The sequence below is a fragment of the Streptomyces sp. NPDC085944 genome (assembly GCF_040686295.1).
Classification (GTDB): Bacteria; Actinomycetota; Actinomycetes; order Streptomycetales; family Streptomycetaceae; genus Streptomyces; species Streptomyces salinarius.
In genome coordinates this window covers 171,079-227,414 of the sequence record NZ_JBFBJX010000009.1, presented here as the reverse complement: position 1 = coordinate 227,414, position 56,336 = coordinate 171,079, and the positions used below count along the sequence as shown (strand labels likewise).

Here is a 56,336-nt window from a genome sequence, read left to right as displayed (position 1 = left end):
CGCCTTCCCCTGCACCCTGCGCACCCTCGCCGACTTCGTGCCGGCCATGGACAAGGCGCTCGGCAAGGGCACCGACCGGCCCGGCATCCACGTCGACGTCACCAGCGTCGCCTCCCGCGGCGCCTACCGGCCCGGCCGCGACACCCCGGCCTACGACGCCGGCGGCGGACCCCGCTGCCCCAGCGTGCCCTACCTCGGCACCCTGCCCCGGCCCACCGCCCAGGCCGCCACCCCGGCGGCCGAGCAGGACCTCGGGCCCGCCAACTCCCCGCAGGAGAACGACCTCGTCAACGAACTGATCGCCCCGGCCGCCGGCGAGAGCCCCGGCGACCTGCCCGACTGGAGCAGCCTGCTCGTCGGCCCCGTCTACCGCGGTACGGAGGTGACCCTGCGATGACCGGAGCCGACCACGCGCACACCCGGCGCCGCCCGCTGACCGGACCGCTGCTCAAGTCCCTCGTCTTCGTCGTGGTCACCGCCCTCGCGACCACCGTCCTCGGCCTGAGCGTGGCCGGCACCGGGGTCGACTCCGGCACCGGCGCCAGGACCTACAAGGCCCTGTTCACCGACGTCACCGGGCTCATGGACGGCGACAGCGTGCGGATCTCCGGAGTGACGGTCGGCGAGGTCACCGACGTACGCGTCGTCCACCGGCGCACCGCCCAGGTCACCTTCACCGTCCGCGACGACCGCAGGCTGCCCCGCTCCACCACCGCCGCCGTGAAGTACCTCAACATGGTCGGCCAGCGCTACATCTCCCTCGGCCGCGGCAGCGGCGACCTCACCGGCACCCTCCCCGAGGGCGGCACCGTCCCGCTGGACCGCACCGCGCCCGCGCTCGACCTGACCCTGCTCTTCAACGGCTTCAAGCCGCTGTTCGAGGGGCTGTCCCCGAAGGACGTCAACGAACTCGCCGGCTCGATCGTGCAGGTGCTCCAGGGCGAGGGCGCCACCGTCGACAGCCTGATCCGCCACATCGGCTCGCTCGGCACGACCGTCGCCGCCAAGGACAAGGTGATCGGCCAGGTCGTCGAGAACCTCAGCACCGTCCTGGACACCCTCAACGACCGCGAGGACGGCTTCGACGACCTCGTCGTCACCCTCCGGAAGCTCGTCAGCGGCTTCAACCAGGACCGCAAACCCCTCGGCGAGGCCGTCGCCGCCATGGGCGACCTGACCACCGTCACGGCCGGCCTGCTGGAGGACGGACGCGCACCCCTCAAGAAGGACATCCGTGAACTGGGCCGGCTCTCCACCACCCTCGGCGAGCACACCCCGCAGATCGAGGACTTCCTCGAGAAGAGCCCCGCCAAGCTGACCGCCCTGACCCGACTGTCCTCCTACGGCTCGTGGTTCAACCTCTACCTCTGCGAGGCGCACGTGAGCGGAGTGACCACCTCCGACGGCTCGAAGCCGCCGACCGGCATCGCGGTCACCGAATCGAGGTGCCGCGGATGACGGGCCCCCGCAGCAGGCCGCGCCTCAAGCCGGTCAAGGAACGCAACCCCGTCGCCGTCGGCGTCGCCGGGCTGCTCGTCCTCACTCTGATCGCCCTCCTCGCCTACAACGCCGACCGGCTGCCCTTCGGCGGCGGCACCACCTACAGCGCCGACTTCTCCGAGGCGGCCGGCCTGGCCGAGGGCGACGAGGTGCGCATCGCCGGAGTCAAGGTCGGACAGGTCACCGGCGTCGCGCTGGACGGTGCCAAGGTCAAGGTCAGCTTCGAGGTCGAGGACGCCTGGCTCGGCGACCGCACGACCGCCGCCATCGCCATCAAGACCGTCCTGGGCGACAAGTACCTGGCACTCGACCCGCTCGGCTCCGGCCGCCAGGCCCCCGGCGCCCGTATCCCGCTCGCCCGCACCACGTCCCCCTACGACGTGACCCAGGCCTTCCAGGACCTCAGCGGCACCGTCGACGCCATCGACACCGGGAAACTCGCGGAGAGCTTCGAGACCATCTCCGACACCTTCAAGGACTCACCGCCGCACGTGCGCAAGGCCGCCACCGGACTGTCCGACCTGTCGAAGTCGATCTCGAAGCGCGACGCGAAGCTGTCCGAACTCCTCAAGGGCAGCGCCAGGTTCACCAAGACACTGGAGAACAAGAAGTCCAGCTTCGAGACCCTCATCGAGGACGGCGGCCCGCTGCTCGGCGAACTCCGCGACCGCCGCGCCGCCATCAGCGCCCTGCTCAAGGGCAGCCAGGACCTCGGCACCGAACTCGGCGGCCTCGTCAAGGACAACGAGAAGCAGCTCGGTCCCACCCTCAAGGCGCTCGGCCGCGTCACCACCGTGCTGGAGAGGAACAACACCCGGCTCGGCGAGACCCTCGCCCTGGTCGGCCCGTACTACCGGCTGGTCGGCAACACCCTCGGCAACGGCCGCTGGTTCGACAGCTACCTGTGCGGCGTCGTGCCCCGCTCCTACCTGCCCGAGACCTCCCGGCCCGAGACCGGATGCCTGCCGCCGAAACAGCCGGCGGCCGCCCAGGGGGGCGGTGCGCGATGACCCGACGCCGAAAGATCCTCACCGGAGTGCTCGCCCTCGTGGTACTCGCCGCCGGCGGCCTGGCCGCCGGCCGGGCCCTCGAAGCCGACGGCACCCGCGTCACCGCCTACTTCGACCGCGCCATCGGCGTCTACGCCGGGTCCGACCTGCGCATCCTCGGCGTGCGGGTCGGCGAGGTGGAGTCGGTGGACCCCGAGGGCACCAGGGTCCGCGTCGGCCTCCGCCTGGACGACGGGATCAAAGTCCCCGAGGACGCGCGGGCCGTGGTCGTCGCGCCGAGCATCGTCGCCGACCGCTACGTGCAGCTCACCCCCGCCTACCGCAAGGGCCCCGCCCTCGCCGACGGCGCCGTCCTGCCCGCCTCCCGCAACCACGTCCCCGTCGAGATCGACCAGATCTACGACTCCATCACCGAACTCGGCGACGCCCTCGGCCCGGACGGCGCCAACGCCGACGGCGCCCTGTCGGAACTGCTGAAGACCGGCGCCGACAACCTCGACGGCAACGGCGAGGCCATCGGCGACGGCGTGGCGGAGTTCGGCAAGGCCGCCAAGACCCTCGACGGCAGCAGCGGCGACCTGTTCAAGACGCTCAGCAGCCTGCAGACCTTCACCACCATGCTCAAGGACAAGGACACCGACGTGCGCACCGCGCAGGAGCGCCTGGACGAGGTCGTCGGCTTCTTCGCCGACAACAAGGACGATCTCACCGGCGCCCTGGAGGAACTCGGCACGGCCCTCGGCCAGGTCAAGACCTTCATCGAGGACAACCGCGGCGAACTGAAGAAGAACGTCGACCGGCTCGTCCCCCTCACCCGCACCCTGGTCGAGCAACGCGCCTCGCTGGCCGAGGCGCTGGACGTGGCACCGCTGGCCGCCGACAACGTCGTGAACGCCTACAACCCCGACACCCGCACCCTCGACGGCCGCGCCAACCTCAACGAGATCAGCAGCGGCGGACCGCTGCTCCCGCTGCCCGTGGCCGGTGCGACCGCCGACGCGACAGCCCAGGAGAAGGGGGACGGCCGATGAAGCGCGCGACGCTCCCCGGCGGCCGGGCGGCCGGGCTCACCGCGGGCGGACTGATCGCCCTCGGTCTCGCCCTCGCCCTCACCCTCGGCGGGGTCCCGGCCGGGATGCCGGGCTTCGACGGCATCGAGGACCTGCCGCTGCCCGGCGGCGCCGACCTCGGCGACCACCCCTACACCGTGACCGCGGAACTCCAGGACGTACTGAGCCTGGTCCCGCACGCCGCCGTACGGGTCAACGACGTCGCCGTCGGCCGGATCACGGGCATCGAACTCGGCGAGGACGACTGGTCGGCCCGCGTCACCATGGAGATCGACGGCGACGTACGGCTCCCCGCCGACGCCACCGCCCGGCTCGAACAGTCCAGCCTGCTCGGCGAGAAGTACGTCCAGCTCGTCGCCCCGGCCAAGGAGACCGGAACCGGCCGGCTGACCGACGGCAGCGTCATCCCGCTGGCCCGCACCAGCCGCAACACCGAGGTCGAGGAGGTGTTCGGCGCGCTGTCCCTGCTCCTCAACGGCGGCGGCGTGGGCCAGCTCAAGACCATCACCCGGGAGCTCAACGCGGCACTCGGCGGCCGCGAACCCGAGGTCCGCTCCCTGCTGAAGCGGGTCGACACCCTGGTGGGCGACCTCGACGACCACCGCGACGACATCACCGACGCCCTCGACGCGGTCAACCGGCTCTCCTCGACCCTCGCCCACCGCAAGGAGGACGTCGGCACCGTCCTCACCGACCTCTCGCCCGGACTGAAGACGCTGGAGAAGCAGCGCGGCTCCCTGCTGACCATGCTGCGCTCCCTCGACACGCTCTCCGGCGTCGCCGTCTCCACCATCAACGCGAGCAAGGACGACATGATCGCCGACCTCAAGGCCGTCGCCCCGACGCTGAAGGCGCTCGCCGACGCGGGCACGGACCTGCCCGACTCCCTCCAGGTGCTGCTGACGTACCCGTTCACCGACGAGGTGCTGCGCGGGGTGAAGGGCGACTACCTCAACACCTACCTGAGCATGGTCGCCGCACCGGGGACCGAGGTGATCCCGCCGCTCGAGTCCGAGGACATGCCGTCCCCGGCCCCGTCGAGCGACCCCGCCTCGCCCCTGTCGCTGCCCTCCGTGTCCGGTACCGGGACCGGCTCCGGAGGTGAGCGATCGTGATCACCCTGGCCGTACGGCTGAAGAACCTCGCCTTCCTCCTCATCGCCGTCCTCGCCCTCGCCTTCCTCGGCATCCGCTACGCCGACCTCGGCCGGTACGCGGGCGTCGCCGACTACTACACCGTGGACGTTCAACTGCCGCGCACAGGCGGCTTGTTCACTCACTCGGACGTCACCTACCGGGGCGTCTCGGTGGGGCGGGTCGGCCCGATCGACCTCACCGGCGAAGGCGTCGTCGCCGAACTCCGCATCAAGAAGTCCGCGCCCCGCATCCCCGCCGACACCAAGGCCGTGGTCGCTGGGCTCTCCGCCGTCGGCGAGCAGTACATCGACCTGCGGCCCGAGAGCGACGGTTCCCCCTACCTCGCCGACGGCACCCGCATCGAAGAGGCCGACACCGAGGTGCCCGCGCCCGTCACCGACGTCCTCACCAGCGTCGACGACCTGGCCGGCTCCGTCCCGCTGGAGGATCTGCGCACCGTCGTCGACGAGTTCGGCAAGGCCTTCGAGGGGCACGGCGACGACCTCCAAGTGCTGCTCGACAGCGGCAGCGACTTCGTCGAGGCCGCCGACCGCGCCCTGCCCTCCACCACCCGGCTCATCAACGACGGCGAGACCGTCCTGCGCACCCAGGCCCAGGAGGCGCGGGCCATCCGCGACTTCGCCGTCGGCGCCAAGGACCTGGCCGCCGCCCTCAAGGGCTCCGACGCCGACCTGCGCCACCTCCTCGCGGTCACCCCCGCGGCCGCCACCCAGGTCAGCGGCCTGCTGCGGGACCTCGACCCGAGCCTCGGCGTGGTCCTCGCCAACCTCCTCACCACCTCCGAGGTCGCCGTCACCCGGCAGCGCGGCATCGAGGAACTCCTGGTGAAGTACCCGGCGGCCGTCTCCGCCGGCGCCACCGCCGTCGACGGGGGCAGACTCAACCTCGGCCTGGCCGTCACCTTCTTCAGCCCCCTGCCCTGCACCGAGGGATACGGCGCCACGCGCTACCGCAACGGCCTCGACCTCGGTACGGCTCCCGCCCTCAACACCGATGCCGCCTGCACCGCACCGGCCTCCAGCGGCAAGAACGTGCGCGGCTCGGCCAACGCCCCGAAGGGCGGCGCGGTGCCCGACCCGGCCGAACCCGGTTCCCTGCCCTCGGGCAGCGCCGGTACGCCCGCGAAGGGCGACGCCTCCCCGGCACTCCCCGGCGCACTGGCCCTGCCCGGACAGAGCGGCGAGGCACCGGCCGGCCTCACCGGTCTCCTCGCCCCGGCCGGCACCGGGAGCGCCCGATGAGGCGGGCGCGGATCCTCACCGGGACGGGGCTCGCACTGGCCCTCGCCTTCTGCGGCACCGGCGCGTGGACGTACACGCAGGCCCGCACCGACGACGCGCTCGCCTACGGCCGGGAGCGGGACGAGGCGCTCGCCGACGGGCGCGAGGGCATCGCCGTACTCACCACGCTCGACGCCGCCACCCGGCAGAGCGCGCAGCGGAGCATCCGGGACTGGCGCGCCGTCTCCACCGGCCCGCTGCGCGAGGAGCTGGGCGACACCGAGGCCGGGGCGGGGAGTTCGGCACGGGGCACCGTCACCGAGGCCGCCCTCACCGCGCTCGACACGCGCTCCGGCACGGCCAAGCTCATCGCCACCGTCCGCGTCGAGGTCACGCCCGCCGGGACCGCCGGGGCGAAGAAGCCGGCCACCGACCGCAAGCGCCTGGAAGCGGTCCTGGCCCGCACGGGCGAAGGGGAGTGGAAGGTGAGGGCGCTGAGCGCGGTGCCGGTCGCGCAGGAGAAGGGCGGCGAGGAGCGATGACACCGACGTGGTCGCTGCGCAGGAGCGCTGCCGGGCAGGCATCCGGCACGGTGGACGAGCAGGCGCCGGAAACCGAGCCGGATGCCGCGGACGCGCCCGCCGAGCCGGACACCGCCGAGCCGACGCCCGCCGAGCCGACGCCCGCCGAGCCGACGCCCGCCGAGCCGACGCCCGTCGAGTCGGACGCCTCCGGCCCCGAGGCATCCGACCCCGAAGCCCCTACTCCCCGTCCGCCGAAGGGGCGCCTGCGGAAGGCGGCCCTGGCCGGGACCGCTGCCGTTCTCGTCCTCGGCGGCTGCGGATTCTTCCACGCGGCCCACCAGTTGAGGTCCGAGGCGCCCGCCCGGAACCAGGCGCTCACTGACACCGAGGCCACCACCCGCGTCGCGGGCGACGTCGGCAACGCCCTCGCCCGGGTCTTCTCCTACACCCCGGACGGCACCGCGGCCGCCGAACGCTCCGCGAGCACCGTCCTCGACGGCCGCGCCGCCCGCCAGTACGAGACCCTCTTCGCCCAGGTCCGCGACGACCTCACCGACCAGCGCGTCACCCTCAGCACCCGCGCCGTCCGCACCGGAGTGATCGAACTCGACGGTGGCAGGGCCCGCCTGCTGGTCTTCCTCGACCAGACCTCCCACATAGGCAAAGGCAAGGGCGACGCCGAGGCCACCACCGCGGCGGCCCAACTCACCGTCACGGCACGGCTCGAGGGCGACCAGTGGCGCATCGTCGACATCAAGGCCCGCTGACCATGCGCGGGAGACTGGAGCACCCCATGCAACGCGCGGTCCGCCCCGTGGGCGCCGGCCGGTCCCGGCCCCTCCTGACCCTGGCCCTCGTCCTCACGCTCGTGGCGGGCGGCTTCGCCGCCTGGGCCGGTCAGGACTGGTACCGGGCGGCCCACGACGACCGGGCCGGCTACGCCGCCCAGCGCGACGCGGCACTCTCCGCCGGGGAACAGGCCGTGCAGAACCTGAACACCCTCGACCACCGCGAGCTCAAGGAGGGCCTCGACCTGTGGGAGTCGTCGACGACCGGCGAGCTGCACGAGCAACTCGCTTCTGGCCGCGACGAGTTCGCGGCACAGGTGAAGGAGGCGAAGACGGTGAGCACGGCCCGGGTGCTGTCCGGCGCCGTCACCGAACTCGACGACCGCGCCGGACGGGCCCGGGTGCTGGTCGCCCTGCGCGTCACCGTCGAGGCGGCCGACGGGGCGAAGACCGACAAGGACAGCCGCATGCTCGGCGAACTCACCCGGACCGACGGCCGGTGGAAGCTGAGCGCCCTGGGTCAGGCACCCGTGGGCGGCACATCGACCGGCTGACCCGGTCCCGCACCGAGCGAGCCGGCCGCAGCGAGGAGGACAGCGCACCATGTCGACGACCCGTCACCACATCAACCGCCAGCGGCGCCGCCAGGCCCGCGAGACCCGGCCCGCCGCCTCCGTCGCGCGCCCGGAACGCACCGAGGGCGCCGAGCGCCCGGCGGCCCGGGCCCGCACACACGGCGCCACGGCCGTCCTGGAGCCCGCGGCGGCCGCCACCGCCGGCCCGCCCACGACCGGGGACGAGCCGAAGGCGCCCCGCCGGGGCCGTCTCCGTCCCCCGCTCCTCGTACTCCTCTGCGCGCTGACGGTGCTCCTCGGCGGCTTCGCGGGCTGGGCGCACGCCAGGGCCGAAGGGCTCAGGTCCGAGCCCGCGCGGAGCAACACCGCACTGACCGACCTCGCCCGCACCAGCGAGATCAAGGGACAGGTGACCAAGGCCGTCGACCGGCTCTTCTCCTACGACCACACCGACCCCGGAGCCCTCGACAAGGCGGCGAAGGACCTGCTGACCGGCAAGGCCGCCGACCAGCACCGGGAACTGCTCGCCGACGTCCGCGAACGGGCCGACGCGCAGAAGGCCGTGATCACCACGACGGTCACCGACAGCGCGGTCGAGCGGATCGACGGCGACCGGGCCCGGGTCCTCGTCTACGCGGACCAGAGCAGCGTCGCCACCGGCGGCAAGAAGAGCAAGGCGGGCGAGCAGAGCACGGCGGGCGAGCAGACCGCGCAGGACGAGGGCGTGTACGCGGCGGCCATGCTCGCCGTCGACGTCGTGCACCGCGACGGACGCTGGCTGGTCTCCGCCCTCGACACCTTCGGCCGCTGACGGCCGCCCGTGTCCCCGACCCCGACCCTCCTCCCGCCCCCGGATCTCCGACGGACCCGACAGGAGTGACGACCGTGCCCGTACACCGCGCCCGACGCCTGTACCGCGGGCGGACCCGCAAGGGACTGCGCACGACCGCGCTCGCGGTGGCGGCCATGGCGGCCCTCACCGCCTCCCAGGCCCCCGGCCTCACCCGGGACGCGAAGGACACCCACGCCGCACCGGCGGCCGACGACCCGATCGTGCCGACGGCGGGCGGCCCCCTCACCGAGCCGGCCCCGCCCGGCGACGGCTCCTACCACACCGAACTCCCGCCCCTGACGACGAGCGACGGCGGACCGGTCGCCCCCGGAACCGTGCGGGACCAGGTCCGCGTCCAGTCGGGCATCCCGGCCACCGTGCTGCGCGCCTACCGCGCCGCCGAGACGGCCGTCGGCCGGACGGACCCCGGCTGCCGGCTGCCCTGGGAACTGCTCGCGGCGATCGGCAGGGTGGAGTCCGGCCAGGCACGCGGCGGCGCGGTCGACCGGAACGGCACGACCCTGAGCCGTATCACCGGACCGCCCCTCAACGGGAAGGGATTCGCCCTCATCCGGGACACGGACGGCGGGGCCCACGACGGCGACACGGTCTACGACCGGGCGGTGGGCCCGATGCAGTTCCTGCCGTCCACCTGGGCCCGCTGGGGCGCGGACGGCAACGGCGACGGTCGCGCCGACCCGAACAACGTCTTCGACGCCGCCCTCGCGGCCGGGCACTACCTCTGCGCCGGCGACCGGGACCTGGACCGGGCGGCGGACCTGGACCGGGCGATCCTCAGCTACAACAACTCCCGCACCTACCTGGAGACGGTCAGGTACTGGCTCGAGTTCTACCGGCGGGGAGTCCACACCGTCCCGGACGGCGAGGGTGTCGTACCGAAGAGCCCCGGCGCGGGCGGCGGCACCCCGGCGACCGAGCCCGTCGACGGCGCGGGCGGCGGCAGTGGCGGTACGGGAGGCACCGGAGGCGGACCCGGGAGCGGGGGCCCCGGCGGAGGCGCGGACGACGGCATCGTCATCGGCCCGGACCCGACCCCCACCGTGCCGGACGGCGGCCCGGGACCGTCCCCGTCCCGTCCCCTGCCGTCCACGGCACCGGTCCCGTCCTCCCCGTCGTCGCTGCCCCCGACGAGCGAGGGCCCCTCCCAGCCGCCGACCGAGACCCCCGAGAGCCCCACGGACACCCCGGAACCCTCACCGGACCCGACCCCCACGGACGACTGCTCCACGGGACCGCAGTCCCCGTCCCCCGACCCCACCGCCTCCCCGACGGACCCGCCCTGCCCCACCCCGTCGGGCACGCCCACCGGTTCGTCCGCCTCTACCGGCTCGACCGCATAGGCCGGCCTGCGGGGCTCACCCCGCCCGACCCATCCCCGCCGCGCTCGGCCACCCCGTCGCCGGCACCGACGACAGGCCGTCGGTGCCCCGGACCTGGGCGGCCGTGAGACCACCGCGGGCCGGGACGCCGGGCGGGGTCGGACCGGCGGGCGCCGGATACGCGGCGGCCGGGGCGGGAGCGGTCGCGGGCATGGGCGCCGGCGCGGGCATGGGCTGCCCAACCGGGGCGGGCGCTGGCTGTTGCGGGACCGGTGCCGGGTGGGGGGCCGGCACCGGTCCGGGATACGGCGCCGGCTGGGGGACCGGCGCCGGAGGCGGCACGGTGGCCGCCGCCGGAGCGACGGGCACCGCGGCGGGGAGCGGCATGCCGGTGCCGGTGCCCGCCGGGGGAGGGGCCGGAGCGGCGGCGATCCCCGGGGCACCGGCACCGGCGGTCCGGGCGGTGATCGCGCGCATGCCGGAACCGTTGGTCTCGCTCACCAGGCGGTCTACCGCCGCCGTGCCCGAGCTGTAGCCGGTCCCGGTGGCGGGCCCGGGCACGGCGGCTCCCCTCCCGGCCCCGTAGAGCACCTGTTCCAGGCCGGACACCAGACGACGAACATCGACCTGGGGGCGCACCACGAGACGCAGGAAGCGGCTGGACGAACCGATCTTGTTGCCGCACTCACGGACCAGGATCCGGTGCTCGGTGAGCATGCGGTCCCGGACCGCCGTGCCCTCCGCGCCCACGGGGAGGCGGACGAAGAGGAAGTTGCCCTGGGAGGGATAGACGGTCAGGCCGGGCAGCGCGGACAACTGGGCGGACATCTCCAGGCGGTCGCGCCGCACCTGGTGCAGGCTCCGCGCGTACTCGGGGCCGTGGTCGCGCAGCATGAACACCACGTGCTCCGCGAAGGAGTTGAGGTTCCACTTGGGCAGCATGGAACGCACCCGGCCCGCGAGCGCCGGGTTGGCGACGAGATAGCCGAAGCGGACGCCGTGCAGGCCGAAGTTCTTGCCGAGGCTGCGCAGGACGACGACGTTGGGGCGCAGCATCGCCTCCTGGACCACGCTGGGTTCGGCCTCCGCGTCGGCGAACTCCAGGAAGGACTCGTCGATCACCACCAGGTCCCGGTCGGTCATCGCGTCCATGAACTGCACCAGCGCCTGCTTGTGCAGGTAGCCGCCGTCGGGGTTGTTGGGGTTGCAGACCACCACGGCCCGGGTGCCCCGGGCCCGGACGAACTCGGCGTACCTGGCGAGGTCGAGGGCGAAGCCGCCGGCCTCCTGGAGCGGGAACATGTCGACCCGCTTGCCGGTCTCCAAGGGCTGGTCGGTCCAGCGGCCGAAGGTGGGGACGGGGACGGCGAGGGAATCCCGGACCAGCAGGTGGTCGATCCAGGTGATCAGCTCGGTGGAGCCGTTGCCCATCGCCACGCACTGCGGCGGGAGCTGGAGCAGACCGCACAGTTCGGCGGTGATGGTGTCGGCGCTGCTCGGGTAGTACGTGATGATGTCGCGCAGCCGGCCGGCCAGCTCCTCGAACATCGCCGGGGTGGGGAAGTACGGGTTGCAGGGGATGCAGAAGTCCACCGGTCCCGCGCCCGCCGCCTCGCCGCTCTCCCGCGTCAGCGCCGCCATCGAGGGGCTGTGCGCCGCGGTGCCGCGGAAGAGTGAGGTGACGTTGCCGGACAAGTGGACCTCCGTGAGTGGGCGGCCCGTGCGGGGGACACGGGCCGCCCCTGTATACGGAGGCGGGCGGGGCACCGTTCAACGAGTGTGAAGAAAGTGTGCCCTCGCCCTGCCCCTCGCCCCTCGCCCCGCGCGCCCGTGTCTCAGGCGTCGAAGGAGTGCACCGTCGAAGTCCGGTACGTCTGGCCGGGCCGCAGCACGGTCGACGGGAACGACGGGTGGTTCGGCGAGTCCGGGAAGTGCTGGGTCTCCAGGCACAGGGCGTCGCCCTGGCGGTACAGGGAGCCGCCGGGGCCGGTGAGGGTGCCGTCGAGGAAGTTGCCCGAGTAGAACTGCAGCCCGGGCTGGTCGGTGGCGATGCGCAGGGTGCGGCCCGACGCGTTCTCGCGCAGGGTGGCGATGTGCTCGGGGCGGTCGGTGATGCCCTTGTCGAGCACCCAGTTGTGGTCGAAGCCCTTGGCGGTGACCAGCTGCGGGTGGGCGTCCCGGATGTCCCGGCCGATCGGCTTGGCCCGGCGGAAGTCGAAGGGCGTGCCGGACACCCGCGCCAGCTCGCCGGTGGGGATCAGACCCGCGTCGGTGGGGGTGAAGCGGGAGGCGGCGATCGACAGCTCGTGGTCCTCGATCGTGCCGCTGCCCTCGCCGGCCAGGTTCCAGTAGACGTGGCTGGTGAGGTTGACGACGGTGGCCTTGTCGGTGGTGGCCTCGTAGTCGATGCGCCAGTCGCCGCGCCGGGTGAGGGTGTACGTCACCTTCGCCTTCAGCGTGCCCGGGTAGCCCATCTCGCCGTCGACGCTGGTGTAGTGGAGCACCAGGCCGGTGTCGGAGCCGCGGGTGAACGGCTCGACGTCCCAGACCCGGTAGTCGAAGCCGAGGGCGCCGCCGTGCAGGGAGTTCTCCCCGTCGTTGACGGAGAGCTGGTACTCCTTGCCGTCCAGGGTGAAGCGGCCCTTGGCGATGCGGTTGCCGTACCGTCCGATCAGGGCGCCGAAGTGCGGGCTGCGGGCCACGTAGTCGTCGAGGTTGTCGAAGCCCAGCGAGACGTTGGCGTAGCGGCCCCGGCGGTCCGGGATCTCCAGGGACTGCACGACGCCGCCGTACGACAGCACCTTCATCCGCGTGCCGCCGTTCTCCAGCGACCAGCGGTACACCTTCGTCCCGTCGGCGAGCCTGCCGAAGAGTTCCTTCACCGGTTTCCTGCCTCCCGACGCGTGCGCCGTGCCGCCGACCGCGGTGGCGGCGACTCCGGCCGCTGCCGCCGACGCGATGACCGTTCGTCTGCTCAGTTCCATGTGCGCTCCTTGACGACGGAGGGAATTGTTCCCGGCATGCACGGTGCGTAGTGGTGCGGTGTCTTTCCGCTGCCCTGCGGGGTCGGTTCGGGCCGGACCGCAGCTTTCGGGCTGGAAGCCTGCTTCTGAGGCGGAGTCACCCGTGCGGCTCCTGTACTTGCCGCAGTCCGGTGAAGGACACCGGGCCCCGCCAGTCGGCGGGGCCCCAGTCCGTTACGAACCGACCCTGCGCTTGTTCCACACGTCGAACCCGACCGCCGCCAGCAGCACCAGGCCCTTGATGACCTGCTGCCAGTCGGTGCCGATACCGACGAGGTTCATGCCGTTGTTCAGCACGCCGAGGACCAGGCCACCGATGATCGCGCCGAGGACCGTGCCCACGCCGCCGCTCATCGACGCGCCGCCGATGAACGAGGCGGCGATGGCTTCGAGTTCGAAGTTGAGACCCGCCTTGGGCGAGGCCGCGTTGAAGCGGGCGGCGAAGACCAGACCCGCCAGGGCCGCGAGCATGCCCATGTTCAGGAAGACCAGGAAGGTGACCTTCTTGTCCTTCACGCCCGACAGCTTGGCCGCGGGCAGGTTGCCGCCGATGGCGTAGATGTGGCGGCCGACGATCGCGTTGCGCATCAGGTAGCCGAAGCCGACGACCAGGACGCCCAGGATGAGCAGCACGATCGGGGCGCCCTTGTAGCTGGCCAGCAGCAGTGTGACCACGAGGACGGCGGCGACCAGCGCGACCAGCTTGAGCACGAAGAGGTTGAGCGGCGGCACGTCGAGGGAGAACTCCTGCTGCCGCTTGCGGTCGCGGACCTCCTGGTACACCACGAACGCGATCAACGCGATGCCCAGCAGCAGGGTGAGGTTGTGGTAGTTGGTGTTCGGGCCGACCTCGGGCAGGAAGCCGTTGGCGATCTTCTGCAGGTCCTTGGGGAACGGGCCGAGGGTCTGGCCCTTGAGGAAGATCTCCGTCAGACCGCGGAAGAGCAGCATGCCCGCGAGGGTCACGATGAACGACGGTATGCCGAGATAGGCGATGAAGAAGCCCTGCACCGAGCCGGCGGCGGCGCCGATGGCCAGGCAGAGGATCACCGCCACCGGCCAGGGCATGTCGTTCCTGACCATCAGGACGGCGGCCGTCGCGCCCACGAAGGCGGTCAGCGATCCCACCGACAGGTCGATGTGGCCCGCGATGATGACGAGCATCATGCCGATCGCGAGGATCAGGATGTAGCTGTTCTGCAGCACCAGGTTGGAGACGTTGCGCGGCAGCAGCAGGTCGCCGTCGGACCACACCGCGAACAGCACCACGATCAGGCCGAGGGCCATCAGCATGCCGTACTGGCGCATGTTGCGGCGCATGCCGTCGAGCATCAGCTGCAGCAGCCCGCCGCCGGAGGCCGAGCCCTCTTTGCCGGGCGGCGCCGGTGCCGGGGTCTTGGCGGTCACGTCCGTGCTCATCGGCTTACCTCTTCGTCCTTCCGGGACTTCTGGTCCTGCTTGTCCTTCGTCATCTGCCGCATCAGCGCTTCCTGCGAGGCCTCGGCCCGCGAGAACTCACCCGTCAGCCGTCCCGCGGCCATCGTGTAGATGCGGTCGCACATGCCGAGCAGCTCGGGCAGCTCGGAGGAGATGAACACGACCGCCTTGCCCTCGGCCGCGAGGCGGTCGATGACCGTGTAGATCTCGTACTTGGCGCCCACGTCGATGCCGCGGGTGGGTTCGTCCAGGATCAGCACCTCGGGACCCGCGAAGATCCACTTGCTCAGGACGACCTTCTGCTGGTTGCCGCCGGACAGCTTGCCGACCGGTTCGAAGACGGTCGGCGCCTTGATGTTCATCGACTTGCGGTAGTCCTCGGCGACCTGCCGCTCACCGTGCTCGTCGACCACGCCCCGCTTGGAGACCTTGCCCAGCGCGGTCAGCGAGATGTTCCGGTTGATGGTGTCGATGAGGTTGAGGCCGTAGTGCTTGCGGTCCTCGGTGACGTAGGCGATCCCGTGCCCGACGGCCTCCGGGACGGTCTTCGTGCGGATCTCCCTGCCGTCCCTGAGGACCGTGCCGCCCGCGTGACGGCCGTAGGTGCGGCCGAAGACGCTCATCGCCAGCTCGGTGCGGCCGGCGCCCATGAGTCCGGCGATGCCGACGATCTCGCCGCGCCGGACCTCGATCGAGACGTCGTCGACGACCTTGCGCTGCTGGTCGATGGGGTGGTGCACGGTCCAGTTGCGGATCTCCAGGGCCGGCGCCGCGCCCTCCTCGGGCTGGTGCGGGGTCCGGTCCGGGAAGCGGTTCTCCAGGTCGCGGCCGACCATGCCGCTGATGATCCGGTCCTCGGTCGTTTCGGCCGCCTTCACGTCGAGCGTCTCGATGGAGCGGCCGTCGCGGATGATGGTGACCGAGTCGGCGACCTTGCGGATCTCGTTGAGCTTGTGCGAGATGATGATCGAGGTGATGCCCTGTTCCTTCAACTGGAGGATCAGGTCGAGGAGTTTGCCGCTGTCCTCGTCGTTGAGCGCCGCCGTCGGTTCGTCGAGGATGAGCAGCTTCACCTTCTTGGAGAGCGCCTTGGCGATCTCCACCAGCTGCTGCTTGCCCACGCCGATGTCGGCGACGCGGGTCTCGGGGTGCTCGTCGAGACCGACCCGGCGCAGCAGTTCGGCGGCGTGCTTGAGGGTGTCGTTCCAGTTGATCAGTCCGCGCTTGGCGTGCTCGTTGCCGAGGAAGATGTTCTCCGCGATGGACAGATACGGCACCAGCGCAAGCTCCTGGTGGATGATCACGATGCCGTGCTGTTCGCTCGCCCGGATGTCCTTGAACCGGCAGGTCTCGCCCTCGAAGAGGATGTCCCCCTCGTAACTGCCGTGCGGATGGACGCCGGAGAGCACCTTCATCAGGGTGGACTTGCCGGCTCCGTTCTCCCCGCAGATGGCGTGGACCTCGCCCTGGCGAACGGTCAGCGTGACGTCCGACAGCGCTTTGACACCGGGAAAGGTCTTGACGATCGAGCGCATTTCCAGGACGGGTCCCGCCATGGTCGTGCCTTCCAATCCTTGGTGGGGCCCGGTCAGTTCAGCTGGTCCGCGGTGTAGTAGCCGCCGTCGACCAGGACCTTCTCGTAGTTGGACTTGTCGACGCTGACCGGCTGCAGCAGGTAGGCGGGGACGACCTTGGAGCCGTTGTCGTACGACTTGGTGTCGTTGACCTCGGGCTTCTTGTCGTTCAGCACCGCGTCGACCATGTTCGCGGCGACCTTGGCCAGCTCGCGCAGGTCCTTGAAGACGGTCTGGGTCTGCTGGCCCGCCTTGATCGACTTCACCGAGGCGATCTCGGCGTCCTGGCCGGTGACGACGGGCATCGGCTTGCTGCCGGAGCCGTAGCCGTCGGACTTCAGGGCGGACAGGATGCCGATGGAGATGCCGTCGTACGGCGAGAGCACCGCGTCCACCTTGGCGCTGCGGTAGCTGGAGGTGAGCAGGTCGTCCATGCGCTTCTGGGCGGTGCCGCCGTCCCAGCGCAGGGTGGTGACCTGGTTGAGGTCGGTCTGCTTGGACCGCACGACCAGCTGGCCCTTGTCCATGTACGGCTTCAGGACCTTCATCGCGCCGTTGAAGAAGTACCGGGTGTTGTTGTCGTCGTTGGAGCCGGCGAACAGCTCGATGTTGAAGGGGCCCTTCTTGCCGGCCTTCAGACCGAGCTTGTCGACGATGTAGCCGCCCTGCAGTTCGCCGACCTTCTCGTTGTCGAAGGAGGCGTAGTAGTCGACGTTCTCCGTGCCGAGGATCAGCCGGTCGTAGGAGATGACCGGGATGTCGGCGTCCGCGGCCTGCTGCATGACGTTGCCGAGGGACTTGTTGTCGATCGCGGCCACGATCAGGGCGTCCACGCCCTGCGTGATCATGTTCTCGATCTGGGAGACCTGTTGGTCCGGGTCGTCCTCGCCGAAGACCAGCTTGGTCTCGAAGCCCTTGGCCTTGAGTTCCTTCTCGACGTTGGCGCCGTCGGTGATCCAGCGCTCGGAGGACTTGGTCGGCATCGCGATGCCGACGGTGGCGCCGTCGCTGCCTGACTTGTCCTCCTCGCTGCCGCCCTCGCTGTTCTGGCCGCAGGCGGTCAGCGTGAGGGCGAGCGAGGCGGCGGAGGCTATGGCGGCGAGTGCGGCTCTGCGGTTGCGCATGGTCATCATCCTTGAGGTGAGGGCTGGATCGGCGACGCAGGTGTGTGGGATTGTGCGCGGTCATGTCGTCTTTTGTGAAGGGAGTTTCCGGAACGTTATGACGAGATCTCGAACCGGTTGAGCGTCCCCGGCAGCCGGGTGCCGAGCGGCGCCATGTCCCCGTCCGCCCCGTGCCGGGCGAGCAGGTCGAGGGCGAGGCGGCCGCGCCGCACCCGCTCCCTTGCGGTGGCCAGCGTCAGTTCCCGCAGGTGGTGGCCGTACGGATAGATCCCGGGCGCCTTGGACAGGCCGAACTTCAGATACAGCGGGGCGCCGCGCCGGATCAGCTCGGCGACCTCGTACATCCGGACATAGCCGCCGAGGTCGTCGGGAGCCTCGATGTACATGTCCATCGGGGCGGCCGAAACCCGCCGTATTTCGGTCAGGTGATCCGGCGTCAGGTCGCTGGGCACGTTGATGGAGTCGGCGCCGAGGCGCTCGTACACCGCGTACGAGGCCGGGTTGACCGGTCCGACGAGCGCGGAGAGCTTGAGCGTGGTGTCGGCGGGGAGGAGGCCGGCCGCGCGGGCCCGGTGCAGCGTCCACAGCACGCCTTCGTCGGCGACCAGCAGGCACTTGACGCCCAACTCGCAGGCCCGTACGGCGTCTTCGACGCACCCGGCGACCGCGGCGTGACCGCGTGCCCGAAGGCCCGCGCCGCCCGAGTCGGTCCGGGTGGAGCCGCCGATGTCCCAGGTGCCGCGCGGGCCGGTGAACAGGCAGAGCTCGATGTCGCGTTCGGCGGTGGCCTCGACCATCTCGGTGATCTCGGCGTCGGTCAGCATCCACACGCCGCTGCCCTGGCTGATCCGGTGGATCGGCACGTCCAGCCGCGAGGACTCCTTGAGCACCACCGCCAGCGCCTCCGGCCCCTCGCAGGAGGGGATCTCGGTGCGCCAGCGGCCACCGCCCGGGAAGGAGTGCGGCGAGGCGTCGGCGGGATCGGGGGCGGGCGCGGCCAGGCCGAGGGCGGCGAGCGCCTGCTCACCGGGCCTGCGTGCGGCGGCCGTGGCGGAAGGGTCGGTCACAAGCTGTCCTTAGTGTTCGATATGTCGGACGAAGTTCGCGGCGGCGGGTGTGCGGGGCTGCGGGGCCGGGGCCGGGGAGAGCCGTCCGGTCCGCCGGGTGTACGCCGGTGCGGAGGCCGTCAGGGCGCCCCCGCACCGGCGTACGGCTCAGGGGCCGACGTCCGGGTGCAGCAGCACCTTTCCGACCTTCGGGTCGCCGGAGCCCACCAGCTCGATGGCCTCCGAGAACTCCGTGAGCGGCAGTTCGTGCGTCACCAGCGGCCGCGGATCGAGCAGACCGGCCGCGAAGACCCGCACCGTGTGCGCCCAGGCGTCCGGCGGCGCCCCGAAGACGGTGTGCACCTCCAGCTGCCGCACGACCAGGTCGGTCGGGTCGAGACCGTCGGCGCCCGGCGCCGGGATGCCGGTCAGCACCAGCCGGCCGCCCCGGCGCAGCAGCGCGGCGGCGGTGCGGGCGGCGTCCGCGGACCCGGCGGTCTCGATCACGACGTCGAAGTCGTCCGTCAGCGGCCGGTCCTTGGTGCGGAAGCCGGTCGCGCCGAACCGCCGCGACAGCGCCTCCCGGTCCCCGCGCGTCCCGACGACCAGCAGCTCGGCCGGGGACGCGGCGCGCAGGAACTGCACGGCGAACATGCCGAGCGTGCCCGTACCGACGACGGCGACCCGCTCACCGGGCCGGGCGTTCGCCTTCAGCGCGGCGGCGGCGATGCAGGCCGCCGGCTCCAGCAGCGCCGCTCCGGTGAGGTCGGCGTCGTCGGGCAGCACGTGCAGCAGCCGGGCGGGCAGGGTCAGCGTCGGGGCCATGGCGCCGGGCTGGGTGAACCCGGTCTCCTCGTACCCGGCGGTGCACAGCGTCGTCTCGCCCGCGTGGCAGCGGTCGCACACCTGGCAGTTGCGGAAGCCCTCGCCCACCACCTTCCGGCCGACGAGCGAGCCCGGCGCCCCGGCGCCGACCCGTTCCACGGTCCCGGACCACTCGTGCCCGGGGGTGAGCGGGTAACGCACGTACCCCTCGGGCCGGTTGCCCTGGTAGACCTCGCGGTCGCTGCCGCAGATCCCGGCGGCGTGCACCCGCACCAGCGCCTCGCCGGGGCCGGGTTCGCGCGGCTCGTGCGGCACGAGCCGGTGCACCCCCGGCGCCTCGACGACGACCGCGCCGCTCATGCCCCGGTCCCCTTGGGGGCGCGCTTCTCCCAGCCCTCGGCCCACAGGTCGAACCGCGCCTGCTGCTGCGGGAACTCGGCCGCCGCGTCGGTGTCCAGCTCGACGCCGAGACCGGGCGCGTCGGAGAGGTGGAAGCACCCGTCCTCCGGGTCCACCCGCGGCGCGCCCTTCACGACCTTCTTGATCTCCGCGTCCGCGAAGTCGTTGAAGTGCTCCAGGATCTTGAAGTTCGGGGAGGTGAACCCGACCTGGAGGCTGGCGGCGGTGAGCACGGAGCCGCCGACGTTGTGCGGGGCGACCAGCGTGTAGTGGGTCTCGGCGGTCGCGGCCAGCTTGCGGGTCTCCCAGATGCCGCCGATGTGACCGACGTCGGGCTGGATGACGTCCACCGACTGGTCCTCGAACAGCTCGCGGAACTCGATCCGGTCGTGGATGCGCTCACCGGTGGCGACCGGGATCTCGACCTTCTCGGCGACCTTCTTCAGCGCCCGGAGGTTCTCCGGCGGGACCGGCTCCTCCAGCCAGGCCGGCTTGAACGGCGCGAGTTCGCGCGCGAGCCGGACGGCGGTGGAGGGCGAGAACCGGCCGTGCATCTCCAGCATCAGCTCGGCGTCGGGCCCGATGGCGTCCCGCACGGCCTCGATCAGCGACACGGCGTAGTTCGTCTGCTGCTGGTCCAGCTCGAAGTGCCCGGTGCCGAACGGGTCGATCTTCAGCGCCCGGTACCCGCGCTCCATGACCCCCTGCGCGGCCTTGTGGTAGGCCTCCGGCGTCCGCTCGGTGGTGTACCACCCGTTGGCGTACGCCTTGACCTTGTCGGTGACCTTCCCGCCCAGCAGCTGCCACACGGGGACGCCGAGGGCCTTGCCCTTGATGTCCCAGCACGCCATCTCCACGACGGCGATGCCGGACATCACGATCTCGCCCGCGCGGCCGTAGTCGCCGTACTTCATGCGGCGCACCAGGTCCTCGACAGCGAACGGGTCGGAACCGAGAATGTGGTTGGCCTCGGCCTCCTTCAGGTAGCCGAGGAGGGCGTCGGTGTGGCCCAGCATCCGGGTCTCGCCGACTCCGGTGATGCCCTCGTCGGTGTGCACCTGGACGTAGGTCAGGTTGCGCCACGGCGTCCCGACCACGTGTGTGCTGATTCCGGTGATGCGCACGGCGGCTGCCCTTCGCGTTGTTCGATATTTCGTCACTCGTTCGAAATGCTGGCGTGACAGTAAGGACGGGGTGCTCGGAGTGTCAATGGGTCGGACACATAACGGTTTCGGCAGTTTCGGATCGGGGGAGAGGTCGAGGTCGCGTACTTCCCCACACAACATTCACAGCGACCTCTAGGAACGCGCCCGTCCCGGAACTTAACCTTCCCGCGTCATGGACTACTGCCACCCGTGCCGACGGCACCTCAACGGCGCTCTCGCCTGCCCGGGGTGCGGCACGCCCGCCCACGAACTGCACGCGTCGGACGCCTACCTGACGGTGGGTGAGGAGACCGCGCCGGCGGCGGTGGGCGAGGGCCGCGAGGTGGCGGCGGTCGCCGGGGCGCCGGCCCGGGGCGACCTGCGGGACGACTCCGACGAGGACCCCGGCGAGGACCCCGGCGAAGCCGCTCCCGGCGCCCGTTCCAGCCGTCGCGACCGCAAGGCCGCCGCCCACCGCAGGCGCCGCCGCCGGACCCTGCTCCTCGTCGGGGGCTTCGTCCTGGCCGCCGGGGGACTGAGCCTCGCCGAACTCGGCATGGACGCCCCGCACTCCCCGGACAAGCCGGCCGCGGCGGGCGGCGAGACGACGGACGGCGGCGCGACCCGTGAGGTGGGTGAGGCGTCGGCGATCCCGGCCGACGCCCCCTCGGGGACCACCCCGGCCTCGGCCCCACCGTCCACCGGCGCGTCCGCGTCGACAACGGTGTCGCCGTCCGCGTCGCAGTCCCCGGAGGCGGAGGAGTCGCAGTCGCCGACCGCGTCCGGCGGTCCCGGCGCGTCCCGGGCGCCGGTCCCGAGCGCCACCCCGCCCGCGAACCCGGACCCGTCGTCCCCGGAGTCGCACGACGACCCACCCCCGTCGGCGACCCCCACCCCGCCGGATCAGCCGGACCCGACCCCCACGGAAACCTGCGACCGCTTCCTGTGGTGGTGCACGTAGCCGCTCGCTGGCCGCCTGCAGTCGCCATGCCGCCGCAGCTGCGGGCAGTCGTGCCGCTGGGGCGCCACGGGTGGGCGCAGCGGTACCCCGCAACGCCGAGCTGCGCACCCGCCCCGTGACCGACCGCAACCCCCGGTTCAGTCACCCCGCAGCATCGTCACCAACGCATCCCGCAAAGCCACCCGCTCCGCCTCCGACAGCCCCGCCAGCGGCTCCCGTGCGAACCGGAGCGACTCCCGCAGCCCCCGGGCCACCCGGCGCCCCTCCTCCGTGGCCGCCGCGACCTTGACCCGCCGGTCGCCGGGGTCGGGCCGTCGCTCGACCAGACCCCGCGCCTCCAGCCGGTCCACGATCCCCGTGACGTTCGACGGCTCGCACCTCAGCTTCTGGGCCAGCTTCCGCATCGGCAGCGGCTCCAGCGACAGCAGGCTGAGCAGCTTGGCCTGCGCCCCGGTCAGGGCGCGTTCCGCCGCCGCCTCCTCGTAGTCCGCGTGGAAGCGGGCCACGACCTCGCCGATCAGCTCGACGACTTCGAGGGTGAGAGCGTCGGGTCGGCGCGTCGTGTCGCGTGGTGTGGCCATGGACACCAGGGTACTCATTTGTTTGACAAGGTGAAATGTTCAGCCGCATGGTTGTTTCAGGACATGAAACATTCTCGGCGAGCAGCTCCCGAGGAAGTTCAGAGCAAGCCCCAGGAAAGGCGCCCCATGACCGACTCCCCCGTCCTCCCCGCCGTCAACCGCGAATGGCACCTGGTCACCCGCCCGGTCGGCTGGCCGAGGCCCGAGGACTTCGCGCTCGTCGAGGCGGAGGTCCCCACCCCGCGTGACGGACAGGTGCTGGTGCGCAACCTGTACGTCTCCGTAGACCCGTACATGCGCGGACGCATGAGCGCCGCCAAGTCCTACGCCGCCCCCTACGAGCTGGGCAAGGTCATGCAGGGCGGCGCGGTCGGCGAGGTCGTCGCCTCCCACGCCGAGGGGTTCGCCGTCGGTGACCACGTCCTGCACTTCTTCGGCTGGCGCGAGTACGCCGCCCTGGACGCCGAGAACGCCGTCAAGGTCGACCCGGACGCGGCGCCCCTGTCGACGTACCTCGGCGTGCTCGGCATGACGGGGCTCACCGCCTACGCCGGTCTGCTGCGCACCGCCTCCTTCAAGGAGGGCGACTCCGTCTTCGTCTCCGGCGCCGCGGGTGCCGTCGGCAGCCAGGTCGGGCAGATCGCGAAGCTCAAGGGCGCCTCGCGCGTCATCGGCTCGGCCGGCTCGGACGAGAAGGTCAAGCTGCTCCTCGACGAGTACGGCTTCGACGCCGCCTTCAACTACAAGAACGGCCCGGTGAGCGAGCAGCTGCGCGCCGCCGCCCCGGACGGCGTCGACGTCTACTTCGACAACGTCGGCGGCGACCACCTGGAGGCCGCCATCGGCTCCCTCAACCTCAACGGCCGGATCGCCATCTGCGGCGCGATCTCCGTCTACAACAACACCGAGCCCGCGCCCGGCCCGAAGAACCTCGCCCGGCTCATCCAGACCCGCGGCCGCATCGAGGGCTTCCTGGTCGGCGACCACTACGACCTCCAGCCGCAGTTCGTCGAGGAGGTCGGTCCCTGGGTCCGCTCCGGCGAGCTGAAGTACCGCGAGACGGTCGTCGAGGGCATCGAGAACAACCTGGAGGCGTTCCTCGGCGTCCTGCGCGGCGACAACACCGGAAAGATGATCGTCAAGCTCTGACCCTCGGTGAGGGGAGAGCGGGCTTCACTGGATTTCCGGCATGCGGTAGCGTCTTTCCGAAATCCGTCGTGATCGTGGGCGCGAGTCACGGCGGACCTAGGAGGAAGACACCCGATATGGCCATCCAGCAGTCCGAAGTCCTCTACACCGCCGTCGCCACCGCCGAGAACGGCCGCGACGGCCGGGTCGCCACCGACGACGGCAAGCTCGACGTGGTCGTGAACCCGCCCAAGGAGATGGGCGGCAGCGGCGCCGGCACCAACCCGGAGCAGCTGTTCGCGGCCGGGTACAGCGCCTGCTTCCAGGGCGCGCTCGCCGTCGTGGCCCGCCAGGAGGGCGCCGACGTCTCCGGTTCGACCGTCACCGCGAAGGTCGGCATCGGCAAGAACGACGACGGGTTCGGGATCATCGTCGAGATCTCCGCCGAGATCCCGTCCGTCGACGCCGCGACCGCGCGGTCCCTGGTGGAGAAGGCACACCAGGTCTGCCCGTACTCGAAGGCGACCCGCGGCAACATCACCGTGACGCTCGGCTGACCGGAAACGGGCCTGCGCGCCGGCCGGTAGAGTTCCGCCCATGCGTGATCTCGGGGCGGGGTTCGGTCATCTGCTGAAGGGCCAGCGCTGGGTGGCCCGGCACGGGCGGAGCTACGGCTTCGGCCTCGTCCCGGGCCTGATCACCCTGGTCCTCTACCTGGGCGTGCTGGTCGCGCTCGCGCTGTGGGGCGACGACTTCGTCGGCTGGGCCACCCCCTTCGCCGACGACTGGTCGAGCCCCTGGCTCGGGCTGTTCCGCGGCTTCCTCACCGCCGTGCTGTTCGCCCTCGCCCTGCTGCTGGCCGTGCTCACCTTCACCGCGGTCACCCTGCTGGTCGGCCAGCCCTTCTACGAAGCCCTCTCCGAGCGGGTCGACCGCGACGTCTCCCCGGACGGCACCGCCCCCGAGTCCGACCTGCCGCTCTGGCGCGAGCTGTGGATCTCCGGCCGCGACAGTCTGCGGATCGTCGTCCGCGCCGCGCTCTGGGGCGTGCTGCTCTTCGCGCTCGGCTTCATCCCGGTCGTCGGCCAGACGGTGGTCCCGGTGATCGGCTTCTTCGTCACCGGCTTCTTCCTCACCGAGGAGCTGGCCGCCGTCGCCCTCCAGCGCCGGGGCGTCGAACTGCGCGAGCGCCTCGCCCTGCTGCGCTCCCGCAAGATGCTGGTCTGGGGGTTCGGCACCCCGCTGGGCGTCTCCTTCCTGGTGCCCTTCGTCGCGGTGTTCCTGATGCCCGGCGCGGTGGCCGGCGCCACGCTCCTCGCCCGCGAGCTGCTGGGCGAGGAGACCCGCGACGGCGCCGACGACGCGTTCGAGGGCGGTACGGCCGATGCCGCGGTCAGCCCCGGTCCGGCCCCGCGGCACTGACCGCCACGGCCACGATCGCCCGCGTCTGCGCCACGATGTCCAGCCGGTTGCGCACGAACCCCGGGTCGGTGACCGCGCCCGTCGCCGGATCGGTGTTCCGGGCCCCGAACTGCAGCACCGGGGTGTGCACGTGCCCGCCCGGCAGCGTGCCGCGCAGCCCGAGCCGGTCCCGCAGCAGCGTCGCGCGGTAGGCGATCTCGTTGGACAGGTAGTTCCCGCCGCCGCCCTCGCGCGCCGCCGACCCGGGCGTGGGCCCGTCCGGCCGTACGACCGGCTCCGTGCTGCCCGCCGGGATCTCGGTCACCCTCGTGTTGTCGTACACGGGGAAGCGGCCGGTGTCCGCGGCCGTGATCGCCGCGTACGGCAGTGTGGTCGTCGTCCACTGCGGCTGCGAGGCCGGATCGGCCACCGGGACCGTCTCCGTGCGCGAGACGTTGTCGTTGTCGGGGAAGCCGCCCCGCCAGGCCCCGTTGGTCCGCTCCACGTCGAACCGTCCCACCCGGCCCTGGCTCACGGTGGTGAACAGATCCACCCGCGGCAGGTACGGCCGCAGCGCCCGCTCCACCGCCCCTTCGGCGAAGTCCCGCCAGCGCACCGGGAACACGGCCGTCTCCACCCGCGCGGGACCGTCCGCGGTGTCGATCACCGTGCCGTCCAGGGCGAGCGCGACGGCGCCGGACGGGTTGGAGATCCGGATGTCCCGGTCCAGGGTGAACGGGTCGAAGCCGGTGAGCAGCACCCGTTTCACGCCCTTGCCGGGTCCGCTCCGCGGCAGCCGCAGGTCGGCCTGTCCGCGCGAGGTGCGCTCCAGTTCCGTCAGCAGCGCGGCCCGCTGCCGCTCGCCCAGCCCGAACGTGGGCGCCCAGGTGCGCAGTTCCCGCGTCATCCCGAGCCGTGCCCAGTACAGTGGCCGGTCGTCGTCGCGGCTGAGGTCCCCCTGGGCCGGCCCGCGCCCCTGCGCCCGGTCCACCGCCCGCCGCCACAGCGCCGAGCCCTCGCGCGCCACCAGGGCACGCGCCTCGCGGTAGGAGTCGGCCCGTCCCAGCTTGTGGGCGAACGCCGGTGCCACCGCGGCGAATCCGGAGCGCCGCAGGATCTCCCGGGGCACCTCCCCGTCGAGCCGCCGTTCCTCCACCGTCGGTGCGGGGACGGTGCCGCCCGCCGGGGGTGCCGCCGTCGCCGTGGTGGGGGCGGCGAGTGGGGCGGCGAGTCCCGCCACCAGGGCCAGTCCGAGTACGCCGATCCGAACACGTATGGGTGCCAAGGGAGTCGGGGTCCTTCCGTCGCTGTGGGGTGCGCTGCCGGACGGCGGAAGTATCGCGTGACGGAGGGGGCGTGCGCCATGGCGCGTGGCGACCGACTCGTGGGTGTTTGTGAAGGGTTCGTACGAACTCTTGATCGGATGCCCGATCGTGGACCACCGGATCACCGCGACGGTTACCGTCGGACCCGGGCCGCCCGCGAGCGCGCGCCCCCGGGAGCAGCCCCGGCCCGGAACCTGACGGCCGGGCCGGGGCTCGGCGCTCCCTAGCGCACCGAGAAGCCGTACACCGTCTCCGAGCGGAACATCTCGCCCGGCCGCAGCACCGTGCTCGGGAAACCGGGCCGGTTCGGGGAGTCCGGGAAGTGCTGGGTCTCCAGCGCGACGCCGTCCCCGGGGGCGAAGGGCTCGCCCAGGTGGTCGGCGGTGTAGAGCTGGAGGCCAGGCTCGGTCGTCGCCACCGTGAGCACCCGCCCCGACGCCGGGTCGTACAGCTCGGCGACCTCCTCGGCGGTGTCGGTCACGCCCTTGTCCAGGACGAAGTTGTGGTCGTAGCCCGAGCCGATCTTGCGCGCCCGCCGGAAGTCGAAGCGGGTGTCCGTCACGTCGTCCAGGTTGCCCGTCGGGACCAGGCCGGCGTCGACCGGTGTGATCCGGGAGGCTGCCAGGCGCAGTTCGTGCCCGCCCGCGTGCCCGGAGCCGCTCAGGTTGAAGTAGCTGTGGTTGGTCGGGTTGAGCACGGTGGGCGCGTCCGTGACCGCCTCGTACCCGATCCGCAGCGCCCCCGACCCGTCCAGCGTGTACGTCGCCGACATCTCCAGGCGTCCCGGGAAGCCCTCCTCCCCGTGCGGGCAGACGCGGCTCAGCCGCACGCCGTCCGTGACCGCCGCCACGTCCCACACCCGCTTGTCGAAGCCGCGCTCGCCGCCGTGCAGCACGTTCGGCCCCTCGTTGGGCGTCAGCGCGTACGTCCGCCCGTCCAGCGGGAAACGCCCGCCCGCGATCCGGTTGGCGTACCGCCCGACCAGCGCGCCCAAGTAGGGCTCCGGGTGCCGCAGGTAACCGTCCAGGCCCGCGAACCCCAGCACCACGTCGGCCATGGTCCCGTCCCGGTCGGGGACCTCGGCCGACTGCACGATCCCGCCGTACGACAGAACCCGGACCCGTACGCCGGCCCGCTCCAGGGTCCAGCGGTGCACCGGGGTGCCGTCGGAAAGTGTGCCGAAGAGTTCGCTCATGTGCGGAACTCTAGGACATGCCCAGGTCAGGCCCGTCTCACGGTGTCTCCGCGGTGACCCGGCGGTACGCGATCTCCGCCAGCCGCGCCTGGCCGTCCACACTCGGGTGGAACCAGTCCCAGTGGCTCAACTGGTCGGTGCCGAACCGGTACGCGTGGACCGCGCCCTCGTCGGTGCGGCAGCGCCGGTCCTTCGCACAGACCTCCCGCAGCACCTCGTTGTAGTCCTCCACCCGGTCGCGCACCGTGTTGCGCCGGAGCGTCGCCGCCGAGTCCATGGCGTCCGCGTCGCCCAGCATCGACGGGCACAGGCCCAGCTTCCACACCTGCTTGCCCAGCGCGTTGGTGCGCCCCTGGGACCACAGCCGCTTCAGGTCCGGGATGCTCGACACGTACACCTGCGCCTTGGGAAGCTTCTCGCGCAGGGCGGTCATCGCCTCCTCGAACTGCGCCCGGAAGTCCGCCACCGGCGTCATCGCCGAGGTCGTGGCCCGGCACGCGTCGTTCGCCCCCGCCATCACCGCCACCAGCTCCGGCTTCCGCTTCGCCGCCCGCGTCACCTGGGCGGTCAGGTCCGCCATCCGGGCCCCGGTGACCGCGTAGTTCCAGCTGTGCCCGGCCGCGTCCGCCTTCCCCAGCAGCCGTACGGCCAGCGAGTCCACCTTCGCGCTGCTGCCGGTCGCCCACGACACCTCCGGGCAGTCCGACAGGACGGCGCAGGCGTCGAAGCCGCGCGTGATGGAGTCGCCGACGGCGGCGACCGACTCCGGGCTCGTGTCCCACGCCGGGGCCGTCTTCGCCGGCTTCGAGGCACTGGGAGAGGGGGTGGGGGAGTCGCCCCCCGAGGCGCCGCAGCCCGCCACGCCCAGGACGGTGACGGTCGTCAGCACGGCGAGTGCGGCGCTCGCCCGGCGGCGACCGCACCGCGTCCCCCGGTCCGTCCCTCGGCCCATACGGTCCCACCCCTCGCCTCGTGCCTCCACCGTGCTCAACCCATGACACCGCGCGAGGGTTCCCGAGGGCGGCGATGCAACGCCTCACACCCGTACAAGCGTCCTGCCGGGTGAATGACGGCGGTTTGTCGGCGGCGGGACCGACGGTACGTCACACTCCTTGCCCCGTCGCACGGTAGCCTCGCCATGAACGTGACCCGCCCGGTCACGGCCGTTCCACCCGTTCCGAGATGTCCCGCTCAGCCCGGAGGTTCCGGTGACGACACGTGGAGTCCTGTACGTGCACTCCGCGCCGCGCGCGCTCTGCCCGCACGTCGAGTGGGCCATCGCCGGGGTGCTCGGCACCCGCGTCGGCCTGGACTGGATCCGGCAGCCCGCCGCGCCCGGCACCTGGCGTTCGGAGTTCTCCTGGCAGGGACAGGCCGGCATCGCCTCCAAACTCGCCTCCGCCCTGCGCGGCTGGCAGCTGCTGCGCTTCGAGGTCACGGCGGAACCCTCCGCGGGCGCCGAGGGCGAGCGCTACAGCTGCACTCCCGACCTCGGCATCTTCCACGCGGTCACCGGCATCCACGGCGACATCATGATCCCCGAGGACCGGCTGCGCGCCGCCCTGGTCCGCTCCCAGCGCGGCGAGACCGACCTCGAGTCGGACGTCGCCAAACTCCTCGGCAAGCCCTGGGACGACGAACTGGAACCCTTCCGCCACGCCGGCGAGGGCGCCCCGGTCCGCTGGCTGCACCAGGTGGTGTGACCTCGTTCGCCGTTCTTGCATGAGGAAGGCCCCCACCGACCGGTGGGGGCCTTCCTCATGCGCTTGGGTACGTCGCTCAGACCGTCCGGAACGCGAGCACCACGTTGTGGCCGCCGAAGCCGAACGAGTCGTTCAGCGCGGCGATCCGGCCCTCGACCGGCAGCTTGCGGGCCTCGCCGCGGACGATGTCCGCGTTGGCCTCGGCCTCCGGGTCGATGTTCTCGACGTTGATGGTCGGCGGCGCCACCCGGTGGTACAGGGCGAGCACGGTCGCCACGGACTCCACGCCGCCCGCGCCACCGAGGAGGTGACCGGTCATCGACTTGGTGCCGGAGACCGCCATGTGGTCGACGTCGTCGCCGAGGACCTTGCGCAGCGCCTTCAGCTCGGCGATGTCACCGGCCGGCGTCGAGGTGGCGTGCGCGTTGACGTGCACGATCTCGGCCGGGTTCAGGTCGGTGCGCTCCAGCAGGTTCTGCAGGGCGGCGGAGATGCCGCGGCCCTCCGGCTCCGGCTGCACGATGTCGTGGCTGTCGGCGGAGATGCCCTGACCGACCGCCTCCGCATAGACCCGGGCGCCGCGCGCGGCGGCGTGCTCGGCGGACTCCAGGACCAGGACGCCGGCGCCCTCGCCGAGGACGAAGCCGTCGCGCGCCGTGTCGAAGGGGCGCGAGGCACCCTGCGGGTCGTCGTTGTTCTTGGACATCGCCATCATGTTGCCGAACGCGGCGATCGGCAGCGGGTGGATCGCCGCCTCCGTGCCACCCGCGACGACGACGTCGGCGCGGCCGGTGCGGATCATCTCGATGGCGTAGCCGATGGCCTCGGCGCCCGACGCGCAGGCGGAGACCGGCGTGTGCACGCCCGCACGGGCGCCCACGGCCAGGCCCACGTTGGCCGAGGGGCCGTTCGGCATGAGCATGGGGACGGTGTGCGGGGAGACGCGGCGGACGCCCTTCTCCTTCAGCACGTCGTACTGGTCGAGCAGCGTGGTCACACCGCCGATGCCGGAGGCGATGACCGCGCCCAGCCGGTCGGGGTCGACGTGGGCCGCCCCGTCCTCGGCGGCGCCCTCGCCCGCCTTGCCGGAGTACCCGGCGTCCTTCCAGGCCTCCTGCGCCGCGATCAGCGCGAACTGCGCCGAGCGGTCCAGGCGGCGGGCCTGCGGCCGCGGGATGACCTCGGAGGGGTCCACGGCGACGGGCGCGGCGATGCGGACCGCCTGGTCGGCGGCCCACTCCTGCTCCAGGGGCTTGACGCCGGACTTGCCGGCGACCAGGCCCTCCCAGGTCGAGGCTGCGTCGCCACCCAGCGGTGTGGTTGCGCCGATACCGGTGACGACCACGGTGCGATTGGTCGAGCTCACGGGAATTCTTTCTCCAACGGGATACGGATTCGTACGGCGCCACCGCCGGGTGGCGGGGCAGTCGGCCCGGATCTGCCCGATACCCGGGGTATGCCCGAGTATCGGCGGATCAGCCCTGGTGGTCGAGGATGTACTTCGTCGCGTCGCCGACCGTCTTGAGGTTCTTGACGTCCTCGTCCGGGATCTTGACGTCGAAGCGCTCTTCGGCGGCGACGACGACCTCGACCATGGACAGGGAGTCGACGTCCAGGTCGTCGGTGAAGGACTTGTCCAGCTGGACGTCCTCAACCGGGATGCCGGCGATCTCGTTCACGATCTCCGCGAGACCGGCGACGATCTCTTCCTGAGTGGCGGCCATGATGGCGCTCCTTCGTTGTTGTCTCAGAGGGTGTGGCGGCCCGCCGCGTCGCGACGGGTGTTGCTGCTCTCCGTCCCGGACCGCGTGATCCGGCACGGAGTGCCTAGGGGAGGGTAACGACCGTCGCGGCGTAGACGAGACCCGCCCCGAAGCCGATGACGAGCGCCGTGTCCCCGCTCTTCGCGTCACCCGTCGCCAGAAGCCGCTCCATCGCGAGCGGAATCGAGGCGGCGGAGGTGTTGCCGGTGGTGCGGATGTCACGGGCGACCGTGACGTGCTCCGGCAGCTTCAGGGTCTTCACCATCGAGTCGATGATCCGCACGTTGGCCTGGTGCGGGATGAAGACGTCCAGGTCGTCCGGGCTGATCCCGGCCGCGTCCAGCGCCTGCTGAGCGACCTTCGCCATCTCGAACACGGCCCAGCGGAAGACCGCCTGGCCCTCCTGCGTGATCGCGGGGAACTTGACGTTGCCCTCGCGGTCGAGGGGCAGCTCGGAGACGTCGCCGATCCGGAAGCGGTCCCAGGAGACCGTCTGCTTGATCGTTTCGGCCTTGTCGCCCTCCGAACCCCACACGGTCGGGCCGATCGCCGGCTCCCGCGACGGGCCGACCACGACCGCGCCGGCGCCGTCGCCGAACAGGAAGGCCGTCGCCCGGTCCTCCAGGTCGGTCAGGTCGGACAGCCGCTCCACGCCGATGACCAGCACGTATTCGGCCGAGCCCTCGACGACCATGCCCTTGGCCAGCGTCAGCCCGTAGCCGAAGCCCGCGCAGCCCGCCGAGATGTCGAAGGCCGCGGCCTTGTCGGTGCCGAGCCGGTCGGCGATCTCGGTGGCGATGGCCGGGGTCTGGGCGAAGTGCGACACGGTCGAGACGACCACGGCGCCGATCCGGGACGCGTCGACCCCGGCGTCCGCGAGCGCCTTGCCGGACGCCTCCACGGACATCGCGGCGACGGTCTCCTCGGGGCCGGCCCAGTGCCGGGTCTCGATGCCGGAGCGCGAGCGGATCCACTCGTCGGACGAGTCGATCTTCTCGAGGATCACCTCGTTCGGCACCACGCGGGTCGGGCGGTATCCGCCGACGCCGAGGATGCGCGCGTACGGGGCGCCCTTGCTGGGCTTGATCTTCGACATGCTCTCGCGCTCCTTGTCAGGCCTGTGCGTGCTCGGCGACGAGCTCACGGGCCGCGTCGAGGTCGGCGGGGGACTTGAGGGCCAGCGTCTGCACGCCGGGCAGCGCCCGCTTGGCCAGCCCGGTCAGCGTGCCGCCCGGGCACACCTCGATCAGCGCGGTGACGCCGAGTTCCTTGAACGTCTCCATGCACCGGTCCCAGCGGACCGGGTTGGCCACCTGGCCGACCAGCCGCTCCAGGACCTCGGCGCCGGAGGCGACGGCCTGCCCGTCCTTGTTGGAGACGTACGTCACCTTCGGGTCGGCCGGCGTCAGCGCCTTCGCGGCCTCGGCGAGCTTGGCCACCGCGGGCGCCATGTGGTGCGTGTGGAACGCGCCGGCCACCTTCAGCGGGACGACCTTGCGGACGCCCTCGGGCTTGTCCTCGTTCAGCGCGGCCAGCTGCTCCATGGTGCCGGCGGCCACGATCTGACCGGCGCCGTTCACGTTCGCCGGGGTCAGGCCGAGCCGCTCCAGGTGCGCGACGCTCACCTCGGGGTCGCCCCCGAGCAGCGCCGACATGCCCGTCTCGGTGACGGCGGCGGCCTCGGCCATGGCCAGGCCCCGGCTGCGTACGAGGGTCAGCGCGGCGGTGTCGTCGAGGACGCCCGCGAAGGCGGCGGCGGTGATCTCGCCGACGCTGTGCCCCGCGACCACGCCGGGCCCGATCTCGGCGATGTCACCGAGTGCCGCGGCGGAGAGGATTCCGGCGGCGACCAGCAGCGGCTGGGCGACGGACGTGTCACGGATCTCGTCCGCGTCGGCCTTGGTGCCGAAGTGGGCGAGATCGAGTCCGATGGCGTCCGACCACGCGGCGACGCGGTCAGCGGCACCGGGAAGGGCGAGCCAGTCAGTCAGGAAGCCGGGCGTCTGGGCGCCCTGGCCGGGAGCGACGAGTACGAGCACTCTCACACTCTCTCTTGAGGACGGCCGCGACCGCCCGTGGGGACAGGGACGAAGAACAGGAGCGGGTTTTGTGGACCCTGCACAAAATCCTAGAGCTGCGGATCTCCGTCGGCCAGACGCCCCAGGATGAGCGCGATCCGCAGTGTGAACGCAGACCGTACATCAGAGGGTGACCATCCGGTGACGTCAGTCACACGTCGGAGCCGGTAGCGCACGGTGTTCGGGTGAACGAAGAGCATCCGGGCGGCGCCCTCCAGACTGCTCGCCTGTTCGAGATAGACGCTGAGCGTCTCCAGGAGAGCCGCCCCGGCCTCCTCCAGCGGTCTGTAGATCTCCTCCACCAACTGCTCACGCGCCGAGGGGTCGGAGGCGATCGCGCGCTCCGGCAGGAGGTCGTCGGCGAGCACCGGGCGCGGGGCGTCCTCCCAGGCGGTGCACGCCTTCAGTCCGGCCGCGGCGGCCTGCGCGGACCGGGTCGCGGCCAGCAGGTCGGGCACCACGGGCCCGGCGACGACCGGCCCCGGCGCATACGGCCCGATCAGCGACTTCGCCACCGCGAGCGGGTCGTTGCGGCCACCGGCGATGACGACCAGCCGGTCCCCGAGCACCCCCGTCAGTACTTGCAGCTTGGCGTGCCGGGCCGCCCGCCGGATGGCCTCCACGGTCAGTTCGGAGTCCCCGTCGGGCGCGGTGCCGAGGACGACGCACACATGCTCCGGCGAGTTCCACCCCAGCGCGGCCGCGCGCGAGACGGCGCCCTCGTCGGCCTCGCCGCTGAGCACGGCGTTCACCACCAGCGACTCCAGGCGCGCGTCCCAGGCACCGCGTGCCTCGGCGGCCTGCGCGTAGACCTGGGCGGTCGCGAAGGCGATCTCCCGGGCGTACACGAGCAGCGCCTCGCGCAGCACCGACTCGTCGCCGGGGGCCGCCACCTCGTCGATGGCGGACTCCATCACCTCGATGGTGGTCCGCACCATCTCCACGGTCTGCCGCAGCGTGATCGCCCGGGTCAGCTCGCGCGGCGCGGTGCCGAAGACGTCGGTCGAGATGGCCTGGGGCGCGTCCGGCCGCCGGAACCACTCGGTGAACGCCGCGATGCCGGCCTGGGCGACCAGCCCGATCCAGGAACGGTTCTCCGGAGGCATGGCCCGGTACCACGGCAGCGTCTCGTCCATGCGCGCGATGGCCTGCGCGGCGAGCGATCCGGAGGACTGTTCCAACCGCTTCAGCGTCGCGGTGTGCGGGTGGGCGGGCTGGGCGGGGGCGTCGGGCTTGCCGGTTTCGGGTTCGGGCACGTGGACAAGACTGCCTTATCGGGCCGGGCGGGTGTGCCGCAGGGCCGTGCTCGACCGTTCGGCCGCCCTCCGGACGGCACGGCGCCGGGTCTACCGTGAACGACGTGATGGACGTACGCCGCGCCGACGAGCGCTATCCGGGCGGTGACCCGGCAGCCGGGATCACCTCCCGCCACGCCTTCTCCTTCGGCCCCCACTACGATCCCGACAACCTCCGCTTCGGGGCCCTGCTGGCCTGCAACGAGGAGTGTCTCGCCCCCGGCGCGGGCTTCGACGAGCATCCGCACAGCCACACCGAGATCGTCACCTGGGTCGTGGAGGGCGAGCTGACCCACCGCGACAGCACCGGCCACGAGAGGGTGGTCCGCGCCGGTGACGTGCAACGCCTCAGCTCGGCGGGCGGCGTCCGCCATGTCGAGCGCAACGACGCCGCCGTCCCCCTCACCTTCGTCCAGATGTGGCTGGCCCCGCTGGACCCCGGCGGCGACCCCGCCTACGAGATCGTCCGGGGCATCGCCGACTCCACCCCGTACGCCGTCCCGGAGGCCGGCGCGATGCTCCACGTACGCCGCCTGTCACCGGGGGAGCGGACGGCGGTGCCGGACGGGGCGTACGTGTACGTGCACGTGGTGCGGGGCGAGGTGACGCTGGACGGGGAGGCACTGGGCGCGGGGGACGCGGCCCGCGTCACGGACGCCGAGGGCCTGGAGGCGGTGGCGGTGGGGCGGGCCGAGGTGCTGGTGTGGGAGATGGCGGCCCGCTGACGCGTCGGCCCGGCGGGACATGGGAGGACATGTCCCGCCGGGCCGACGGGCGCGCGAACGGCCCTGCCACCCTCTCGAAGACCGCGAGGGTGATCTCCGAACGAGAACGGCATCGTCCTCCATGCCCTCGGGGAGGTGTCCGCGCATCTCCTCCCGGCACAGCAGCGGGCCGTCGGAGAGAAGGATCGCCGCGCGGAGCCGGTCGGCCGTCTCGATGACGATCTGCCACACGTCACCGGCCTGCGGGCGGGTCACACAGATCAGGCCGCCGGATACGCTCACGTCGGCCTCGCTGCCGTCGGCGGCGCGAATCCAGACTCCGTCGCCCCGTCGATCACCCTCTCGGGCACGGCGGCGACGGGCGAGAGGACCGCCCGGACCGCGTCCAGGTCGAACGCGGACAACTCGCCGTCGGAGAACGCGTACAGGCCCAGGGAGTAGGCCACCTCAGCCGTGCGCCTCCGCGAGCACCGCGTCCGTGAACGGCGGCCACGCCTCGACCGCCCACGGGCCGAAGGCGCGGTCGGTGAGTGCCACGCAGGCCAGGCCCGCGTCCGGGTCGAGCCACAGGAAGGTGCCGGACTGGCCGAAGTGGCCGAAGGCGCGCCGGGAGGAGGCGGAGCCCGTCCAGTGCGGGGACTTGCCGTTGCGGATTTCGAAGCCGAGGCCCCAGTCGTTGGGGTTCTGGTGGCCGTAGCCCGGCAGGACGCCCTTCGTGCCCGGGTACTGGACCGTCATCGCCTCGGCGACCGTGCGCGGGTCCAGCAGGCGCGGTGCCTGCACCTCGGCGGCGAAGCGGAGCAGGTCCTCGACCGTGGACACGCCGTCCTTCGCCGGGGAGCCGTCGAGCGAGGTGTGCGCCATGCCCAGCGGTTCCAGCACCGCCTGCCGCGCGTACTCGGCGAACGGCATGTCCGCCGCCTTCGCGATGTGGTCGCCGAGTTGCTCGAAACCGGCGTTGGAGTACAGCCGGCGCTCCCCGGGCCGGGCGGTCACCCGGTGCTCGTCGAAGGCCAGGCCCGAGGTGTGCGCGAGCAGGTGACGGACCGTCGCCCCGGGGGGCCCGGCGGGCTCCTCCAGCTCGATCGCGCCCTCCTCGTACGCCACGAGGGCCGCGTACGCCGCGAGCGGCTTGGTGACCGACGCGAGCGGGAAGCGGTGCGCGGCCGGGCCGTGGGTGCCGAGGACGGTGCCGTCGGCGCGTACGACGCCCGCCGCGGCGGTGGGAACCGGCCAGTTCTCGATCGACGCGAGGCTGTTCAAGGACATGGCGTCGAGCCTAAGCGGCTCAGAGGTACAGCCGCATCGAGGGGGTCGTGTCGCGCGTGAAGCCCAGCGACGCGTACAGCGGCTCGGCGTCGGGGGAGGCCGTCAGCATGACGTGCCCGGCGCCGCGCTCGCGGAACCACTCCAGCAACTCGTCCATGCACGCCCGCGCGTATCCGCGACGCCGGGCGTCCGGGTCGGTGGCGACGCTGAAGACGTATCCGAGCAGCCCGCCCGGGCTGCGCGGCCCGCCGATCCGGTACTCCAGCGTACCCACCACCAGCGCCGCCAGCCCCTCGGGTCGCTCAGGGTGGTCGACCACGAACGCCGCGAAGCTCCCGTCCGGATCGGCCAGCCTCTCCCGCAGGCCGGGCAGCGACCCCGCCTGCCAGTCCGTGGGGGCGTCGGGGGTCACTGAGGCGATCATCACCTGTCGGAGGCGGAGCACTTCCTCCGCGTCCTCGGGCTCGGCACGGCGTACGAGACTCATGCCCGGCACGGTAGTGAGCGGCGGGGCCGTGTGTCCCGCGCATTTCTCACTGGTGGCGCTTGCCTGGAGTGCACTCCAAGGTCATAGCGTTGAGGTCATGACGGTGATGCAGACCACGGCCGAGACGCTCGCGCCGAACGCCACCAGCAACGCCACGAGAACCGACATCTGCTCCGCCCCGCCCCGGCGCCACCCGCGCCCCGACGGGCAGGACCGCTACACGATCAGCGAGGTCGTCGCCTTCACCGGGCTGACGGCCCACACGCTGCGCTGGTACGAGCGGATCGGGCTGATGTCCCACATCGACCGCTCGCACACCGGGCAGCGCCGCTACAGCAACCGCGACCTGGACTGGCTCGACTTCGTCGGCAAACTGCGCCTGACCGGCATGCCGGTCGCCGACATGGTCCGGTACGCGGAGCTGGTGCGGGAGGGCGAGAGCACCTACCTCGACCGGCGGGAACTGCTGGAGTCCACCCGCCGCGACGTGCTCACGCGGATCGCCGAGCTGCAGGACACCCTCGCCGTACTCGACCGGAAGATCAGCTTCTACGGCGACGCCGGTCGCACTCGTGAAGAGGAGAGGAACCGATGACCGACAGCAGGATCCCGACCGCGCGACTCGGCGCGGGCGGCCCGGAGGTGGGCGTCCAGGGCCTCGGCTGCATGGGCATGAGCTTCGCCTACGGACCGACGGACGCCGACGCCTCGCGGGCGACCCTGGAGCGGGCGCTGGAGCTGGGCGTCACGCTGTACGACACCGCCGACGCCTACGGCGCGGGCGAGAACGAGCGGTTCCTCTCGCCCTTCTTCAGGGCCCACCGCGACGAGGTCGTCGTCGCGACCAAGTTCGCCCTGTCCATCCCGCCGGACGACCCGACCCGGCGGATCATCCGCAACGACGCGCCGTACGTCCGCGAGGCCGTCGAGGCGAGCCTGCGCCGCCTGGACCTCGACGTGATCGACCTCTACTACATGCACCGGCGCGACGTGAACGTGCCGATCGAGGAGACCGTCGGCGTCATGGCCGACCTGGTGCGCGAGGGCAAGGTCAAGCAGCTCGGGCTGAGCGAGGTGACGGGGGACGAGCTGCGGGCCGCGCAGGCGGTGCATCCGATCGCCGCCGTGCAGTCGGAGTGGTCGCTGTTCAGCCGGGACATCGAGGCGGGCGTCGTGCCGGCCGCCCGCGAACTGGACGTGGCCCTCGTCCCGTACTCCCCGCTCGGCCGGGGCTTTTTGACCGGTTCCTTCGCCAACGCCGAACAGGACCTCACCGACGACGACTTCCGCCGTCAGCGGCCCCGCTTCACCGGCGACAACGCGGCGGCCAACGCGGCCCTCCTCGCCCCGGTCCGCGCCCTCGCGGAGGCCCACGACGCCACCCCGGGCCAGATCGCCCTGGCCTGGGTCCACCAGCGCGCCCAGGTCCACGGCCTGCCGGTGATCCCGATCCCGGGCACCCGGAAGCCGACGCGGGTGGCGGAGAACACGGGGGCGACGCGGATCGTCCTGACGCAGGACGAGCTGTCCCTGCTGGAGCCCATCGCGGAGAAGGTCGCGGGCGACCGGTACGCGGACATGACGTTCACTTCTGCCGGGCGGGAGTAGAGACACCCAGGGGCGCGGGGAACTGCGCGAGCAGCCACGGACGACCCGCACCCGAAGACGAAACGGAACCCGGCGGACACTAAAGCTCCGCCAGCAACTCCGCCTTCTTCGAGGAGAACTCCTCGTCCGTCACCAGCCCCTGCTGGTGCAGCTCGCCCAGGTGCCGTATCCGCTCGGCGATGTCCGCCGGGTCACGCCGGGGCGCTGGCACCGTAACCGGCACCGGGGTGCTCGCGCTCCGCTCCCGTACCGCCGCCAGCACCGCCGCCGCGAACGGCAGTGACTCGTGCACGGGCCCGTACCCGAGCCCGAACACGACCGCCGCGGGGTCCTGGTCGGCCTGGAGGACGGCAGGGGCGGCCGACGGGTCGGCGTCGCGCGGGAGCAGCCGCAGATACCCCTCGAACATCTCGGGGGAGCGCCACTCCACCCCGCCCAGGCCGGCGACCGGGAAGCTCTGGTCGCCGGCCTTCCACTTCGCCGAGGACGCGCCCGTCCAGGACCAGCGGAAGGACACCGCCTCCCCGTCGAAGGACGCCTTTCCGTCGTACGCCTTGAAGTGCAGGGGTGCCTCGGGCGGGGCCACCAGATAGCGCTCGGTCTTGCCGGACTCGGTCAGCAGCGCCGTCAGCTCGTCGGCGTAGTACTCGGCGAGCGTCGCCCGTTCGGCGGGCAGCACCAGCCGGTAGGGATCGCCGCCTTCCTTCAGCTGTCCGGCCGCCGCCTCGATCAGCGGATCGGCGCCCGCGCGCGGTTCGGCGCGCAGCACGACGGTGCCGCGCCTGCCGGGCGTGAGCGTCACGCCCTCGATCGCCTCCAGGGGCACGCGGCGTTCCCCCAGGGCCTGGAAGAGCTTGGGTGTTCGAATCCCCCGTTCGTAACGGATGAGCACGGAGTCGGACTCGAACTCCCAGGCGGCGTGAAATCCGGCCAGTACGTCACCCATGCGGCTCATCGTATGCGGCACGAGCCCCTCCGTCCCCTCCCCGTGCAAACCGGAGTTTCTACGCCTCTACGCGCGTCCGGCCGCCGTCGCGACGGACAAATCCGCCCGGCATGTGTCGTCCTCGCCGGCGCAGACGACCGTGCGGTACGCGCCAACGCCGATCCCCGCGAAGTTCCGCACGCTGTCCGTGCCGGGGACGAAGTAGCCGCTGTGCCCCCGGGCGTCCCGCGCGGACAGCACCCGTGCCCCGAAGGCCGCGGAGACCGGGTCGGCGCCGTGTCCGAGGCCGCCGACCTCCAGGTACGGCACGTCCTGGATCCAGTCGTCGGCGTCCCGCATCGCCCATACGCGGGCGGAGGTGTCGAGGTGGGAGGCGTTCTCGGCACGCATGCCGGGGCTGCCGGCGACCGCTATGTCGGTCACCCGGCCGGGCAGCGTGTCGGCGGCCAGGCCGCACACCACCGAGCCGTAGCTGTGGCAGAAGAGGGAGACGGGGGCCTGGCCGGGCAGCGCCCGCAGCAGCGCGTTCAGCCGTACGGCCCCGTGCTCGGCCCGGTTCGCCGTGGCCGCCTCCATGCCGAGGCCGCCGGGGGAGGTGTAGTCGGCCCAGGCGATGACGGCCGTGCCGGTGCCGGGGCGGGCCGCGCGCTCGGCCGCGTACAGCGACTCGGCCATGCCGACGGGCGCCGAGTACTTCTTGCGGTCGGTGCGCTGGAAGGTCAGCAGTTCGGTGTCCACACCGGGCACGACGACGGACACCCGGTCGGCGCGGTTCAGGTTGCCGAAGACCTCGGCGACCCTGCCCGAGCCCGCCGGGTCGAAGGCGAGGATGTGCCGGCCGGGGGCGAGCAGCGACTCGTAGTTGCGCATCCGCCGGGCCGCCTCGCGCTGCCCGGTCGGGGACAGGCGCTTGTCGTGCATGCGCGCGCGCTCCACCGACCGGGCCTGCCGCAGCGCGGAGCGGTTGGCGACGTAGCGCAACTGGACGGGGGCGCCGTTCATGTTGCCGACGGCCAGCGGATACCGGTGGGCCAGGCTCGTGCGCTGCCATGCGGTGAGCGAGGCGAAGAAGCGGGCCAGCCGGGCGGGCGTCGCCTGTGCGTCGGGCAGTCGCCGTCCGTCGATCCGGCCCTGCTCCCACGCCGAGACCGACGCTTCGAGGGCCGTCGGGCCCCGCTGGTCGCGCAGGGCGGTCCAGCCGGTGGTCGCCAGCATCACGAACACCACGGCCAGGGCGAGCAGGACGCGCCAGACGTTGAGCTGCGGGGAGGTGCCGAAGGAAGTCACTGGGAGGACACACTAGGAGAACGGGCCGTTCTCGCGGGAATCCAGTGACACGGATCACGTTTCGGCGCGGCGCCAGCTCCCGGCGAGCGCGGGCGTCACCTGGTCGAGGTAAGCGGCCGTCAGGTCCCGCAGGGCCGCGAGGCCGGCGTCGTCGCGCGCCGACCAGATCCGCTCGGTGACCCGCATCACGGCGCCGAAGACGGCCACGACCACCCGGGGGCGCGGGTCCCGGTCGATGTCCAGGCCCTCGCGGCCGGCGATCACGCGGGCGATCTCCTCCTCGAGCTCCGTCGCGCGGCGCAGATGGGCGGCGAGCAGCGCGGGCGTCGACTCGATCACCCGGTAGAAGCGCATGTGCAGCTCGAGCGGGACGAGTTGCTCGACGGCCTCGCCGATGGTGCTCCAGCTCTCCGCCAGGGCCAGCCGCAGCGCGTCCAGGGGCGCCTCCTCGGGCGGACGTGCGTGCACGGCGTCGACGAAGCGGGACTCCGCCAGCCGCGACACGAAGAACGCCGCGTCCTCCTTGGAGGCGAAGTAGCGGAAGAAGGTGCGCTGGGAGACGTCGGCGGCCTCGGCGATGTCGTCGACGGTCGTCTCCTCGTAACCGTGCTCGGTGAACAGTTCGAGGGCGGAGCGCAGCAGCAGGTCCCGGGTGCGCTGTTTCTTGAGTTCGCGCAGGCCAGGGCGGGAGGCCGTGTGTGCGGTCTCCGGCGGCGCCGACGTGCCGGCCACCTTCAAAAGTCGTCTCCTTCGTACGGTTTCCCCAGTTCAGGCTATATGGGGGAGGTCTTGTCAGTTACTGACTCGTGAATTGGTTTGTCAACTGTCAGCGGCTGTCATTAGCCTCGGCGGTATGACTAGTCAGACCACCATCGACAAACCTGAACCGGGTGACGGCAGCCCGGCGGGCTCGGCGCCCGCCAAGGGATGGCGCGGCCATCCGTGGGTCACTCTCGTCACTGTCGCGGTCGGGGTCATGATGGTGGCCCTGGACGGCACCATCGTGGCGATCGCCAACCCAGCCATCCAGGACGACCTGGACGCCAGCCTCGCGGACGTCCAGTGGATCACCAACGCCTACTTCCTCGCCCTCGCGGTCGCCCTGATCACCGCGGGCAAGCTCGGTGACCGCTTCGGCCACCGGCAGACCTTCCTCATCGGCGTGGCGGGCTTCGCGGCCTCCTCCGGTGCCATCGGGCTGTCCGGCAGCATCGCCGCGGTCATCGTCTTCCGCGTCTTCCAGGGCCTGTTCGGCGCGCTGCTGATGCCGGCCGCGCTCGGCCTGCTGCGGGCCACCTTCCCGGCCGAGAAGCTCAACATGGCCATCGGCATCTGGGGCATGGTCATCGGCGCCTCCACCGCGGGCGGTCCGATCCTCGGCGGCGTGCTGGTCGAGCACGTCAACTGGCAGTCCGTGTTCTTCATCAACGTGCCGGTGGGCATCGTCGCCGTCGTGCTCGGCGTCATGATCCTGCTGGACCACCGGGCCGAGAACGCGCCGCGCTCCTTCGACGTCGTGGGCATCGTGCTGCTGTCGGCCTCGATGTTCGCCCTGGTCTGGGCGCTGATCAAGGCTCCCGAGTGGGGCTGGGGCTCCGGTCAGACCTGGCTGTTCATCGGCGGTTCCGTGGTGGGCTTCGTCCTGTTCTCCGTCTGGGAGACCAAGGTCAAGGAGCCGCTGATCCCGCTGGCGATGTTCCGCTCGGTGCCGCTGTCGGCCGGTGTGGTCCTGATGGTCCTGATGGCCTTCGCCTTCCTGGGCGGCCTGTTCTTCGTCACCTTCTACCTGCAGAACGTCCACGGCATGAGCCCGGTCGACGCCGGTCTGCACCTGCTGCCGCTCACCGGCATGATGATCGTCGCCTCGCCGCTGGCCGGCGCGATGATCACCAAGGTCGGCCCGCGCATCCCGCTGGCCGGCGGCATGGTGTGCACCGCGGTCGCCATGTTCGGCATCTCGACGCTGGAGACGGACACCGGCAGTGGCCTCATGTCGCTCTGGTTCGCCCTGCTGGGCCTCGGCCTCGCGCCCGTCATGGTCGGCGCCACCGAGGTCATCGTCGGCAACGCCCCGATGGAGCTTTCGGGTGTGGCCGGCGGGCTCCAGCAGGCGGCGATGCAGATCGGCGGCAGCCTCGGCACGGCCGTGCTGGGCGCCGTGATGGCCTCCAAGGTCGACAACGACCTGGCCGGCAACTGGGCGGACGCGGGACTCCCCGAGCTGACGCCGGAACAGGCGCACCAGGCCTCCGAGGCGGTCCGGGTCGGTGTCCCGCCGGTGGCGCCGGGCACCCCCGCCGAGGTCGCCGGGAAGATCACGGACGTCGCCCACGACACCTTCATCTCCGGCATGAGCCTCGCCTCGCTCGTCGCCGCCGGGGTCGCGGTCGTGGCCGTGTTCGTCGCCTTCCTCACCAAGCGCGGAGAGAACGCGGAGGCGGGCGCGGGCGTCGGCCACATCTGACCCTTGCCCGCCGGGTTCTCACTCCGGTCCTGTCACCCGGTTCGTCCATCGGGGTGACAGGGTCCGCGAACCCTCCCCTGCGCCGGGCGCCGCAGGTCACAGTGGGTCACGTCCTCCGCAGGGCACGGAGGGCGTGAGGCTGCGGCGCGCTGCCGGAGGGGGGCGGCGCGCAGGCAGCACGCTCGCAGCCGGCCCGAATCGCCGTGAAGCACGCATGACAGGCCGCACGGGGGTACCCGAACCTCACGAGAAGTTCAGGGAATGGTCGGTGGCGTCGACGGCGAGCTTCGGACGGGGATCGCGCAGACACCCCCGCTCACGTGGCCGGACGTGGTCACGATGGGGGTCCCCCGAGGCGTTCAGCACTGGGGGAGGGCCGGAGCGCGCGGCGCTCGCGGGGCTCGACCCAGCACCGTTTCCGGCCGCGACGCGGCGTCACCCGTCGCCCGGGTGTTCCCACTCCCGCCCGTGACGGGTGGGGGAGAGCCGCGTCGGCCGCCGGCCGCCCTACGCGTCCCCGCCGGCCGCCCCCGGGTCCGCCGCCGTCACGTCGAGGAGCCGGTACCGGTCGATCGCCTGCTTCAGCACCGACCGGTCGACCTTGCCCTCCCGCGCCAGCTCGCTCAGCACGCCCACCACGACCGACTCGGCGTCGATGTGGAAGAACCGCCGCGCCGCCCCGCGCGTGTCCGCGAAGCCGAACCCGTCCGCGCCCAGTGACTGGTACGTCCCCGGCACCCACCGCGCGATCTGGTCCGGCACCGACCGCATCCAGTCGGACACCGCCACGAACGGCCCCTGCGCACCCGCCAGCTTCCGCGTCACGTACGGCACCCGCTGCTCCTCCTCGGGGTGCAGCAGGTTGTGCTCCTCGCAGGCCACCGCCTCGCGCCGCAGCTCGTTCCACGACGTCGCCGACCAGACGTCGGCCCGCACGTTCCACTCCTCGGCGAGGATGCGCTGCGCCTCCACGGCCCACGGCACCGCGACGCCGGACGCCATGATCTGCGCCGGGATCGAACCGCCCGTGCCCTCGCTGAAGCGGTAGACGCCCTTGAGGATGCCCTCGACGTCCACGTTCTCGGGCTCGGCCGGGTGCCGGATGGGCTCGTTGTAGACGGTGAGGTAGTAGAAGACGTCCTCGCCGTGCGGATGCTGCTCGTCCCCGCCGTACATCCGGCGCAGCCCGTCCTTGACGATGTGCGCGATCTCGAACCCGAAGGCGGGGTCGTACGCGACGCACGCCGGGTTGGTGGAGGCGAGCAGCTGCGAGTGCCCGTCCGCGTGCTGGAGTCCCTCGCCGGTCAGGGTCGTACGGCCCGCGGTCGCCCCCAGGACGAAACCGCGCGCCAACTGGTCGCCCATCTGCCAGAACTGGTCGCCGGTGCGCTGGAAACCGAACATCGAGTAGAAGACGTAGACCGGGATGAGCGGCTCGCCGTGGGTGGCGTACGCCGAGCCGGCCGCGATCAGCGAGGCCGTGCAGCCCGCTTCCGAGATGCCGTCGTGCAGCATCTGCCCGTTCGGCGCCTCCTTGTAGGCGAGCAGCAGCTCGCGGTCCACGGACTCGTACTGCTGGCCGAGCGGGTTGTAGATCTTCGCACTCGGGAAGAAGGAGTCCATGCCGAACGTGCGGTACTCGTCCGGCGCGATCAGCACGAACCGCTTGCCGATCTCCTTGTCCCGCATGAGGTCCTTGAGTAGGCGCACAAAGGCCATCGTCGTCGCGATGGACTGCTGGCCGGACCCCTTCTTCACGGTCGCGTACGTCTTGTCGTCCGGCAGCGCGAGCGGCTTCGACCGCACGACCCGGGTCGGCACGTAGCCGCCGCAGCCCAGGCGCCGGTCGTGCATGTACTGCATCTCCTCGGTGTCCCGGCCCGGGTGGTAGTACGGCGGCGGGCCGGACTCCAGTTCCTTGTCGGAGATCGGCAGGTGCAGCCGGTCGCGGAAGCGCTTGAGGTCGTCGACCGTCAGCTTCTTCATCTGGTGCGTGGCGTTGCGGCCCTCGAAGTTGGGGCCGAGCGTCCAGCCCTTGATCGTCTTGGCCAGGATGACCGTCGGCTGGCCCTTGTGCTCCAGCGCCGCCTTGTACGCCGCGTAGATCTTGCGGTGGTCGTGGCCGCCGCGGCCCAGGTGCAGGATCTGCTGGTCGGTCATGTTCTCGACCATCGCGCGCAGCCGGTGGTCGTCGCCGAAGAAGTGCTCGCGGATGTAGGCGCCGGACTCGGTGGCGTACGTCTGGAACTGGCCGTCCGGGGTGGTGTTCATGCGGTTGACCAGCACGCCGTCGCGGTCCTGGGCCAGCAGCGGGTCCCAGGTGCGGTCCCAGATCAGCTTGATCACGTTCCAGCCGGCGCCCCGGAAGATCGACTCCAGCTCCTGGATGATCTTGCCGTTGCCGCGCACCGGACCGTCCAGGCGCTGGAGGTTGCAGTTGACCACGAAGGTCAGGTTGTCCAGGCCCTCACGGGCGGCGATGGACAACTGGCCCAGGGACTCCGGCTCGTCCATCTCGCCGTCGCCGAGGAAGGCCCACACGTGCGACTTCGAGGTGTCCGCGATCCCGCGCGCGTGCATGTAGCGGTTCATCCGCGCCTGGAAGATCGCGCCGATCGGACCGAGGCCCATGGAGACCGTCGGGAACTCCCAGAAGTCCGGCATCGACCGCGGATGCGGGTACGAGGACAGCATGTACGGCGCCTTGGACTTCTCCTGGCGGAAGCCGTCCAGATGCTGCTCGCTCAGCCGGTCCAGCAGGTACGCGCGCGCATAGATGCCGGGAGAGGCGTGCCCCTGGAAGAAGACCTGGTCGCCGCCGTCGCCCTCGTCCTTGCCCCGGAAGAAGTGGTTGAAGCCCACGTCGTACAGGGAGGCGGAGGAGGCGAAGGTCGCGATGTGGCCGCCGACGCCGATACCGGGCCGCTGCGCGCGCGAGACCATCACCGCCGCGTTCCAGCGGGTGGCGTTGAGGATCTTGCGTTCGATCTCCTCGTTGCCGGGGAAGAACGGCTCGCTCTTGGTCGGGATGGTGTTGACGTAGTCCGTGCTGCGCATCTCGGGCACGGCCACGCGCTTCTCGCGGGCCCGCTCGATCAGCCGCAGCATCAGGTAACGGGCCCGCTCCCGGCCGCGTTCGTCGACTGCGGCGTCGAGGGAGTCGAGCCACTCCTGGGTTTCCTCGGGATCGAAGTCAGGAACCTGACTCGGAAGGCCGCCAATGATGATCGGACTGCGATCACTGCGATCGGATGCGGAAGCCACGCTGTTCCTTCGCTGTCAGAGGGCCGATTTCCGGGTTTCTCCCCGGGTTGCTTCCCGGTTCCTCCCCGGGTGTCTGCGCCGATTCCCCCGCTGGTTCCCCATCGTCTACCTCGCGGGGGCGATCGTCATCTGTACCGTGGGGTAACCGGTCTTCCCGTGAGGATCGGGGGCACGTTCATTCGAGTCTCGTACCCACACATGGTTCCCAAATACGCAAACGGGGCAGATAGGTGTGGTGTACGTCACCTTCGGGCTGGACGGCATGGCTGGAGTTGCGGCGACACGGCCGGGATCGTCACCGTTTCGGCGGTCCCAGACGCCGGGTACTTGCGCGATCCGTCCCGCCCGTGTGGACTACGGCCAAGCTTCGCGCACGCGCGAGGCCCAAGACATCTACCGAAACATGATCAGGAGGCAACCCGTGAGCGCGACCGCGGACCACGCGGAGGAGCGGACGAACCCTGCCGCCAGGCTGGGTTTCCAGCCCGGGCAGGTGGTCCAGGAGATCGGCTACGACGACGACGTCGACCAGGAGCTCCGCGAGGCCATTGAGGGCGCCGTCGAGGGCGAGCTGGTGGACGAGGACTACGAGGACGTGGCCGATGCCGTCGTGCTGTGGTTCCGTGACGACGACGGCGACCTGACGGATGCGCTGGTGGATGCCACCACGTACATCGAAGAGGGCGGGTCGATCCTCCTTCTCACGCCGAAGACCGGCCGTGACGGGTACGTCGAGGCCAGTGACATCTCGGAGGCCTCCACGACCGCCGGACTGACGGCGTCCAAGAGCGTCAGCGTCGGCAAGGACTGGAGCGGCAGCCGGCTGGCGACGCCCAAGGCCGCCAAGTCCAAGCGGTAGCCGCAAGGCTCCGCGACGAGACGAACCGGACCCCGGACGGACCGGCAGCCGACCGCTGTCGGCCCGTCCGCGGGACCCGACCGTCCCTGCGTAGGGTGTTTCCAGCGAATCACCCACGGAGATCCCCCTGCGGAGATCTCCCGACGAAGGGACGAACGGCACATGGCGATCCAGGTCGGCGACAAGGCCCCCGACTTCGAGCTCAAGGACAACCACGGCGCGACCGTCCGGCTGTCCGAGTTCCGCGGCCGCAAGAACGTCGTGCTGCTCTTCTACCCCTTCGCCTTCACCGGTGTGTGCACGGGCGAGCTGTGCGAGGTCCGCGACAACCTGCCGCAGTTCTCCGACCGGGACACCCAGGTGCTCGCCGTCTCCAACGACTCCATCCACACCCTGCGGGTCTTCGCCGAGCAGGAGGGCCTGGAGTACCCGCTGCTCTCCGACTTCTGGCCGCACGGCAACGTCTCGCGCGCCTACGGCGTCTTCGACGAGGACAAGGGTTGCGCCGTCCGCGGCACCTTCATCATCGACCAGGAGGGCGTCGTGCGCTGGACCGTGGTCAACGGCCTGCCGGACGCCCGTGACCTGACCGAGTACGTGAAGGCGCTCGACACCCTGTGAGCGGCGCCCGCCGCCGACGCCGGGTGCCGGTCCCCCGTGCCGACACCACGTGATTTGTCGGCTCCGGGGACTGCGGGGGGCGGGAACCCGTCACTAGGATCGACTCGTTGATCCGATATCCACGCACTACGGGGCACCCCGCCCCTGGACACCAATGGAGGACTCGTGGGAGTCAGCCTCAGCAAGGGCGGCAACGTATCGCTGACCAAGGAGGCCCCCGGCCTGACCGCGGTCATCGTCGGTCTGGGGTGGGACATCCGCACCACGACCGGCACCGACTTCGACCTCGACGCCAGCGCGCTGCTGCTGAACAGCGCCGGCAAGGTCGCCAGCGACGCGCACTTCATCTTCTTCAACAACCTGAAGAGCCCGGACGGCTCGGTCGAGCACACCGGTGACAACCTCACCGGTGAGGGCGAGGGCGACGACGAGCAGATCAAGATCAACCTCGCCGGCGTGCCCGCCGACATCGAGAAGATCGTCTTCCCGGTCTCCATCTACGAGGCCGAGAACCGCCAGCAGTCCTTCGGCCAGGTCCGCAACGCGTTCATCCGCGTCGTCAACCAGGCCGGCGAGGCCGAGATCGCCCGCTACGACCTGAGCGAGGACGCCTCCACGGAGACCGCCATGGTCTTCGGCGAGCTGTACCGGCACGGTGCGGAGTGGAAGTTCCGCGCCATCGGCCAGGGCTACGCCTCCGGCCTGCGCGGCATCGCGCAGGACTTCGGCGTGAACGTCTGAGTGACTGAGCGTCCGAGCGACTGAACGGCTGGGACGACGGCCTCGATCGTCCGGCGAGGCCACGGTCTCGATACGTCCGGCGCCGCACGGTTCACGTGCGGCGCCGGACGCGCAGGAAACCCAAGAATCATCACCCGGGGAGGGACCATCACCATGGGCGTCACGCTTGCCAAGGGCGGCAACGTCTCCCTGTCCAAGGCCGCACCGAACCTCACACAGGTACTGGTCGGGCTCGGCTGGGACGCGCGTTCCACCACCGGAGCACCCTTCGACCTCGACGCGAGCGCACTCGTGTGCAGCAGCGGCCGGGTGCTCGGCGACGAGTGGTTCGTCTTCTACAACCAGCTCAAGAGCCCGGACGGCTCGATCGAGCACACCGGCGACAACCTCACCGGCGAGGGCGACGGCGACGACGAGTCGCTGCTGGTCGACCTCCCCAAGGTCCCGGCCCACTGCGACAAGATCGTCTTCCCGGTCTCGATCCACATGGCCGACGAGCGCGGCCAGACCTTCGGCCAGGTCAGCAACGCCTTCATCCGGGTCGTCAACCAGGCCGACGGCCAGGAACTGGCTCGTTACGACCTCAGCGAGGACGCCTCCACGGAGACCGCGATGATCTTCGGCGAGCTCTACCGCTACCAGGGCGAGTGGAAGTTCCGTGCAGTGGGGCAGGGGTACGCGTCGGGGCTTCGCGGCATCGCTCTAGACTTCGGAGTCAACGTTTCGTAAAGCCGAGTACGGCGCGGGGGAGCCCCGTACACACACGATTGGGTAGCCAGTGCTTCTGAGAACCTTCGGCTGGTCGTTCGCGGTCACCGCGCTCGGTCTGGTCGCGGCGGTCTTCTACGGGGGGTGGACCGCCTTCGGCATTGTCGCGATCCTCTCCATCCTGGAGATCTCGCTGTCCTTCGACAACGCGGTGGTCAACGCCGGGATCCTGAAGAAGATGAATGCCTTCTGGCAGAAGATCTTCCTCACCGTCGGCATCCTGATCGCCGTGTTCGGCATGCGCCTGGTTTTCCCGGTCGTGATCGTGGCGATCAGCGCCCAGCTCGGGCCGATCGAGGCCGTCGACCTCGCGCTCACCGACAAGGACCGCTATCAGGAGCTGGTGACGGACGCCCATCCGTCGATCGCCGCGTTCGGTGGCATGTTCCTGCTGATGATCTTCCTCGACTTCATCTTCGAGGACCGGGACATCAAGTGGCTGGCCTGGCTGGAGCGCCCGCTGGCCAAGCTCGGCAAGGTCGACATGCTGTCGGTCTGCATCGCCCTGATCGTGCTGCTCGTCTCCGCGATCACCTTCGGTGCCCACGCCCACCAGCACGGCGGCGCCCATGCCGACAAGGCGGAGACGGTCCTGCTCGCCGGCATCGCGGGACTGATCACCTACATGATCGTCGGCGGTCTCTCCGGCTACTTCGAGGACAAACTCGAAGAGGAGGAGGAACGCGAGCACGAGGAGGAAGAAGCGGCAGCGCGTACCGGCAAGCCCAAGTCGGCCGTCAAACTGGCCGGCAAGGCCGCGTTCTTCATGTTCCTCTACCTCGAGGTCCTCGACGCGTCGTTCTCCTTCGACGGCGTCATCGGCGCCTTCGCCATCACCAACGACATCGTCCTGATGGCCCTCGGCCTCGGCATCGGCGCCATGTACGTCCGATCGCTCACGGTCTACCTGGTCCGCCAGGGCACCCTCGACGACTACGTCTACCTGGAGCACGGCGCCCACTACGCCATCGGCGCCCTCTCCATCATCCTGCTGGTCACCATCCAGTACGAGATCCACGAGATCATCACCGGCCTGGTCGGCGTCATCCTGATCGCCTGGTCCTTCTGGTCCTCGGTGCGCCGCAACCGCGCACAGGCGGCGGCCGGGGGAGACGGCGACCAGGAGAAGGCGGAGGTCTCCTCCGGGGTGTGAAATCCCTGGTCCCGGGCCGGGGTGCGCCCCCGGTGCGCCCGCGCCCCTGGTGTGAACCCGGCCCGGACGAGGAACGCTTCGAGCGGGGCGGCCGACGAGGACGACTCCTCGGGGCCGCCCCGTCGGCGGTGACGCGAAGGTGGGGCGGGAATGGGCTTCTTGGACGGGCTGTGGCGCGGCCGCGAGTCCGAGTTCGACTCGGGCAGCGCGGCGACCAACTCCATACAGCTGACCAAACGGCACAGCCAGGTCTCTCTGACCAAGCAGGGCGCGGCGACCGGCAACCTCCGCGTCAACCTGTCCTGGCGGATGCGGACCTCCGACATCTCGGGCGTCCAGCGGGAGAGCCTGCTGCGGCACCCCTTCAAGGCGCTCAAGCCCCCCGAGGTCGTCGGGCACAGCCGGAGCATGGTCAACGTCGACCTCGACCTCGGCTGCCTCTACGAACTCCAGGACGGCACCCGCGGGGTGGTGCAGCCGCTCGGCGGCTTCCTGGGTGACGTCAACGCCCCGCCCTACGTCAAGCTCAGCGGCGACGACCGCTTCGGCTCCGCCTCGGGCGAGACGATCTACATCAACTTCGACCACAGGGACGCCATCAAGCGCCTGCTGCTCTTCGCCTACATCTACGACCAGACCCCCGCCTTCGACCGGACCCACGCCGTCGTCACGCTCTACCCGAGCAACGGGCCGCGCATCGAGATCGGCCTCGACGAACGCCACCCGCAGGCCCGGTCCTGCGCCGTGGTGATGATCGAGAACGTCAAGGACGAGATCCTCGTCCGCCGCGAGGTGAAATTCGTCTACGGCTTCCAGGGCGAACTGGACCGGCTCTACGGGTGGGGACTGCAATGGGGTCGGGGGCACAAGAGCAAGGCGGAGCGCTGAGCCCGCGACCGGGCCGCCGACGCCTCCCGTGTCCGTGCCTCCCGGCCGGGACGGCTACCGGCCGAGGAACTGCGGTCCCTGCGGGGGCAGCCGGAAGTCCGGATCGGGCGCCCCGGTGACCGGCTGCGGATAGCCGTAACCGGACTGCGCTCCGGTGACTCCGGCCGTGGCCGGCGCCTGCGGATACCCGTACCCGGGCCGGCCGGCCGCCGCCGCCGGGGGATATCCGGGGGAGGGCTGGGCCGCCGCGGGCTGCTGCGGATAGCCGTACGCGGGCTGTGCCGGCACCCCGGTGGGCTGCTCCGGCGGCAGTGGCCGAGAGGCCCCCGGGAGGGGCTGCACGGCTGTCGGCTGCTCGGGGCCGACCACCGGCGGAGCGGACGCGGGCTGGGCGGAGGCGGGCTGGGCCGGCACGGACCGGGCCGGCGTGGGGTGCTCGGGCGCGGACTGGGACGGAGCGGACGGGGCGGGGGCCGGCGGAACCGGTTCGGGCCGGGGGGCCGACACGGGGTCGTCGGAGCCCTCCGACTCGTCCACCGAGATGCCGAAGTCGGTCGCCAGGCCCTTGAGCCCGTTGGAGTAGCCCTCGCCCAGCGCCCGGAACTTCCACACCTCCCCGCGCCGGTACAGCTCGCCGCAGATCAGCGCCGTCTCCTGGCCCGTCTCCGGCTTGACGTCGAAGTGGGCGAGCGGTTCGGCGTCGGCGGCCGCGGCGTCGTACAGCAGGATGCGCAGCGAGGTGATCCGGTCGAAGGTGACGCCGTCCGCCGAGGCGATCAGCAGGATCCGGCCCACGGAGGGCTCGACGCCGGAGAGATCTGTCTGGATCGTGTCGGTCAGACCCTCGGCGACCCGCTTCTTGCCGAGCCGCCAGACCTGGCCGGAGGGATGCCGGGGCTGGTTGTAGAAGACGAAGTCCTCGTCGGAACGCACACGGTCGTCCGGCCCCAGCAGCAGTGCGGAGGCGTCGACGTCGGGAACCCCCTGTCCAGGAGTCCAGCGCAGCACGGCGCGTACCGTGGTGGCTTGCAGCGGGACGTTCGACCCCTTCAGCATCGCGTGCGTCATGCCGTCATCCTGCCCTCTCGGTCCTGGTCACGACAACGCGGGGGCGGGTACTCGGCTCCTGTCCACGCGCCCCGGGTCGCCGTCGCCGACACGGCCGGGTTACCTGGAATTCATGCCCGATGGGAACCTGCGACATGGATACGTACGTACTATTACCGGCCACCTTTCGTCGATTCACAGGTTGCCCAGACACCACGGGGGAGTTTCAATGCATCATTTCGGACATATAGCCCCTGCTGTGCGGAAGCGTCTCTTTCACCAGGAGCCCTGTTCCTTCACCGCGGACTCCCCGGCCCGGGTGCTGTCCGCCGCACTGGGGGCCACGCTCTACAGCCCGGCCACCCGGCCGAACCTCGCCGACGACATCCTGAAGCAGGGTGCGCGAGGGCTGGTGTCGATGGTGCTGTGCCTGGAGGACTCGATCGACGACGCAGACGTGCCCGTCGGCGAGGCGAACCTCGTCCGTCACCTCACGGACCTGGCGGAACGGTCGGACATCGCCGTCCCCCTCCTCTTCATCCGGGTCCGCGTCCCCGAGCAGATACCCGAGCTCGTGCGGCGTCTGGGCCCCGCCGTGCGGCTGCTGTCCGGATTCGTGCTGCCGAAGTTCACCGAGGAACGCGGCATGCCCTTCCTGGAGGCACTCTCCGCCGCCGAGGCATCCAGCGGCCGCAGGCTCTTCGCCATGCCCGTGCTGGAGTCCCCCGACCTGCTGTACCGGGAGTCCCGGGTGCAGACGCTGGAGGGGATCTTCCGCGCGGTCGACAAGTACCGGGACCGCGTGCTGGCGCTGCGGCTCGGCGTGACCGACTTCTGCGCCTCCTACGGGCTGCGCAGAGGCCCCGACATGACGGCCTACGACGTCCAGATCGTCGCCTCCGTGATCGCCGACGTGGTCAACATGCTCGCCCGCGCCGACGGCACCGGATTCACGGTGACCGGGCCCGTGTGGGAGTACTTCCGCGTCCAGGAACGCATGTTCAAACCGCAACTGCGGCAGAGCCCCTTCCTCGAGGGACAGGCCGTCGAACTGCGCCAGAAGCTCATCGAGCACTCCATGGACGGCCTGCTGCGCGAGATCTCCCTGGACCGGGCCAACGGCCTGCTGGGCAAGACCTGCATCCACCCCTCGCACGTACTCCCCGTGCACGCGCTGTCCGTGGTCAGCCACGAGGAGTTCAGCGACGCCCAGGACATCCTGCGGCCCGAACGGTGCGGCGGAGGCGTGATGCGGTCCGCCTACACCAACAAGATGAACGAGGTGAAGCCCCACCGCGCCTGGGCCGAGCGGACCCTGCTGCGCGCCGAGGTCTTCGGGGTGGCGAACGAGGACATCGGCTTCGTGGAACTGCTCGCCGCCGGCCTGTCCGACTGAGGGCGGGGCGTCCGAACGCGAGGCGCCCGAACGCCGAGTGAGCGGACGCGGTGCGACCGGACGCCGGACGCCGCACGCAAGGAATCCAAGACCGACGCCCGGCCCCACGCCGCGGCGGACCACGGGAGGCACGAGTACATGACCGAGAGGGCGCACGTCGCGCACGACGAGGGGGAGTCCGGAGTCTGGTCCGGCAGCTGGGTCGCCGAGCGGCTCGGCGTCGAACTCGCCGGCGACGAGGCCCTGACCGGCCTTTTGGGGCTCGCCCTGCGCCGCAACCCCAAGCGGGCGCACCTGCTCGTCTCCAACGTGCTCGGCAAACACGTGCCGCAGTCGCCCTCCGTCGTGTACGGCCACGGCGTCGCCCTCGGCCGGCGCGTCCGCGAACTGCTCGGCGCCGAGGCGGCCGAACGCGCGGTCGTCCTCGGCTACGCGGAGACAGCCACCGGACTCGGCCACTCCGTCGCCGACGGCCTGGGCTCCGCCCCGTACCTGCACTCCACCCGTCGTGCGGTCGCCGGAGTCGCCCGGGCGGGCGGCTTCGAGGAATCCCACTCGCACGCGACCTCCCACCTCCTGCTGCCGCAGGACCCGGCGCTGCTGGCCGGTCACGGGCCGATGGTCCTCGTCGACGACGAGTTCTCCACCGGCAACACGGTGCTCAACACGATCCGCGCCCTGCACGAGCGCTACCCCCGCAAGCGGTACGTGGTGGTGGCCCTCGTCGACATGCGCTCGCCCGCCGACGCCGGCCGGCTGGAGACCTTCGCCGGTGAGATCGGCGCCCGCGTCGATCTGGTGACCACCGCTTCCGGCACCGTCCGGCTGCCGCCGGGCGTGCTGGAGAAGGGACAGGAACTGGTCGCCCGGTACGAGGCACCGACCGCCGACCCGGCCACGGAACCGACGACGGAACCCACGACGGAACCGGCCCCGGGGCCGACCGGCGGAAGCCCCGGGGCCGCCTCGCCCGGCTCCGTCGAGCGCATCGATCTGCGCTGGCCCCACGACGTGCCCGACGGCGGGCGGCACGGGTTCACCGCCGCGGACCGGGACCGGCTGGAGAGCGCCCTGCCCGGCATGGCGGCACGCATCGCCGACGCACTGCCCGCCCGGGCCCGGCGCGTGCTCGTCCTCGGCTTCGAGGAGCTCATGTACGCCCCCCTTCGCCTGGCCCAAGCGCTGGAGCAGGCCGCCGGCGGCGACGTCGACGTGCGCTACTCCACCACCACCCGCTCTCCCGTCCTCGCCGTCGACGACCCCGGCTACGCCATACGCACCCGCCTGGTCTTCCCCGCGCACGACGACCCGGCCGACGGCCCCGGCGAGCGCTACGCCTACAACGTCGCGGGCGCCGGCTTCGACGCCGTGATCGCCGTCGTCGACTCGGCCGCCGACACCCCCGCGCTGCACGCCCCGGACGGACTCGCCGCCCGGCTCGCCGCCCACGTCCCCCACGTCCTGCTCGTGGTCGTCCCGTCGTACGTCCCGCCCGCCTCGCCCGACCCGCAAGCGCCAGAAAGGCCCCCCATGCTGCCCGAGCCGCTGCGCGGCCCCGCATTCTCCTCGTACGCGCCCGACGAGGTCGGCTGGCTGCTCCAGGACCTCTCCGACGTGACCCTGGAGGCGCCGACCGAGGAGCGCGAGGAGGCGATCCAGAGCGGCGGCGCGCACTACGCCGAGTCGCTGCCCGTGGAGTACCAGCCCAGCGAGCAGTATCAGGAGCTGTTCCACGCGGCGCTGGAGTCGTCCGCCGCCCGGCTGGCGCGCGCCGTCGGCGCCGTCACCGAGGTCGTGCTCACGGAGCGGTCGCCCCGCCCCGTCCTGGTCTCGCTCGCCCGGGCGGGCACACCCGTCGGCGTTCTGATGCGCCGTTGGGCGCAGTTCCGTCATGGTCTCGACCTCCCTCACTACGCGGTGTCGATCGTCCGGGGCCGGGGCATCGACGCCAACGCCCTGCGCTGGCTGGCCGACCACCACGACCCCGCCGACGTCGTCTTCGTCGACGGCTGGACCGGCAAGGGTGCCATCACCCGCGAACTCGCCGCCGCCCTGAGCGACTTCGAGGTCTCGGACGGTGTCACCGGCTTCGACCCGGAGATCGCCGTACTGGCCGACCCCGGCTCCTGCGTGCGCACCTACGGCACGCGTGACGACTTCCTCATCCCCTCGGCCTGCCTCAACTCCACGGTTTCCGGCCTGATATCCCGCACCGTGCTCCGCGCCGACCTGGTCGGCCCGCACGACTTCCACGGCGCGAAGTTCTACCGCGAACTCGTCGGCGCCGACCTGTCACCGGCCTTCCTGGACGCCGTCTCCGCCCGCTTCCCGGACGTCACGGAGTCGGTCGACGCCCACGTCAAGGACCTCCTCTCCGCCGACCGCACGCCCACCTGGGAGGGCTGGGCCGCCGTCGAGCGCATCAGCGAGGAGTACGGCATCCACGACGTGAACCTCGTCAAGCCCGGCGTCGGCGAGACCACGCGTGTCATGCTGCGCCGGGTCCCGTGGAAGGTGCTGGCCCGCGCCGGGGCCGGCGCCGACCTGGACCACGTCCGTCTGCTGGCCGAGCAGCGGGGCGTACCCGTGGAGGAGGTCACCGACCTTCCCTACACCTGCGTCGGGCTGATCCACCCCCAGTACACGCGGGGCGCCACCGGCGCCGACGGCAAGGCGGTGACGCTCTGATGCCGGTGCTCGTCGCCAGCGACCTCGATCGCACGCTCATCTACTCCGCCGCCGCACTCGCACTGACCATGCCCGACCTGAGGGCGCCCCGTCTGCTGTGCGTGGA

Annotated in this window: 54 protein-coding genes (2 of these 54 only partly in view); 29 read left to right on the top strand and 25 right to left on the bottom strand. The window is 71.5% G+C overall.

Features of this window, described 5'->3' with window-relative positions; translation table 11 throughout:
* The 11 genes from AB0P07_RS20055 to AB0P07_RS20005 form a co-directional block, all read left to right on the top strand.
* On the top strand, positions 1–397 hold the end of the coding sequence (locus AB0P07_RS20055; RefSeq protein ID WP_365552348.1) for an MCE family protein. The gene continues 860 nt to the left of window position 1, outside the view; the window shows 397 of its 1,257 coding nt (coding positions 861–1,257); the start codon falls outside the window, past its left edge; the stop codon is at positions 395–397.
* Positions 394–1,458 carry an MlaD family protein gene (locus AB0P07_RS20050; protein WP_365552346.1) on the top strand — a complete coding sequence of 355 codons (1,065 nt, stop codon included), beginning with the start codon at positions 394–396 and terminating at the stop codon, positions 1,456–1,458. Before AB0P07_RS20055 ends, AB0P07_RS20050 begins: the two co-directional genes overlap by 4 nt.
* The gene (locus AB0P07_RS20045; protein WP_365552344.1) at positions 1,455–2,510 is read left to right on the top strand and encodes an MCE family protein; all 1,056 of its coding nucleotides are present in this window, start codon (positions 1,455–1,457) and stop codon (positions 2,508–2,510) included. Before AB0P07_RS20050 ends, AB0P07_RS20045 begins: the two co-directional genes overlap by 4 nt.
* Positions 2,507–3,541 carry an MCE family protein gene (locus tag AB0P07_RS20040; protein WP_365552342.1) on the top strand — a complete coding sequence of 345 codons (1,035 nt, stop codon included), beginning with the start codon at positions 2,507–2,509 and terminating at the stop codon, positions 3,539–3,541. Before AB0P07_RS20045 ends, AB0P07_RS20040 begins: the two co-directional genes overlap by 4 nt.
* The gene (locus tag AB0P07_RS20035; RefSeq protein ID WP_365552340.1) at positions 3,538–4,695 is read left to right on the top strand and encodes an MCE family protein; all 1,158 of its coding nucleotides are present in this window, start codon (positions 3,538–3,540) and stop codon (positions 4,693–4,695) included. Before AB0P07_RS20040 ends, AB0P07_RS20035 begins: the two co-directional genes overlap by 4 nt.
* Positions 4,692–5,978, top strand: coding sequence for an MlaD family protein (locus AB0P07_RS20030; protein WP_365552338.1), 1,287 nt, complete (start codon positions 4,692–4,694; stop codon positions 5,976–5,978). The genes AB0P07_RS20035 and AB0P07_RS20030 overlap by 4 nt, the downstream gene beginning before the upstream one ends.
* Positions 5,975–6,499, top strand: a complete 525-nt coding sequence (locus AB0P07_RS20025; RefSeq protein ID WP_365552336.1) for a hypothetical protein — start codon at positions 5,975–5,977, stop codon at positions 6,497–6,499. Before AB0P07_RS20030 ends, AB0P07_RS20025 begins: the two co-directional genes overlap by 4 nt.
* A complete protein-coding gene (locus AB0P07_RS20020) occupies positions 6,496–7,248 on the top strand; it encodes a hypothetical protein (RefSeq protein ID WP_365552334.1) in 753 nt (250 codons plus the stop codon). Before AB0P07_RS20025 ends, AB0P07_RS20020 begins: the two co-directional genes overlap by 4 nt.
* A gap of 26 nt (positions 7,249–7,274) precedes the next feature.
* Positions 7,275–7,823: a nuclear transport factor 2 family protein gene (locus AB0P07_RS20015; RefSeq protein ID WP_365552332.1), complete on the top strand. Its 549-nt coding sequence runs from the start codon at positions 7,275–7,277 to the stop codon at positions 7,821–7,823.
* Between the two features lie 49 nt (positions 7,824–7,872).
* Entirely contained in the window at positions 7,873–8,655 is a 783-nt protein-coding gene (locus AB0P07_RS20010; protein WP_365552330.1) for a hypothetical protein, read from the top strand.
* A gap of 74 nt (positions 8,656–8,729) precedes the next feature.
* The gene (locus AB0P07_RS20005) at positions 8,730–10,037 is read left to right on the top strand and encodes a lytic murein transglycosylase (RefSeq protein ID WP_365552328.1); all 1,308 of its coding nucleotides are present in this window, start codon (positions 8,730–8,732) and stop codon (positions 10,035–10,037) included.
* A gap of 15 nt (positions 10,038–10,052) precedes the next feature.
* Here the strand turns inward: AB0P07_RS20005 and AB0P07_RS20000 are convergent, their stop codons facing one another.
* From AB0P07_RS20000 to AB0P07_RS19965, 8 genes are all read right to left on the bottom strand, one after another.
* A complete protein-coding gene (locus AB0P07_RS20000; protein WP_365552327.1) occupies positions 10,053–11,711 on the bottom strand; it encodes a histidinol-phosphate transaminase in 1,659 nt (552 codons plus the stop codon).
* Positions 11,712–11,851: 140 nt separating this feature from the next.
* Positions 11,852–13,000, bottom strand: a complete 1,149-nt coding sequence (locus AB0P07_RS19995; RefSeq protein ID WP_365552325.1) for an aldose epimerase family protein — start codon at positions 12,998–13,000, stop codon at positions 11,852–11,854.
* 213 nt (positions 13,001–13,213) lie between these two features.
* Positions 13,214–14,458: a multiple monosaccharide ABC transporter permease gene (gene mmsB, locus AB0P07_RS19990; protein WP_365552323.1), complete on the bottom strand. Its 1,245-nt coding sequence runs from the start codon at positions 14,456–14,458 to the stop codon at positions 13,214–13,216.
* Complete coding sequence (gene mmsA, locus AB0P07_RS19985) at positions 14,455–16,032, bottom strand: multiple monosaccharide ABC transporter ATP-binding protein (RefSeq protein ID WP_365552321.1); 1,578 nt, start codon at positions 16,030–16,032, stop codon at positions 14,455–14,457. Before mmsA ends, mmsB begins: the two co-directional genes overlap by 4 nt.
* A 32-nt stretch (positions 16,033–16,064) precedes the next feature.
* The gene (gene chvE / locus AB0P07_RS19980; RefSeq protein WP_365552320.1) at positions 16,065–17,174 is read right to left on the bottom strand and encodes a multiple monosaccharide ABC transporter substrate-binding protein; all 1,110 of its coding nucleotides are present in this window, start codon (positions 17,172–17,174) and stop codon (positions 16,065–16,067) included.
* A 95-nt stretch (positions 17,175–17,269) separates the two neighbouring features.
* Positions 17,270–18,241, bottom strand: coding sequence for a hypothetical protein (locus AB0P07_RS19975; RefSeq protein WP_365552318.1), 972 nt, complete (start codon positions 18,239–18,241; stop codon positions 17,270–17,272).
* A 147-nt stretch (positions 18,242–18,388) separates the two neighbouring features.
* Positions 18,389–19,405: an alcohol dehydrogenase catalytic domain-containing protein gene (locus tag AB0P07_RS19970; protein ID WP_365552316.1), complete on the bottom strand. Its 1,017-nt coding sequence runs from the start codon at positions 19,403–19,405 to the stop codon at positions 18,389–18,391.
* Positions 19,402–20,568, bottom strand: coding sequence for a mandelate racemase/muconate lactonizing enzyme family protein (locus AB0P07_RS19965; protein WP_365552314.1), 1,167 nt, complete (start codon positions 20,566–20,568; stop codon positions 19,402–19,404). The genes AB0P07_RS19970 and AB0P07_RS19965 overlap by 4 nt, the downstream gene beginning before the upstream one ends.
* A 214-nt stretch (positions 20,569–20,782) precedes the next feature.
* On the opposite strand from AB0P07_RS19965, the gene AB0P07_RS19960 reads away from it, so the two are divergent.
* Positions 20,783–21,550: a hypothetical protein gene (locus AB0P07_RS19960; RefSeq protein ID WP_365552312.1), complete on the top strand. Its 768-nt coding sequence runs from the start codon at positions 20,783–20,785 to the stop codon at positions 21,548–21,550.
* A gap of 137 nt (positions 21,551–21,687) precedes the next feature.
* On the opposite strand, the gene AB0P07_RS19955 is transcribed toward AB0P07_RS19960, so the two are convergent.
* On the bottom strand, positions 21,688–22,131 hold the full coding sequence (locus tag AB0P07_RS19955) for a MarR family transcriptional regulator (protein WP_061444961.1): 444 nt from the start codon (positions 22,129–22,131) through the stop codon (positions 21,688–21,690).
* Between the two features lie 126 nt (positions 22,132–22,257).
* Here AB0P07_RS19955 and AB0P07_RS19950 point away from each other — a divergent pair, with 126 nt between their 5' ends.
* The 3 genes from AB0P07_RS19950 (at position 22,258) to AB0P07_RS19940 (ending at position 24,681) form a co-directional block, all read left to right on the top strand.
* Positions 22,258–23,280: an NADP-dependent oxidoreductase gene (locus tag AB0P07_RS19950; protein ID WP_365552309.1), complete on the top strand. Its 1,023-nt coding sequence runs from the start codon at positions 22,258–22,260 to the stop codon at positions 23,278–23,280.
* Between the two features lie 116 nt (positions 23,281–23,396).
* Positions 23,397–23,816: an organic hydroperoxide resistance protein gene (locus AB0P07_RS19945; RefSeq protein WP_365552307.1), complete on the top strand. Its 420-nt coding sequence runs from the start codon at positions 23,397–23,399 to the stop codon at positions 23,814–23,816.
* A gap of 40 nt (positions 23,817–23,856) precedes the next feature.
* Positions 23,857–24,681: an EI24 domain-containing protein gene (locus AB0P07_RS19940; protein ID WP_365552306.1), complete on the top strand. Its 825-nt coding sequence runs from the start codon at positions 23,857–23,859 to the stop codon at positions 24,679–24,681.
* Here the strand turns inward: AB0P07_RS19940 and AB0P07_RS19935 are convergent.
* From AB0P07_RS19935 to AB0P07_RS19925, 3 genes are all read right to left on the bottom strand, one after another.
* Entirely contained in the window at positions 24,653–25,945 is a 1,293-nt protein-coding gene (locus AB0P07_RS19935; RefSeq protein ID WP_365552304.1) for a pyroglutamyl peptidase, read from the bottom strand. The two genes, AB0P07_RS19940 and AB0P07_RS19935, sit on opposite strands and share 29 nt — an antisense overlap.
* Before the next feature lie 263 nt (positions 25,946–26,208).
* Positions 26,209–27,180, bottom strand: coding sequence for an aldose epimerase family protein (locus AB0P07_RS19930; RefSeq protein WP_365552302.1), 972 nt, complete (start codon positions 27,178–27,180; stop codon positions 26,209–26,211).
* 37 nt (positions 27,181–27,217) lie between these two features.
* Entirely contained in the window at positions 27,218–28,132 is a 915-nt protein-coding gene (locus AB0P07_RS19925) for an SGNH/GDSL hydrolase family protein (protein ID WP_365552300.1), read from the bottom strand.
* Between the two features lie 256 nt (positions 28,133–28,388).
* Here AB0P07_RS19925 and AB0P07_RS19920 point away from each other — a divergent pair, with 256 nt between their 5' ends.
* Positions 28,389–28,883: a DUF3145 domain-containing protein gene (locus AB0P07_RS19920; protein WP_256112596.1), complete on the top strand. Its 495-nt coding sequence runs from the start codon at positions 28,389–28,391 to the stop codon at positions 28,881–28,883.
* A gap of 76 nt (positions 28,884–28,959) precedes the next feature.
* Here the strand turns inward: AB0P07_RS19920 and AB0P07_RS19915 are convergent, their stop codons facing one another.
* The 5 genes from AB0P07_RS19915 to fasR form a co-directional block, all read right to left on the bottom strand.
* On the bottom strand, positions 28,960–30,249 hold the full coding sequence (locus AB0P07_RS19915) for a beta-ketoacyl-[acyl-carrier-protein] synthase family protein (RefSeq protein ID WP_102930821.1): 1,290 nt from the start codon (positions 30,247–30,249) through the stop codon (positions 28,960–28,962).
* 109 nt (positions 30,250–30,358) lie between these two features.
* Positions 30,359–30,607, bottom strand: a complete 249-nt coding sequence (locus tag AB0P07_RS19910) for an acyl carrier protein (RefSeq protein WP_362340400.1) — start codon at positions 30,605–30,607, stop codon at positions 30,359–30,361.
* Positions 30,608–30,710: 103 nt separating this feature from the next.
* On the bottom strand, positions 30,711–31,742 hold the full coding sequence (locus tag AB0P07_RS19905; protein ID WP_365552298.1) for a ketoacyl-ACP synthase III: 1,032 nt from the start codon (positions 31,740–31,742) through the stop codon (positions 30,711–30,713).
* A 16-nt stretch (positions 31,743–31,758) separates the two neighbouring features.
* Complete coding sequence (locus AB0P07_RS19900; RefSeq protein WP_365552296.1) at positions 31,759–32,685, bottom strand: ACP S-malonyltransferase; 927 nt, start codon at positions 32,683–32,685, stop codon at positions 31,759–31,761.
* A gap of 89 nt (positions 32,686–32,774) precedes the next feature.
* Entirely contained in the window at positions 32,775–33,980 is a 1,206-nt protein-coding gene (gene fasR, locus AB0P07_RS19895; protein ID WP_365552294.1) for a fatty acid biosynthesis transcriptional regulator FasR, read from the bottom strand.
* A 107-nt stretch (positions 33,981–34,087) separates the two neighbouring features.
* Between fasR and AB0P07_RS19890 the strand changes: the two genes are divergently transcribed.
* The gene (locus tag AB0P07_RS19890; RefSeq protein ID WP_365552477.1) at positions 34,088–34,744 is read left to right on the top strand and encodes a pirin family protein; all 657 of its coding nucleotides are present in this window, start codon (positions 34,088–34,090) and stop codon (positions 34,742–34,744) included.
* A 278-nt stretch (positions 34,745–35,022) separates the two neighbouring features.
* Here the strand turns inward: AB0P07_RS19890 and AB0P07_RS19885 are convergent, their stop codons facing one another.
* From AB0P07_RS19885 to AB0P07_RS19875, 3 genes are read right to left on the bottom strand one after another with little or no spacing between them, the layout of a single operon-like run.
* Entirely contained in the window at positions 35,023–35,190 is a 168-nt protein-coding gene (locus tag AB0P07_RS19885) for a hypothetical protein (protein WP_365552292.1), read from the bottom strand.
* A 1-nt stretch (position 35,191) separates the two neighbouring features.
* Positions 35,192–36,013 (bottom strand): serine hydrolase domain-containing protein, encoded by an 822-nt coding sequence (locus AB0P07_RS19880; protein ID WP_365552290.1) that lies wholly within the window; start codon positions 36,011–36,013, stop codon positions 35,192–35,194.
* A 19-nt stretch (positions 36,014–36,032) separates the two neighbouring features.
* The gene (locus tag AB0P07_RS19875; RefSeq protein ID WP_365552288.1) at positions 36,033–36,500 is read right to left on the bottom strand and encodes a GNAT family N-acetyltransferase; all 468 of its coding nucleotides are present in this window, start codon (positions 36,498–36,500) and stop codon (positions 36,033–36,035) included.
* Positions 36,501–36,597: 97 nt separating this feature from the next.
* Between AB0P07_RS19875 and AB0P07_RS19870 the strand changes: the two genes are divergently transcribed.
* Together AB0P07_RS19870 and AB0P07_RS19865 are read left to right on the top strand one after the other, a co-directional pair.
* Positions 36,598–37,095 carry a MerR family transcriptional regulator gene (locus AB0P07_RS19870; protein WP_365552286.1) on the top strand — a complete coding sequence of 166 codons (498 nt, stop codon included), beginning with the start codon at positions 36,598–36,600 and terminating at the stop codon, positions 37,093–37,095.
* The gene (locus AB0P07_RS19865) at positions 37,092–38,108 is read left to right on the top strand and encodes an aldo/keto reductase (protein ID WP_365552284.1); all 1,017 of its coding nucleotides are present in this window, start codon (positions 37,092–37,094) and stop codon (positions 38,106–38,108) included. Before AB0P07_RS19870 ends, AB0P07_RS19865 begins: the two co-directional genes overlap by 4 nt.
* Before the next feature lie 79 nt (positions 38,109–38,187).
* Here AB0P07_RS19865 and AB0P07_RS19860 read toward each other — a convergent pair whose 3' ends face one another.
* The 3 genes from AB0P07_RS19860 to AB0P07_RS19850 all read right to left on the bottom strand — a co-directional run bounded on the left by AB0P07_RS19860 (position 38,188) and on the right by AB0P07_RS19850 (position 41,079).
* Entirely contained in the window at positions 38,188–39,054 is an 867-nt protein-coding gene (locus AB0P07_RS19860; RefSeq protein WP_365552282.1) for a DUF4429 domain-containing protein, read from the bottom strand.
* Positions 39,055–39,120: 66 nt separating this feature from the next.
* Positions 39,121–40,341, bottom strand: a complete 1,221-nt coding sequence (locus AB0P07_RS19855) for an alpha/beta hydrolase family protein (protein ID WP_365552280.1) — start codon at positions 40,339–40,341, stop codon at positions 39,121–39,123.
* A 54-nt stretch (positions 40,342–40,395) separates the two neighbouring features.
* Positions 40,396–41,079, bottom strand: coding sequence for a TetR family transcriptional regulator (locus tag AB0P07_RS19850; RefSeq protein ID WP_365552278.1), 684 nt, complete (start codon positions 41,077–41,079; stop codon positions 40,396–40,398).
* Positions 41,080–41,194: 115 nt separating this feature from the next.
* Between AB0P07_RS19850 and AB0P07_RS19845 the strand changes: the two genes are divergently transcribed.
* Positions 41,195–42,805: an MFS transporter gene (locus AB0P07_RS19845; RefSeq protein ID WP_365552277.1), complete on the top strand. Its 1,611-nt coding sequence runs from the start codon at positions 41,195–41,197 to the stop codon at positions 42,803–42,805.
* Between the two features lie 507 nt (positions 42,806–43,312).
* Here AB0P07_RS19845 and aceE read toward each other — a convergent pair.
* Positions 43,313–46,069 (bottom strand): pyruvate dehydrogenase (acetyl-transferring), homodimeric type, encoded by a 2,757-nt coding sequence (gene aceE, locus AB0P07_RS19840; protein WP_365552275.1) that lies wholly within the window; start codon positions 46,067–46,069, stop codon positions 43,313–43,315.
* A 421-nt stretch (positions 46,070–46,490) separates the two neighbouring features.
* Here aceE and AB0P07_RS19835 point away from each other — a divergent pair, with 421 nt between their 5' ends.
* The 6 genes from AB0P07_RS19835 (at position 46,491) to AB0P07_RS19810 (ending at position 51,099) form a co-directional block, all read left to right on the top strand.
* Positions 46,491–46,928: a DUF3052 domain-containing protein gene (locus tag AB0P07_RS19835; protein ID WP_007449195.1), complete on the top strand. Its 438-nt coding sequence runs from the start codon at positions 46,491–46,493 to the stop codon at positions 46,926–46,928.
* Positions 46,929–47,090: 162 nt separating this feature from the next.
* Positions 47,091–47,549 (top strand): peroxiredoxin, encoded by a 459-nt coding sequence (locus AB0P07_RS19830; protein WP_164410160.1) that lies wholly within the window; start codon positions 47,091–47,093, stop codon positions 47,547–47,549.
* Between the two features lie 165 nt (positions 47,550–47,714).
* The gene (locus tag AB0P07_RS19825; RefSeq protein ID WP_365552273.1) at positions 47,715–48,290 is read left to right on the top strand and encodes a calcium homeostasis/redox stress adaptation protein; all 576 of its coding nucleotides are present in this window, start codon (positions 47,715–47,717) and stop codon (positions 48,288–48,290) included.
* Between the two features lie 153 nt (positions 48,291–48,443).
* Complete coding sequence (locus AB0P07_RS19820) at positions 48,444–49,019, top strand: TerD family protein (protein WP_365552271.1); 576 nt, start codon at positions 48,444–48,446, stop codon at positions 49,017–49,019.
* 49 nt (positions 49,020–49,068) lie between these two features.
* Positions 49,069–50,211 (top strand): DUF475 domain-containing protein, encoded by a 1,143-nt coding sequence (locus AB0P07_RS19815; RefSeq protein WP_365552269.1) that lies wholly within the window; start codon positions 49,069–49,071, stop codon positions 50,209–50,211.
* Positions 50,212–50,361: 150 nt separating this feature from the next.
* Complete coding sequence (locus AB0P07_RS19810; RefSeq protein WP_365552267.1) at positions 50,362–51,099, top strand: Tellurium resistance; 738 nt, start codon at positions 50,362–50,364, stop codon at positions 51,097–51,099.
* Positions 51,100–51,153: 54 nt separating this feature from the next.
* On the opposite strand, the gene AB0P07_RS19805 is transcribed toward AB0P07_RS19810, so the two are convergent.
* A complete protein-coding gene (locus AB0P07_RS19805) occupies positions 51,154–52,167 on the bottom strand; it encodes a TerD family protein (protein WP_365552265.1) in 1,014 nt (337 codons plus the stop codon).
* Positions 52,168–52,375: 208 nt separating this feature from the next.
* On the opposite strand from AB0P07_RS19805, the gene AB0P07_RS19800 reads away from it, so the two are divergent.
* The 3 genes from AB0P07_RS19800 to AB0P07_RS19790 form a co-directional block, all read left to right on the top strand.
* Positions 52,376–53,542 carry an HpcH/HpaI aldolase/citrate lyase family protein gene (locus AB0P07_RS19800; protein ID WP_365552264.1) on the top strand — a complete coding sequence of 389 codons (1,167 nt, stop codon included), beginning with the start codon at positions 52,376–52,378 and terminating at the stop codon, positions 53,540–53,542.
* A 138-nt stretch (positions 53,543–53,680) separates the two neighbouring features.
* Positions 53,681–56,230, top strand: coding sequence for a phosphoribosyltransferase (locus AB0P07_RS19795; protein WP_365552262.1), 2,550 nt, complete (start codon positions 53,681–53,683; stop codon positions 56,228–56,230).
* Positions 56,230–56,336: the 5' end (the start) of an HAD family hydrolase gene (locus AB0P07_RS19790; protein ID WP_365552260.1), read on the top strand. It continues 706 nt past the right edge of the window; only the first 107 of its 813 coding nucleotides appear in the window; its start codon is at positions 56,230–56,232; its stop codon lies off the right edge, out of view. Before AB0P07_RS19795 ends, AB0P07_RS19790 begins: the two co-directional genes overlap by 1 nt.

Excerpts from the sequence above, each read along its gene's own strand:
- AB0P07_RS20050 (WP_365552346.1), top strand. The coding sequence starts at position 394 with ATGACCGGAGCCGACCACGCGCACACCCGGCGCCGCCCGCTGACCGGA.
- AB0P07_RS20045 (WP_365552344.1), top strand. The coding sequence starts at position 1,455 with ATGACGGGCCCCCGCAGCAGGCCGCGCCTCAAGCCGGTCAAGGAACGC.
- AB0P07_RS20040 (WP_365552342.1), top strand. The coding sequence starts at position 2,507 with ATGACCCGACGCCGAAAGATCCTCACCGGAGTGCTCGCCCTCGTGGTA.
- AB0P07_RS20035 (WP_365552340.1), top strand. The coding sequence starts at position 3,538 with ATGAAGCGCGCGACGCTCCCCGGCGGCCGGGCGGCCGGGCTCACCGCG.
- AB0P07_RS20025 (WP_365552336.1), top strand. The coding sequence starts at position 5,975 with ATGAGGCGGGCGCGGATCCTCACCGGGACGGGGCTCGCACTGGCCCTC.
- AB0P07_RS20020 (WP_365552334.1), top strand. The coding sequence starts at position 6,496 with ATGACACCGACGTGGTCGCTGCGCAGGAGCGCTGCCGGGCAGGCATCC.
- AB0P07_RS20015 (WP_365552332.1), top strand. The coding sequence starts at position 7,275 with ATGCAACGCGCGGTCCGCCCCGTGGGCGCCGGCCGGTCCCGGCCCCTC.
- AB0P07_RS20010 (WP_365552330.1), top strand. The coding sequence starts at position 7,873 with ATGTCGACGACCCGTCACCACATCAACCGCCAGCGGCGCCGCCAGGCC.
- AB0P07_RS19995 (WP_365552325.1), bottom strand. The coding sequence starts at position 13,000 with ATGGAACTGAGCAGACGAACGGTCATCGCGTCGGCGGCAGCGGCCGGA.
- mmsB (WP_365552323.1), bottom strand. The coding sequence starts at position 14,458 with ATGAGCACGGACGTGACCGCCAAGACCCCGGCACCGGCGCCGCCCGGC.
- mmsA (WP_365552321.1), bottom strand. The coding sequence starts at position 16,032 with ATGGCGGGACCCGTCCTGGAAATGCGCTCGATCGTCAAGACCTTTCCC.
- chvE (WP_365552320.1), bottom strand. The coding sequence starts at position 17,174 with ATGCGCAACCGCAGAGCCGCACTCGCCGCCATAGCCTCCGCCGCCTCG.
- AB0P07_RS19970 (WP_365552316.1), bottom strand. The coding sequence starts at position 19,405 with ATGAGCGGCGCGGTCGTCGTCGAGGCGCCGGGGGTGCACCGGCTCGTG.
- AB0P07_RS19960 (WP_365552312.1), top strand. The coding sequence starts at position 20,783 with ATGGACTACTGCCACCCGTGCCGACGGCACCTCAACGGCGCTCTCGCC.
- AB0P07_RS19955 (WP_061444961.1), bottom strand. The coding sequence starts at position 22,131 with ATGGCCACACCACGCGACACGACGCGCCGACCCGACGCTCTCACCCTC.
- AB0P07_RS19950 (WP_365552309.1), top strand. The coding sequence starts at position 22,258 with ATGACCGACTCCCCCGTCCTCCCCGCCGTCAACCGCGAATGGCACCTG.
- AB0P07_RS19945 (WP_365552307.1), top strand. The coding sequence starts at position 23,397 with ATGGCCATCCAGCAGTCCGAAGTCCTCTACACCGCCGTCGCCACCGCC.
- AB0P07_RS19940 (WP_365552306.1), top strand. The coding sequence starts at position 23,857 with ATGCGTGATCTCGGGGCGGGGTTCGGTCATCTGCTGAAGGGCCAGCGC.
- AB0P07_RS19930 (WP_365552302.1), bottom strand. The coding sequence starts at position 27,180 with ATGAGCGAACTCTTCGGCACACTTTCCGACGGCACCCCGGTGCACCGC.
- AB0P07_RS19925 (WP_365552300.1), bottom strand. The coding sequence starts at position 28,132 with ATGGGCCGAGGGACGGACCGGGGGACGCGGTGCGGTCGCCGCCGGGCG.
- AB0P07_RS19910 (WP_362340400.1), bottom strand. The coding sequence starts at position 30,607 with ATGGCCGCCACTCAGGAAGAGATCGTCGCCGGTCTCGCGGAGATCGTG.
- AB0P07_RS19905 (WP_365552298.1), bottom strand. The coding sequence starts at position 31,742 with ATGTCGAAGATCAAGCCCAGCAAGGGCGCCCCGTACGCGCGCATCCTC.
- AB0P07_RS19890 (WP_365552477.1), top strand. The coding sequence starts at position 34,088 with ATGGACGTACGCCGCGCCGACGAGCGCTATCCGGGCGGTGACCCGGCA.
- AB0P07_RS19880 (WP_365552290.1), bottom strand. The coding sequence starts at position 36,013 with ATGTCCTTGAACAGCCTCGCGTCGATCGAGAACTGGCCGGTTCCCACC.
- AB0P07_RS19875 (WP_365552288.1), bottom strand. The coding sequence starts at position 36,500 with ATGAGTCTCGTACGCCGTGCCGAGCCCGAGGACGCGGAGGAAGTGCTC.
- AB0P07_RS19870 (WP_365552286.1), top strand. The coding sequence starts at position 36,598 with ATGACGGTGATGCAGACCACGGCCGAGACGCTCGCGCCGAACGCCACC.
- AB0P07_RS19865 (WP_365552284.1), top strand. The coding sequence starts at position 37,092 with ATGACCGACAGCAGGATCCCGACCGCGCGACTCGGCGCGGGCGGCCCG.
- AB0P07_RS19860 (WP_365552282.1), bottom strand. The coding sequence starts at position 39,054 with ATGGGTGACGTACTGGCCGGATTTCACGCCGCCTGGGAGTTCGAGTCC.
- AB0P07_RS19845 (WP_365552277.1), top strand. The coding sequence starts at position 41,195 with ATGACTAGTCAGACCACCATCGACAAACCTGAACCGGGTGACGGCAGC.
- AB0P07_RS19830 (WP_164410160.1), top strand. The coding sequence starts at position 47,091 with ATGGCGATCCAGGTCGGCGACAAGGCCCCCGACTTCGAGCTCAAGGAC.
- AB0P07_RS19820 (WP_365552271.1), top strand. The coding sequence starts at position 48,444 with ATGGGCGTCACGCTTGCCAAGGGCGGCAACGTCTCCCTGTCCAAGGCC.
- AB0P07_RS19810 (WP_365552267.1), top strand. The coding sequence starts at position 50,362 with ATGGGCTTCTTGGACGGGCTGTGGCGCGGCCGCGAGTCCGAGTTCGAC.
- AB0P07_RS19805 (WP_365552265.1), bottom strand. The coding sequence starts at position 52,167 with ATGACGCACGCGATGCTGAAGGGGTCGAACGTCCCGCTGCAAGCCACC.
- AB0P07_RS19800 (WP_365552264.1), top strand. The coding sequence starts at position 52,376 with ATGCATCATTTCGGACATATAGCCCCTGCTGTGCGGAAGCGTCTCTTT.
- AB0P07_RS19795 (WP_365552262.1), top strand. The coding sequence starts at position 53,681 with ATGACCGAGAGGGCGCACGTCGCGCACGACGAGGGGGAGTCCGGAGTC.